This window comes from Pantoea sp. EABMAA-21, assembly GCF_030053335.1.
Lineage (GTDB): Bacteria > Pseudomonadota > Gammaproteobacteria > Enterobacterales > Enterobacteriaceae > Pantoea > Pantoea communis.
Map to the genome: position 1 here is coordinate 172,047 of NZ_JASGBX010000008.1, position 57,671 is coordinate 229,717.

The 57,671-nt window shown below is 54.1% G+C and carries 55 protein-coding genes (2 of these 55 cut by a window edge); 17 read left to right on the plus strand and 38 right to left on the minus strand.

Features of this window, described 5'->3' with window-relative positions:
• The 10 genes from QMZ65_RS13935 to dnaA all read right to left on the minus strand — a co-directional run.
• A protein-coding gene (locus QMZ65_RS13935; protein WP_283216199.1) for a FadR/GntR family transcriptional regulator crosses the window boundary here: on the minus strand, positions 1-45 show its 5' end (the start). The gene continues 654 nt to the left of window position 1, outside the view; only the first 45 of its 699 coding nucleotides appear in the window; the start codon lies at positions 43-45; its stop codon lies off the left edge, out of view.
• A 453-nt stretch (positions 46-498) separates the two neighbouring features.
• Complete coding sequence (gene yidA, locus QMZ65_RS13940) at positions 499-1,308, minus strand: sugar-phosphatase (protein WP_283216200.1); 810 nt, start codon at positions 1,306-1,308, stop codon at positions 499-501.
• Positions 1,309-1,396: 88 nt separating this feature from the next.
• Positions 1,397-2,686 (minus strand): MFS transporter, encoded by a 1,290-nt coding sequence (locus QMZ65_RS13945; protein ID WP_058961707.1) that lies wholly within the window; start codon positions 2,684-2,686, stop codon positions 1,397-1,399.
• Positions 2,683-3,177 carry a NanQ anomerase/TabA/YiaL family protein gene (locus tag QMZ65_RS13950; protein WP_058961706.1) on the minus strand — a complete coding sequence of 165 codons (495 nt, stop codon included), beginning with the start codon at positions 3,175-3,177 and terminating at the stop codon, positions 2,683-2,685. The genes QMZ65_RS13945 and QMZ65_RS13950 overlap by 4 nt, the downstream gene beginning before the upstream one ends.
• A 72-nt stretch (positions 3,178-3,249) precedes the next feature.
• On the minus strand, positions 3,250-4,173 hold the full coding sequence (locus QMZ65_RS13955) for a dihydrodipicolinate synthase family protein (protein ID WP_283216201.1): 924 nt from the start codon (positions 4,171-4,173) through the stop codon (positions 3,250-3,252).
• A gap of 44 nt (positions 4,174-4,217) precedes the next feature.
• A complete protein-coding gene (locus tag QMZ65_RS13960) occupies positions 4,218-5,414 on the minus strand; it encodes a PfkB family carbohydrate kinase (protein WP_182056766.1) in 1,197 nt (398 codons plus the stop codon).
• Positions 5,415-5,613: 199 nt separating this feature from the next.
• Positions 5,614-8,022, minus strand: a complete 2,409-nt coding sequence (gene gyrB, locus QMZ65_RS13965) for a DNA topoisomerase (ATP-hydrolyzing) subunit B (RefSeq protein WP_034830003.1) — start codon at positions 8,020-8,022, stop codon at positions 5,614-5,616.
• Positions 8,023-8,039: 17 nt separating this feature from the next.
• On the minus strand, positions 8,040-9,125 hold the full coding sequence (recF, locus tag QMZ65_RS13970; protein ID WP_034830004.1) for a DNA replication/repair protein RecF: 1,086 nt from the start codon (positions 9,123-9,125) through the stop codon (positions 8,040-8,042).
• 179 nt (positions 9,126-9,304) lie between these two features.
• Entirely contained in the window at positions 9,305-10,405 is a 1,101-nt protein-coding gene (gene dnaN, locus QMZ65_RS13975; RefSeq protein ID WP_283216202.1) for a DNA polymerase III subunit beta, read from the minus strand.
• 5 nt (positions 10,406-10,410) lie between these two features.
• On the minus strand, positions 10,411-11,811 hold the full coding sequence (dnaA, locus tag QMZ65_RS13980; RefSeq protein WP_097118427.1) for a chromosomal replication initiator protein DnaA: 1,401 nt from the start codon (positions 11,809-11,811) through the stop codon (positions 10,411-10,413).
• A gap of 232 nt (positions 11,812-12,043) precedes the next feature.
• On the opposite strand from dnaA, the gene QMZ65_RS13985 reads away from it, so the two are divergent.
• The 7 genes from QMZ65_RS13985 (at position 12,044) to QMZ65_RS14015 (ending at position 17,068) form a co-directional block, all read left to right on the plus strand.
• A complete protein-coding gene (locus QMZ65_RS13985; RefSeq protein ID WP_166933364.1) occupies positions 12,044-12,220 on the plus strand; it encodes a hypothetical protein in 177 nt (58 codons plus the stop codon).
• 191 nt (positions 12,221-12,411) lie between these two features.
• A complete protein-coding gene (rpmH, locus tag QMZ65_RS13990) occupies positions 12,412-12,552 on the plus strand; it encodes a 50S ribosomal protein L34 (RefSeq protein ID WP_000831330.1) in 141 nt (46 codons plus the stop codon).
• A gap of 14 nt (positions 12,553-12,566) precedes the next feature.
• On the plus strand, positions 12,567-12,926 hold the full coding sequence (rnpA, locus tag QMZ65_RS13995) for a ribonuclease P protein component (protein WP_034830013.1): 360 nt from the start codon (positions 12,567-12,569) through the stop codon (positions 12,924-12,926).
• Positions 12,890-13,147: a membrane protein insertion efficiency factor YidD gene (gene yidD, locus QMZ65_RS14000; RefSeq protein ID WP_007893564.1), complete on the plus strand. Its 258-nt coding sequence runs from the start codon at positions 12,890-12,892 to the stop codon at positions 13,145-13,147. Before rnpA ends, yidD begins: the two co-directional genes overlap by 37 nt.
• Positions 13,148-13,149: 2 nt before the next feature.
• Positions 13,150-14,796 (plus strand): membrane protein insertase YidC, encoded by a 1,647-nt coding sequence (gene yidC / locus QMZ65_RS14005; protein ID WP_283216203.1) that lies wholly within the window; start codon positions 13,150-13,152, stop codon positions 14,794-14,796.
• A gap of 141 nt (positions 14,797-14,937) precedes the next feature.
• Positions 14,938-16,302 carry a tRNA uridine-5-carboxymethylaminomethyl(34) synthesis GTPase MnmE gene (gene mnmE / locus QMZ65_RS14010; protein WP_283216204.1) on the plus strand — a complete coding sequence of 455 codons (1,365 nt, stop codon included), beginning with the start codon at positions 14,938-14,940 and terminating at the stop codon, positions 16,300-16,302.
• Between the two features lie 175 nt (positions 16,303-16,477).
• Positions 16,478-17,068: a malonic semialdehyde reductase gene (locus QMZ65_RS14015; protein WP_160833306.1), complete on the plus strand. Its 591-nt coding sequence runs from the start codon at positions 16,478-16,480 to the stop codon at positions 17,066-17,068.
• A gap of 43 nt (positions 17,069-17,111) precedes the next feature.
• Here QMZ65_RS14015 and QMZ65_RS14020 read toward each other — a convergent pair whose 3' ends face one another.
• On the minus strand, positions 17,112-17,621 hold the full coding sequence (locus QMZ65_RS14020; RefSeq protein ID WP_034830017.1) for a flavin reductase family protein: 510 nt from the start codon (positions 17,619-17,621) through the stop codon (positions 17,112-17,114).
• Positions 17,622-17,912: 291 nt separating this feature from the next.
• Here QMZ65_RS14020 and QMZ65_RS14025 point away from each other — a divergent pair, with 291 nt between their 5' ends.
• On the plus strand, positions 17,913-18,662 hold the full coding sequence (locus QMZ65_RS14025) for a 4'-phosphopantetheinyl transferase family protein (RefSeq protein ID WP_097118425.1): 750 nt from the start codon (positions 17,913-17,915) through the stop codon (positions 18,660-18,662).
• Between the two features lie 31 nt (positions 18,663-18,693).
• On the opposite strand, the gene QMZ65_RS14030 is transcribed toward QMZ65_RS14025, so the two are convergent.
• The gene (locus QMZ65_RS14030; protein WP_034830020.1) at positions 18,694-20,007 is read right to left on the minus strand and encodes an NCS2 family permease; all 1,314 of its coding nucleotides are present in this window, start codon (positions 20,005-20,007) and stop codon (positions 18,694-18,696) included.
• Between the two features lie 150 nt (positions 20,008-20,157).
• Here QMZ65_RS14030 and yieH point away from each other — a divergent pair, with 150 nt between their 5' ends.
• Positions 20,158-20,817 carry a 6-phosphogluconate phosphatase gene (yieH, locus tag QMZ65_RS14035; RefSeq protein ID WP_160833305.1) on the plus strand — a complete coding sequence of 220 codons (660 nt, stop codon included), beginning with the start codon at positions 20,158-20,160 and terminating at the stop codon, positions 20,815-20,817.
• A 229-nt stretch (positions 20,818-21,046) separates the two neighbouring features.
• Here yieH and QMZ65_RS14040 read toward each other — a convergent pair whose 3' ends face one another.
• The 24 genes from QMZ65_RS14040 to ravA form a co-directional block, all read right to left on the minus strand.
• Complete coding sequence (locus tag QMZ65_RS14040; protein ID WP_097118423.1) at positions 21,047-22,285, minus strand: MFS transporter; 1,239 nt, start codon at positions 22,283-22,285, stop codon at positions 21,047-21,049.
• 119 nt (positions 22,286-22,404) lie between these two features.
• Positions 22,405-23,139 carry a phosphate signaling complex protein PhoU gene (phoU, locus tag QMZ65_RS14045; RefSeq protein WP_038643963.1) on the minus strand — a complete coding sequence of 245 codons (735 nt, stop codon included), beginning with the start codon at positions 23,137-23,139 and terminating at the stop codon, positions 22,405-22,407.
• 14 nt (positions 23,140-23,153) lie between these two features.
• Positions 23,154-23,927 (minus strand): phosphate ABC transporter ATP-binding protein PstB, encoded by a 774-nt coding sequence (gene pstB / locus QMZ65_RS14050; protein ID WP_034830029.1) that lies wholly within the window; start codon positions 23,925-23,927, stop codon positions 23,154-23,156.
• 44 nt (positions 23,928-23,971) lie between these two features.
• Positions 23,972-24,859 carry a phosphate ABC transporter permease PstA gene (gene pstA, locus QMZ65_RS14055; protein ID WP_034830030.1) on the minus strand — a complete coding sequence of 296 codons (888 nt, stop codon included), beginning with the start codon at positions 24,857-24,859 and terminating at the stop codon, positions 23,972-23,974.
• The gene (gene pstC / locus QMZ65_RS14060; protein WP_038643966.1) at positions 24,856-25,818 is read right to left on the minus strand and encodes a phosphate ABC transporter permease PstC; all 963 of its coding nucleotides are present in this window, start codon (positions 25,816-25,818) and stop codon (positions 24,856-24,858) included. The genes pstA and pstC overlap by 4 nt, the downstream gene beginning before the upstream one ends.
• A gap of 90 nt (positions 25,819-25,908) precedes the next feature.
• Positions 25,909-26,952 (minus strand): phosphate ABC transporter substrate-binding protein PstS, encoded by a 1,044-nt coding sequence (pstS, locus tag QMZ65_RS14065; RefSeq protein ID WP_097118422.1) that lies wholly within the window; start codon positions 26,950-26,952, stop codon positions 25,909-25,911.
• Positions 26,953-27,128: 176 nt separating this feature from the next.
• Positions 27,129-28,958, minus strand: a complete 1,830-nt coding sequence (gene glmS / locus QMZ65_RS14070; protein ID WP_097118421.1) for a glutamine--fructose-6-phosphate transaminase (isomerizing) — start codon at positions 28,956-28,958, stop codon at positions 27,129-27,131.
• Positions 28,959-29,195: 237 nt separating this feature from the next.
• Complete coding sequence (glmU, locus tag QMZ65_RS14075) at positions 29,196-30,572, minus strand: bifunctional UDP-N-acetylglucosamine diphosphorylase/glucosamine-1-phosphate N-acetyltransferase GlmU (RefSeq protein ID WP_283216205.1); 1,377 nt, start codon at positions 30,570-30,572, stop codon at positions 29,196-29,198.
• A gap of 263 nt (positions 30,573-30,835) precedes the next feature.
• The gene (locus QMZ65_RS14080) at positions 30,836-31,255 is read right to left on the minus strand and encodes a F0F1 ATP synthase subunit epsilon (RefSeq protein ID WP_034830038.1); all 420 of its coding nucleotides are present in this window, start codon (positions 31,253-31,255) and stop codon (positions 30,836-30,838) included.
• Positions 31,256-31,279: 24 nt separating this feature from the next.
• A complete protein-coding gene (atpD, locus tag QMZ65_RS14085; RefSeq protein WP_034830039.1) occupies positions 31,280-32,677 on the minus strand; it encodes a F0F1 ATP synthase subunit beta in 1,398 nt (465 codons plus the stop codon).
• 63 nt (positions 32,678-32,740) lie between these two features.
• A complete protein-coding gene (atpG, locus tag QMZ65_RS14090) occupies positions 32,741-33,607 on the minus strand; it encodes a F0F1 ATP synthase subunit gamma (RefSeq protein WP_034830040.1) in 867 nt (288 codons plus the stop codon).
• Between the two features lie 52 nt (positions 33,608-33,659).
• Positions 33,660-35,201: a F0F1 ATP synthase subunit alpha gene (gene atpA, locus QMZ65_RS14095; protein WP_058961695.1), complete on the minus strand. Its 1,542-nt coding sequence runs from the start codon at positions 35,199-35,201 to the stop codon at positions 33,660-33,662.
• Between the two features lie 14 nt (positions 35,202-35,215).
• Positions 35,216-35,749, minus strand: coding sequence for a F0F1 ATP synthase subunit delta (atpH, locus tag QMZ65_RS14100; RefSeq protein ID WP_034830043.1), 534 nt, complete (start codon positions 35,747-35,749; stop codon positions 35,216-35,218).
• Positions 35,750-35,763: 14 nt separating this feature from the next.
• Positions 35,764-36,234 (minus strand): F0F1 ATP synthase subunit B, encoded by a 471-nt coding sequence (gene atpF, locus QMZ65_RS14105; protein WP_034830044.1) that lies wholly within the window; start codon positions 36,232-36,234, stop codon positions 35,764-35,766.
• Positions 36,235-36,341: 107 nt separating this feature from the next.
• Entirely contained in the window at positions 36,342-36,581 is a 240-nt protein-coding gene (gene atpE / locus QMZ65_RS14110; RefSeq protein WP_003849523.1) for a F0F1 ATP synthase subunit C, read from the minus strand.
• A 50-nt stretch (positions 36,582-36,631) separates the two neighbouring features.
• Entirely contained in the window at positions 36,632-37,450 is an 819-nt protein-coding gene (gene atpB, locus QMZ65_RS14115) for a F0F1 ATP synthase subunit A (protein WP_034830046.1), read from the minus strand.
• Positions 37,451-37,458: 8 nt separating this feature from the next.
• A complete protein-coding gene (atpI, locus tag QMZ65_RS14120) occupies positions 37,459-37,839 on the minus strand; it encodes a F0F1 ATP synthase subunit I (RefSeq protein WP_034830047.1) in 381 nt (126 codons plus the stop codon).
• A 713-nt stretch (positions 37,840-38,552) separates the two neighbouring features.
• Positions 38,553-39,170 (minus strand): 16S rRNA (guanine(527)-N(7))-methyltransferase RsmG, encoded by a 618-nt coding sequence (gene rsmG, locus QMZ65_RS14125; protein ID WP_038643976.1) that lies wholly within the window; start codon positions 39,168-39,170, stop codon positions 38,553-38,555.
• 47 nt (positions 39,171-39,217) lie between these two features.
• Entirely contained in the window at positions 39,218-41,107 is a 1,890-nt protein-coding gene (mnmG, locus tag QMZ65_RS14130; protein WP_097118419.1) for a tRNA uridine-5-carboxymethylaminomethyl(34) synthesis enzyme MnmG, read from the minus strand.
• A gap of 441 nt (positions 41,108-41,548) precedes the next feature.
• Positions 41,549-41,989, minus strand: a complete 441-nt coding sequence (gene mioC / locus QMZ65_RS14135) for an FMN-binding protein MioC (RefSeq protein ID WP_034830052.1) — start codon at positions 41,987-41,989, stop codon at positions 41,549-41,551.
• A 155-nt stretch (positions 41,990-42,144) separates the two neighbouring features.
• A complete protein-coding gene (gene asnC / locus QMZ65_RS14140; RefSeq protein WP_034830053.1) occupies positions 42,145-42,606 on the minus strand; it encodes a transcriptional regulator AsnC in 462 nt (153 codons plus the stop codon).
• A 108-nt stretch (positions 42,607-42,714) separates the two neighbouring features.
• A complete protein-coding gene (gene ovoA, locus QMZ65_RS14145; RefSeq protein ID WP_283216206.1) occupies positions 42,715-44,841 on the minus strand; it encodes a 5-histidylcysteine sulfoxide synthase in 2,127 nt (708 codons plus the stop codon).
• A gap of 66 nt (positions 44,842-44,907) precedes the next feature.
• Positions 44,908-46,368, minus strand: a complete 1,461-nt coding sequence (viaA, locus tag QMZ65_RS14150; RefSeq protein ID WP_034830057.1) for an ATPase RavA stimulator ViaA — start codon at positions 46,366-46,368, stop codon at positions 44,908-44,910.
• Positions 46,365-47,861 (minus strand): ATPase RavA, encoded by a 1,497-nt coding sequence (ravA, locus tag QMZ65_RS14155; RefSeq protein ID WP_034830059.1) that lies wholly within the window; start codon positions 47,859-47,861, stop codon positions 46,365-46,367. The genes viaA and ravA overlap by 4 nt, the downstream gene beginning before the upstream one ends.
• Positions 47,862-48,160: 299 nt before the next feature.
• Here ravA and kup point away from each other — a divergent pair, with 299 nt between their 5' ends.
• Positions 48,161-50,029: a low affinity potassium transporter Kup gene (kup, locus tag QMZ65_RS14160; RefSeq protein WP_034830061.1), complete on the plus strand. Its 1,869-nt coding sequence runs from the start codon at positions 48,161-48,163 to the stop codon at positions 50,027-50,029.
• Positions 50,030-50,041: 12 nt separating this feature from the next.
• Here the strand turns inward: kup and qseC are convergent, their stop codons facing one another.
• Positions 50,042-51,373, minus strand: a complete 1,332-nt coding sequence (gene qseC / locus QMZ65_RS14165) for a quorum sensing histidine kinase QseC (RefSeq protein ID WP_283216207.1) — start codon at positions 51,371-51,373, stop codon at positions 50,042-50,044.
• Positions 51,370-52,032: a quorum sensing response regulator transcription factor QseB gene (gene qseB / locus QMZ65_RS14170; protein WP_097118414.1), complete on the minus strand. Its 663-nt coding sequence runs from the start codon at positions 52,030-52,032 to the stop codon at positions 51,370-51,372. Before qseB ends, qseC begins: the two co-directional genes overlap by 4 nt.
• 171 nt (positions 52,033-52,203) lie before the next feature.
• On the opposite strand from qseB, the gene QMZ65_RS14175 reads away from it, so the two are divergent.
• From QMZ65_RS14175 to rbsR, 7 genes are all read left to right on the plus strand, one after another.
• Positions 52,204-52,599, plus strand: coding sequence for a YgiW/YdeI family stress tolerance OB fold protein (locus QMZ65_RS14175; RefSeq protein ID WP_160833298.1), 396 nt, complete (start codon positions 52,204-52,206; stop codon positions 52,597-52,599).
• A gap of 170 nt (positions 52,600-52,769) precedes the next feature.
• Positions 52,770-53,189 (plus strand): D-ribose pyranase, encoded by a 420-nt coding sequence (rbsD, locus tag QMZ65_RS14180; RefSeq protein ID WP_038643989.1) that lies wholly within the window; start codon positions 52,770-52,772, stop codon positions 53,187-53,189.
• A 7-nt stretch (positions 53,190-53,196) separates the two neighbouring features.
• On the plus strand, positions 53,197-54,705 hold the full coding sequence (rbsA, locus tag QMZ65_RS14185) for a ribose ABC transporter ATP-binding protein RbsA (RefSeq protein ID WP_283216208.1): 1,509 nt from the start codon (positions 53,197-53,199) through the stop codon (positions 54,703-54,705).
• Entirely contained in the window at positions 54,702-55,673 is a 972-nt protein-coding gene (gene rbsC, locus QMZ65_RS14190) for a ribose ABC transporter permease (protein WP_034830072.1), read from the plus strand. The genes rbsA and rbsC overlap by 4 nt, the downstream gene beginning before the upstream one ends.
• Positions 55,674-55,700: 27 nt before the next feature.
• Positions 55,701-56,576: a ribose ABC transporter substrate-binding protein RbsB gene (gene rbsB / locus QMZ65_RS14195; RefSeq protein ID WP_283216209.1), complete on the plus strand. Its 876-nt coding sequence runs from the start codon at positions 55,701-55,703 to the stop codon at positions 56,574-56,576.
• A 64-nt stretch (positions 56,577-56,640) separates the two neighbouring features.
• Positions 56,641-57,570, plus strand: a complete 930-nt coding sequence (gene rbsK / locus QMZ65_RS14200) for a ribokinase (RefSeq protein WP_160833297.1) — start codon at positions 56,641-56,643, stop codon at positions 57,568-57,570.
• Between the two features lie 13 nt (positions 57,571-57,583).
• Positions 57,584-57,671 carry the start of a ribose operon transcriptional repressor RbsR gene (gene rbsR / locus QMZ65_RS14205; protein ID WP_097118537.1) on the plus strand. The gene runs 896 nt beyond the window's last position, so the window shows 88 of its 984 coding nt (coding positions 1-88); its start codon is at positions 57,584-57,586; the stop codon falls past the right edge of the window.

Sequence of the window (57,671 nt, forward strand, 5' to 3'; positions counted from 1 at the left end):
CGTCAGGATGATGCGCTCAGTTTTGCTTAATTGTTCTTGCGTCATGATGTTCCATTCAGTGAAAGACGGTAGCCCATCAGATTACTGCTTTCGACGCGTGAAAACTAACAGACACCTCACGTCACGACGCAGATTGTAGTACTAACCAAACAAGTTGTACTACAATCTGGATCACATAATAGACAATTCATCGACGCATAAATGTGTACCCGATTAAATCAAGCTGAGTGTGAGTTGGGGCATCAATTATGACGGATCAGTGTGCCCCAGGCAGAAACTTAGAAGCTCGCTCGTTGGGTGATCATTCATGGTGAAGCAATGCGCACCGGGTGGAAACGAGACTGATCGTTCGCGGGTTCATTATTTATGAAGTATGAATAGCTGCTTCACGGAAACCGTAACGATCATTCGTCGTGTCGGCATTGATGGCGACCGATGGACATTTGCAGAATGAATTCAGAGAGGCGGACAGCAGCACGCTGCCCGCAAAAGAAAGGATTACAGCACCAGCTCTTCAATGGCATGCGCGACGCCATCTTCCAAATTGGTTTTGGTCACGAACTGCGCAATGTTTTTGACTGAATCAATGGCATTACCCATCGCCACGCCGGTTCCCGCGTACTCAATCATCGCCAGGTCGTTTTCCTGATCGCCAATCGCCATCACTTCCGACTGCTGCAGGCCGAGTTTGTCCGCCAGCATTTTCACGCCGTAGCCTTTGTTGACCAGTGGATTGAGAATTTCGAGGTAGTACGGCGCACTTTTCAGGATGGTGTAGCTGTCACGGGCACGCGCAGGCAGGCCAGCAATCGCTTTATCCAGCAAATGTGGCTTGTCGATCATCATCAGTTTCGGGAAGCGAGTGGCCGGGTCCATCTCTTCTACCGCGCGGTAGCGAACCGGAATGCCGGTCAGGCTGGCTTCATGGATGGTATATTCGCTGATGTCTTTATTTGGCGTGTAGAGGAAAGATTTGTCGAATGCCTGGAAATGCACGCCGAGGTCGCGCGCCAGCTGTTCCAGATAAAGATAGTCATCAAAGCTCAGCGTTTTTTCTGCCACCACATCGCCGCTATCCGCGCTGTGCACCAGCGCACCGTTGTTACTGATGCAATACTGGCCGGGCTGCTGCATATCGAGTTCCATCAGATAGCGCTCAATGCCCACCAACGGACGACCGGTCGCCAGCACAATGGAAACGCCTTTATCACGCGCACGACCAATCGCCGATTTCACCGCCGCCGTCACTTCGTGCTGCGGGTTGAGCAGCGTGCCGTCCATATCGATCGCAATCAATTTTATCGCCATAACATCCTCGGTTAAGTCAGAGTTTGTTTAATGCTAGCGCGATTCAGCTCACATTGACCAGTTAATCGGCAACGGACGGCACTTCAGGCTATTTTGCGGTCAGCGGCTTGCGGACAAACAAGCCATAGCTCAGCGCACCCAGCATTAGCAAGCCCGCTCCCAGCAAGAACACGTTGGTAAATTTGCCGGTAGTATCCAGGATGATGCCCGTGACAATGGGTGCCATTGCTGCGCCGAGGAAGCCACCAAAGTTCTGAATCGCACCAAGGGAAGCCACCTGAGATTTTGGTGCAATATCACTGGCAAGCGTCCAAAGTGCCCCTTGTGGCATCTGCGAACAGAAGTAGCCCATGGCCAGCAGGCCAATTGCCAGTGGCGTACTATCCACGAAGGGGATCGGTGCCACGAAGCAGGCGGCCAATGCTGCGCCAGTCACAATCGGAACTTTACGCGCGGTGATTGCCCGCACACCGCGACGCACTAATCGATCGGACAGCATACCGCCCACCAGCACGCCTAAAATGCCGGCGAAGAATGGAATCGAGGCGATCCAACCAGTGGCTTTGAGACTGAAACCCAGGGATTTTTCCAGATAGCCGGGCAGCCAGGTGAGATAGACCCAAATAGTGAACATGATGGAGAAGTTGCCGATCACCATAAACCAGGTGGTGCTATGGCGGAACAGTGCGCCCCAACTGGCTTGTGCCTTCTCTTCTGGTGCAGCGACACTGCGCTGCCCGGCATGCAGCAAAGCATCTTCACGCGCTTCTGGATCACGATAAAACTTCCACCACGCCAGCAGTAATGGGATCCCCATTAAGCCAATGGCGACAAACATGCCGCGCCAGCCGAATGTCAGCAACAGTACGGTCAGAATCGGAGGGGCAATCGCATTTGCGATTTGCGAACCGGTATTGATGATCGCCGTGGGTAAGCCTCGCTCGTTATCACCAAACCAGCGATGGGTGATCTTAATGCCCGAAGTGAAAAACGGCGATTCGGCGATCCCTAACATCATGCGTAAGCCATAGAAGAAGCTGTAGCTGTTCACAAACGCCGCCAGCACAGTAAACGTGGACCATAAGCCAAGCGCCCATGAAAACATTTTCTTCGGGCCAAACTTATCCACCAGCCAGCCAGCGGGTAAATTCGCCAGCGCATAAGGCCAGAGGAACGCGGAAAGTAACAAGCCCATTTCCGTTTGAGAGAAACCAAATTCAGCGGCAATGGTGGTGTTGGCAATGCTCAGGTTGGCGCGATCAAGATAGTTAACCACCGCTGCCAACAACAGAAGGAGGACGATGCCCCAGCGCAGTTTACCTATGGTTGTCGGCTGGGTAATGGTCGCATCAGATAAGGTATGCGCAGAAGGTTTCATGACGCCTCCTGCGGTGCAGTAAACAGGTCGAGATGGATTTTAATCACTGCTTTGCGAATGCGCTGTACTTCGGGCGCGGCACAGCATGGGCGATGCACATCGTGCGGGAAAAACAGCGCGAATTGGCCAGGCGTTAAGGTAATCATCGATTCATTGATGGTGTCCTGATAAAACACCACATCTCGTTCATTGCGCAAATCTTCAGTAATGACATGCTGCGGATGCGCACGCGCCACGCCGATATTTTCACGTCCTTCCAGTAAATATTGAATATCAACATAGTTAAAGTGCGACTCCGCACGGCGCGCACTCGCCGGCTCGGTCTCCATTTCCTGCACCAGACAGAACATCTGGTTGTTGGGCAGTAAATCGTATTTCCCTGCTTCCAGCTGGCTGAAATCGGTATCCGCAATCCAGCGAATAGCCTGGTCAACTATGGGATGAAAAGCGTGGCGCTCGCGCGTCCAGTCCAGTCGATCGCATACAATCATGATGTCTTCCCGTGTCGTTATCGTTAGAGGGTTCAGGTACAGCGGGAGGATAAGCATCCTCCCTGAGAGGTGTTATTTGGCTACACGTGGCTGCCACAACGCACTGCCATCACGGATTTGATCGAGCAGCACGCTCAATCCCCAGAATTTTTCCAGCACGTTGTCTTTGTTCACCCGGCAGTGCTCACTGGCAAACGTGCCCAGTCGCTGGTGATAAATCTTGGCGTTTTTTGGATAGCCGAGCGTTTCAGTCACAGCGCTCAGCGACAGGAACAGCGACAGTTCATGGGCTTTTTCCGGCTGCTGTGCGCCATGGTGATAAAGCCAGTGATATAAGCCCGGGTGGAAGTTGGTGAACACACCGCTGAAACCTTTGGATCCCGCTTGCATCGCCGGCCAGGCAATCGCGGCATTCGCATTGATAATGGCCAGTGGCGTGCCCTGAGCCAGTTTGACGCGGCGCTCAACAGTTGGCAGATCGCAGCTCACATCTTTCAGCACCACAAAACGGCCACTATTGGCGCAGAAACTGAACTCTTCATCACTCAACAGTCGACGATATGGCGCCGGGCACTCATAAAGCCCCAATGGCATGTCTGCGGGTAACGATTCCAACAGATGATTGAGATGGGTATAGAATGCTTCGCTGCCCTGATTTTGAGGATCGAGGTGGTTGGTCACCAGGACCAAAGCATCAATCCCGGTATTGGCCATAGCCTGCAGCTCTTTAGTTTGCTCTGCCAGATCATCACTGATATGGCCTGAGGCGATAACGGGCACACGGCCTTCTACTTTCTGTACCACAAAGCGAGCCAGTTCTACTCGCTCCTCAAGGCTGAGATACTGCATCTCACTCGACTGGCACACCGCGAATAGCGCATCCACGCCCTCTTTTAAGTACCAGCTAATTAGCTTTTCCAGGCCGGAATAATCAATCTGGTTATCTGGGGTAAACGGGGTCAGCATGACCGGTACAATGCCTTCAATCTTTTTCATCATCTCTCCTGCCAGCGAAAGGCCGCTGTGATTAGTTATCTGGTTTATCGTTGTTGAAGTCGGGTCAGCACCTGCTGACGATCGGGCATGTTGCTTGCCCCTTCTCGTTCAACAGCGAGCGAAGCAAAAGCAGAGGCCCAGGTCGCCGCTTGCAGCAAGCTTTGGCCCTGAGCGAGTGCCGCCGCCAACGCGCCGTTGAAGGCATCGCCCGCGCCCGTGGTATCCACGCTGAGCGCAGGAAATGCCGGAATATGGTGAAATTGTTGGTTATCAAACAGCAGTGCACCGCGCGATCCCATGGTGATGATCACCCTCCGCGCGCCCAGTGCGACAATGGCCTGAGCAGCCGCGCGTGCGCTGGGGACATCATGGATTTCAATGCCAGACAGACGCGAAGCTTCGGTTTCATTCGGCGTGAGTACATCAATCATCGGCAGGCAGCTCACCACGTCAGGGGAAAATGGCGCAGGGTTCATAATGACGCGCACGCCCATGGTGTGTGCGAGACGGATGGCGCTGCGGGTAGCTTCAAAGTTGTTTTCCAACTGCAGTAGCATCACATCCGCATCGGTTAATTCATGCGTGAGTTCAGCAATCTCTTCGTCGGTAATGGTTTTGTTGGCACCCGAATAGATGGCAATCATGTTCTCGCCATTTTCTTGCGAGACATAAATGATGGCGCTGCCCGTGGGTTCGGTATCGGTCTGATAGAGACGAAAGGAGTGAATGTCGGAAGCGGAGAGATGATCGAACGCAAACTGGCTGAATTGATCGGTACCGACTTTGGCCACAAAATGGACGCGCGTACCCGCACAGCTAGCGGCCATCGCCTGATTGGCGCCTTTACCGCCAGGCCCCAGCGTGCTGCCTAACGCCATCAGTGATTCGCCACTTTGCGGAAACTGCGCCACTTTCGCCACGATATCGACGTTAAAAGCACCAAGAATGCAGACTTTCCCCTGCTTACCGGATGACTTTATCTGGCCTTTACGTGACTGCAGGCGTTGTAGCAACACCTCAAAGTTGCCGCTTTCGCTGATGAGCTTTTCCTGCAAATTGCGGCGTAACGCAATCGCTCCACCATAGCAGCGCTGCACTAAGCCCTGCTGTGCCAGTGCACTGAGATCGGTACGAATGGTTTCTCGTGTCACGCCTAACTGGCTTGCCAATCCATTAACCGTGACCCGTTCGTGCTCATCCAGCCATTGCAAAATCTGGCTACGTCGTTCTTCCAAAAACATGCGTTTCCCTCCGTTTCGCTCGCAAGCGTAAGGGAGACAACTGTTTATGAAAGTGATGCGGATCTCAGCACTCGGGAAAAAACGGAAGCAAACAAAAGCGAATGCAGATGTTTTTCAAGGAAAAAGAAGATTGTCAGGCGGATAACAAAATAGGGGGAATAAAAAACCCTTCCCGATTGGGAAGGGTTGATGTGACAAATCAGATATCGATGTTAGCGGCTTTCAGCGCGTTCTCTTCGATGAAGGCGCGGCGCGGTTCAACCGCATCGCCCATCAGCGTGGTGAACAGCTGGTCAGCCGCGATGGCGTCTTTGATGGTGACGCGCAGCATGCGGCGGCTGTCTGGATCCATGGTAGTTTCCCACAGCTGCTCTGGGTTCATCTCGCCCAGACCTTTATAGCGCTGGACTGACAGACCACGGCGCGACTCTTTCACCAGCCACTCAATTGCCTGCTCGAAGCTGGTCACTGGCTGACGGCGATCGCCACGTTCGATAAACGCATCTTCTTCAATCAGGCCTCGCAGCTGCTCGCCCAGACCACAGATTTTACGGTATTCCGGTCCATCAATGAACTCGCTGTCCATCGGATAGTCGGTATCAACGCCGTGCGTACGCACACGCAATACCGGCTCGAACACGTTCAGTTCGCTGTTGGTGCGTACGTGCGCCATATAGCTGCTGCCGTGCGCTTCGCGCTCGCTCAGGTATGCGACTAAACCTTCAATCCAGCCTTTAACTGCGGCTTCATTGCTGAGATCGCTGAGGGTTGGATGGTAGATCAGGCCACGCAGCATTGCCGTTGGGAAGCGACGTTCCATACGCTTGATCATGCGCTGGGTGCTGTTGAAATCACCCACCAGATTTTCCAGCGGCTGGCCGCCGAGCGCCGGTGCGCTGGCGTTGGTGTGCAGTGTTGCGCCATCCAGTGCGATAGCGATCTGGTACTGATCCATCGCTTCGTCATCTTTAATGTATTGTTCCTGCTTGCCTTTCTTCACTTTGTAAAGTGGCGGCTGAGCAATATAAACATGACCACGCTCGACGATTTCCGGCATCTGACGATAGAAGAAGGTCAACAGCAGCGTACGGATGTGCGAGCCATCGACGTCGGCATCGGTCATGATGATGATGCTGTGATAACGCAGTTTATCCGGGTTGTATTCGTCGCGACCAATACCACAGCCGAGTGCGGTGATCAGCGTCGCCACTTCCTGAGAGGAGAGCATCTTGTCGAAACGCGCTTTCTCCACGTTGAGGATTTTACCTTTCAGCGGCAGGATCGCCTGGTTCTTACGGTTACGTCCCTGCTTGGCAGAGCCGCCCGCTGAGTCCCCTTCCACAAGGTAAATTTCAGACAGCGCAGGGTCACGTTCCTGGCAATCAGCCAGCTTGCCCGGCAGACCAGCCAAGTCCAGCGCGCCTTTACGACGGGTCATTTCACGGGCGCGGCGCGCCGCTTCACGTGCACGCGCGGCATCGATAATTTTGCCAACCACGATTTTCGCGTCTGACGGGTTTTCCAGCAGGTATTCGCTCAGCAGTTCGTTCATCTGCTGCTCAACCGCGGATTTCACCTCAGAAGAGACCAGTTTGTCTTTGGTCTGTGAGGAGAACTTTGGATCCGGCACTTTCACCGAGACCACAGCAATCAGGCCTTCACGCGCATCATCACCGGTGGCGCTGACTTTGGCTTTTTTGCTGTAGCCTTCTTTGTCCATATAAGCGTTCAGCGTACGCGTCATTGCCGCACGGAAGCCCGCAAGGTGCGTACCGCCATCGCGCTGTGGAATGTTGTTGGTGAAGCAGTAGATGTTTTCCTGGAAACCATCGTTCCACTGCAGCGCGACTTCCACACCAATGCCGTCTTTCTCGTTAGAGAAATAGAACACGGTTGGGTGAATCGGGGTTTTATTCTTGTTGAGGTACTCAACAAACGCCTTGATGCCGCCTTCGTAGTGGAAGTGGTCGCTCTTGCCGTCACGCTTGTCTTCCAGACGGATAGAAACACCCGAGTTCAGGAAGGAGAGTTCACGCAGGCGTTTCGCCAAAATGTCATACTCGAACTCCACCACATTGGTGAAGGTTTCGTAGCTCGGCCAGAAACGGACGCGTGTACCGGTGGTTTCAGTATCACCGGATACCGCCAGCGGTGCCTGCGGCACACCGTGCTGGTAAATCTGCTGATGCACTTTACCTTCGCGGCGAATGGTCAGTTCCAGCTTCTGCGAAAGGGCGTTAACCACTGACACGCCCACGCCGTGCAGACCACCGGACACTTTATACGAGTTATCGTCGAATTTACCGCCGGCGTGCAGCACGGTCATGATCACTTCTGCCGCAGACACACCCTCTTCCGGGTGAATGCCGGTCGGAATACCACGGCCATCATCCTGAACAGACACAGAATTGTCCGCATGGATGGTGACGACGATGTCACTACAGTGACCCGCGAGCGCTTCGTCGATTGCGTTATCCACGACCTCGAATACCATGTGATGCAGACCGGTGCCGTCATCGGTATCACCGATATACATACCCGGGCGTTTGCGTACCGCATCAAGCCCTTTAAGGACTTTGATACTTGAGGAGTCATAAGAATTCGACATCAACGTTTCTCGCTCATTTAATCTTCAGGTTGAACCGCTATTTTACCCTGTTCCACGCGGAACATCTTGCCCTTTTCGTCACTCATGTCGATTACATGTTCGACACCAATGGCGCTGACAAATACCTGAGCCTGCGTGGCTTTCAGGCGCTCGGCCAGCAACCGACGACGCGAATCGTCCAGCTCCGAGGCAAAGTCATCAATCAGGTACAAACAGCGACGTCCGCTGCTGCGAGTCAGATACTCGCCCTGCGCTAAACGCAGAGCACACATCAGCAGCTTTAATTGACCGCGTGAGAGTAAATCTTCCACCGGCGTGCCTTCCGCACGGATGCGAAAATCCGCTTTGTGCGGGCCGCTGGCGGTATAGGTGAGCGCGCGATCGCGCTCGAAATTACGTTCCAGCAGTTCGGCAAAGTCGCTCTCTTTATCCCAGCCGCGCTGAAACGAAAACGACAACTCAAACTCTGGTAAAAATTGACTGCAGGTAGCGATGATCTCTTTCGAGATCGCCGCACTGTACTCGGCTCGCCACTGGCTAATCTGTTCGGCCAGCGGCACCAGTTCCTGATCCCACGGGCGAATTTGGCTGTAACGCGAAACTTGTCTCAGCGCGGCGTTACGCTGTTTCATCAGACGCCGTAGATTATTCCAGGCATTGAAGAAACCGGGTGCGGAGTGAAAGCATCCCCAATCAATATAGGCTCTACGGTATTTGGGGCCGCCGTTGAGCAAAGTAAACCCTTCCGGCGTGATCAACTGCATCGGCAGCAATTGCGCCAGCTCCGCCACTTTATGACCGTCACTGCCGTCGATGCGCACTTTGCTATCACCGGCGCGATTTTTGGTCAGCCCCACGGCCAATTCGCGCTCACTGCCTTCAATTCGTCCGTGCAGGACAAACGCATCCTGATCGTGACGAATGACGCGTCCAGCCTGCAAACTGCGAAATGCGCGGCCATGTCCGAGGGTGTAGATAGCCTCCAGCACGCTGGTTTTACCGCTGCCGTTAGCACCCACGAGGAAATTAAAGCCTGGTGCCAGCGTGAGATCGGCCTGCTCGATGTTGCGGAAATCTTTAATCAGGAGGCGGGTTAAAGCCATGAACGAATCCAGCTGCGCATTAAGAAGTGGTTTTCACCTAACCCTGCCATCGAGGGCGTTAACGGCGAAGCTCGTTTGCTCACGGCCAGCGCGCAGTCCCTGGGAGCATACTGAAGTATGTGACCAGGGACGAGCACTGCCCGGGGGCAAAATAGCGAGTAAGTTAGCCCGCTATAAAATCACAAGCGCATTGGCATGACGACGTATGCCGCCGCTGGGCTGGCAACGTCTTCAATTTGCACACTCGAAACCGAATCGGTCAGCAGCAAACGCACGTTTTCGCATTTCAGCGCATTCAGCACATCTAACACGTAACTCACGTTAAAGCCGATCTCCAGTTCAGTGCCGCTATACGACACATCCAGCATCTCTTCCGCTTCTTCCTGTTCAGGGTTATTGGCGGTGATCTTGAGCTGACTTTCGGTGATATAGATACGAACACCGCGGAACTTCTCATTCGAGAGAATCGCTGCACGGGCAAACGCCTGCTTCAGCAGATCGCAACCGGCCTCCAGCGCTTTATCCGGGTTCTTCGGCAATACGCGGCGATAATCAGGGAAACGTCCATCAACAAGCTTAGAGGTGAAGATGAAGTCACCAACGTGCGCGCGAATGTTGCTGCTGCCGATCTGCACCTGCAGCGGAGTCTCGCCGCCATCCAGCAGACGGACTAATTCAATCACGCCTTTACGTGGCACGATCACCGAATGGTTAGGCAACGCCTGGCCAATCGGCATGGAGCAGACTGCCAGACGGTGACCATCAGTAGCGACGGTGCGTAACTCTTCACCTTCAGTCTCAAACAGCATGCCGTTGAGGTAGTAACGCACATCCTGATGCGCCATTGAGAACTGGGTCGCTTCGATCAGACGTTTCAGCGTGGCCTGCGGCAAGGTGAATTCCACCTCGCTCTGCCAGTCATCCAGATTAGGGAAGTCAGTGGCGGGCAGCGTCGATAAGGAAAAACGGCTACGGCCAGAACGCACCAGCATTCTGTCACCTTCCAGCGTCAGGCTAATTTCCGCCCCCTCTGGCAAACCGCGACAGATATCGAGGAATTTACGCGCGGGCACGGTGGTCGCACCGGGCTCGTGGGGCTGCGTTAATGCAACGCGGGCCACCATCTCCATTTCCAAATCGGTGCCGGTCAGACGCAGTACGCCTTCACTCACCTGCAACAGTAAATTTCCGAGGATCGGTAAGGTCGGGCGTCCACCAAGCGGGCCGCTAACCTGTTGCAGTGGTTTCAGCAACTGCTCACGTTCTACAATAAATTTCATATGCGTCAGGAAGATAATGTTCGAATGAGGTTAGAGAAATCTTCTTTGATGTCGTGGCTCTCTTCACGCAACTGCTCAATTTTACGGCAGGCATGGAGCACGGTGGTATGATCGCGGCCACCAAACGCATCGCCAATTTCCGGCAGGCTATGGTTGGTCAACTCTTTCGCCATTGCCATTGCCATCTGACGCGGACGTGCCACCGAGCGCGAACGGCGCTTCGACAGTAAATCCGCGACTTTGATCTTGTAGTATTCGGCCACCGTTTTCTGGATGTTATCGATGGTGACCAGCTTTTCCTGCAGCGCCAGCAAATCCCGCAGCGCTTCGCGCACGAAATCGATGGTGATCGCGCGGCCGGTAAAGTTGGCATTGGCGATGACGCGGTTCAGCGCACCTTCCAACTCACGCACATTGGAGCGCAGACGCTTGGCAATAAAGAAGGCGACTTCTCCCGGCAGGCGGATATCGTTTTCATCCGCTTTCTTCATCAGGATCGCCACACGCGTTTCCAGCTCAGGCGGCTCGATCGCGACGGTTAATCCCCAGCCAAAGCGCGACTTCAGGCGATCTTCAACACCATTGATCTCTTTAGGATAGCGATCCGAGGTCAAAATGATCTGCTGATTGCCTTCCAGCAGGGCGTTAAAGGTATGGAAAAACTCTTCCTGCGAGCGCTCTTTATTGGCAAAGAACTGAATGTCATCGATCAACAGTGCATCGACGGAGCGGTAATAACGCTTAAATTCTTCAATGGCGTTGTTCTGCAGCGCTTTTACCATGTCCTGCACAAAACGTTCTGAGTGCATGTAAACCACTTTGGCATTCGGCTTGCGCGCAATAATGCCATTTCCCACTGCATGTAACAGGTGAGTTTTACCTAAACCGGTTCCGCCATAAAGGAAGAGCGGGTTGTAAGCGCCACCAGGGTTATCCGCCACCTGACGTGCCGCCGCGCGCGCCAGTTGGTTAGATTTACCTTCAACGAAGTTATCGAAGTTATGGCGGTTATTCACATTTGAGCGGTAGGTGACATCCGCCGGGGCGGGCACTGAGTCCCAGCTTGGACGCAAGATTTGCGCCGGAGCAGGACGGTTTTCAACAGGAGCAGGGGTGCTGTAAGCCGCCATGGCTGGCTGGCTGGTTGCAACCTGCGCAGCCGGGCGCGTGCCCACTTCAAAACGCAGCAAAGGCACATTCGGACCGCAGAATTCATTCAGCAGCCCATTAATACTATTGAGATATTTATCCCGAACCCAGTCGAGTACAAACCGATTTGGTGCATACAAGGTCAGCGTATTGTCGTTTAATTCAGCTTGCAGCGGACGAATCCACATGCTGAATTCGGTGGCAGGAAGCTCATCCTGCAAACGGGCAAGACACTGTTGCCAAAGCGTAAGTGACACGGCGGACTCCACTCGTACAAAATCGATAAGAATTTCAGGCGCTAATAATAGAAACTGTCTTTTTTGACACAGGCGATCAGAAAGCGCCTGCGACCGCTATCCGCGGTAGTCATCCCTGGCGATCGCAGTGAGGATCGTCAGCGGAAGGGCGGATCATAGCGCAAAGCGGCACAGAGATCTTCCCTTTCTACACAGTTTTGATCCAATTTATCCACAGGCTAGTGAAGCGCTAATGAGTTTACGCTTTCTGTGGAAAAAGCGAGCGGTGATCTTGCTGAAAGAGGCAATTTTTCTGGTCGCCTCTCGTTTCCGCGCAATAAATCTGCAAATTGATCGCAAGAAGATCCTGCGCGATCCTTGCGCTTTACCCTATAGCCCGTATAATTCCCCACCCGGCATTATTGCGTGAAGCCTTGATGCCCGGAATCAGCGGGCTGTATCTGGTTTCCAGGTGCCGCGAACTGCGAAGTAAATTGACTCTGGACTGTACAATTATTACAATCCCGCCTCTTTATTAAAGACACATTGAGGCGTAGGTCGATTTACTGGCCCGAAAACGCGTCACCCAGTGAAAATTTTCAAGTTTAGGTAGAAATCGCCATGAAACGCACTTTTCAACCGTCCGTACTGAAGCGCAACCGTTCACACGGTTTCCGTGCTCGTATGGCAACAAAAAATGGTCGTCAGGTTCTGGCACGTCGTCGTGCTAAAGGCCGTGCTCGTTTGACCGTTTCTAAGTAATAAAGCTAACCCTCGTGGTTAAGCTCGCATTTCCCAGGGAGTTACGTTTGTTAACTCCCACTCATTTCACTTTCGTCTTCCAGCAGCCACAAAGAGCCGGTACGCCGCAAATCACCATCCTCGGCCGCCTTAACTCGCTGGGGCATCCCCGCATCGGTCTTACCGTCGCCAAAAAGCATGTGAAACGCGCCCATGAACGCAACCGGATCAAGCGATTGACCCGCGAAAGCTTTCGTCTGCGCCAACATGAGCTGCCTGCGATGGATTTTGTCATCGTGGCGAAAAAGGGGATTGCTGACCTCGATAACCGTGCGTTAACGGAAGCGTTGGAGAAATTATGGCGTCGTCACTGTCGCCTGGCTCGCGGCTCCTGATCGCCCTGATACGCGTTTATCAACGCGCCATCAGCCCACTACTTGGACCTCATTGTCGGTTCCATCCCACCTGCTCGCAGTATGGGATTGAGGCATTACGCCGTTTCGGCGTCGTAAAAGGTAGTTGGTTGACGATAAAACGCGTATTAAAATGCCACCCTTTGAACCCGGGTGGTGACGATCCTGTGCCGCCAAAAACCTTTGATACCAGAGAACATTAACGATGGATTCGCAACGCAATCTCTTTCTCATCGCTTTTCTGTTCGTGTCTTTTATGATCTGGCAAGCCTGGCAGACGGACCACGCTCCGCAGCCACAGCAGACTCAGACCACGCAGAACACAAGCAGCGCAGCGGGTGATGCCGCCTCTTCCGGCGTGCCGGCTAGCGGTCAGGGCCAAACGATCACCGTTAAGACTGATGTCCTGTCACTCAGCATCAATACTCGCGGTGGCGATATTGAGCAGGCACAGCTGCTGACTTACCCGGACAAACTGGGTTCAGACGCACCGTTCCAGTTGCTGGAAACCACCCCCGCCTTCGTTTATCAGGCGCAAAGTGGCTTAACCGGTCGTAATGGCCCGGATAACCCGAACAATGGCGCTCGTCCGCTGTTCACCACCACTCAGGATCACTTCGAGATGGCCGATGGCCAGACCGAGCTGCGTGTACCACTGACCTGGACCGATGAAAAAGGTGTGGTTTATACCAAAACCTTCGTGTTCAAGCGTGGCGACTTCGCGGTTAACGTTGACTACAACATCAATAACGCCTCGCAGCAGCCGCTGGAATTGTCGATGTTCGGTCAGTTGAAGCAGACCATTGATCTGCCGAAGCATCGTGATACCGGCAGCAACAACTTTGCCCTGCACACCTTCCGTGGCGCAGCGTACTCGACCAGCGAAGCGAAATACGAAAAATACAAATTCGATACCATCGCGGATAACGAGAACCTGAACGCGACCACCAGCAATGGTTGGGTGGCGATGCTGCAGCAGTACTTCGCTACCGCCTGGGTGCCACGTACTCAGGGTAACAACACCCTTTACACCAGCAACCTCGGTAACGGTGTTGCGGCAATCGGTTATAAATCTTCACCGGTGACCGTGGCAGCAGGCGCACAGCAAGACCTGGGCGCGACCCTGTGGTTGGGGCCAGAAATCCAGGACAAGATGGCCGCTATCGCGCCTCACCTGGATCTGACTGTAGATTACGGTTGGTTGTGGTTCATCTCTCAGCCACTGTTTAAGCTGCTGAAGTTCCTGCACAGCTTTATCGGTAACTGGGGCTTCTCGATTATCGTTATCACCTTCATCGTTCGTGGCATCATGTACCCGCTGACCAAAGCGCAGTACACCTCCATGGCGAAGATGCGCATGCTGCAGCCGAAGATTCAGGCAATGCGTGAGCGTCTGGGCGATGACAAGCAGAAGCAGAGCCAGGAAATGATGGCGCTGTACAAAGCAGAGAAAGTGAACCCGCTGGGTGGCTGCTTGCCGCTGGTTATCCAGATGCCTATCTTCCTGGCCTTGTACTACATGCTGTCAGGTTCGATTGAACTGCGTCATGCACCGTTCATTCTGTGGATTCATGACCTTTCCGCGCAGGATCCGTACTACATTCTGCCGGTTATCATGGGTATCACCATGTTCTTCATCCAGAAGATGTCACCGACCACCGTGACCGATCCGATGCAGCAGAAGATCATGACCTACATGCCGGTTATCTTTACCGTGTTCTTCCTGTGGTTCCCTGCGGGTCTGGTGCTGTACTACATCGTCAGTAACCTGGTGACCATCCTCCAGCAGCAGCTGATTTATCGCGGGCTGGAAAAACGTGGTCTGCACAGCCGCGACAAGAAGAAAGCGTAACGTCTGACTGCAACAGCAGCAGCGTATACTCAAGGGGCGGCATTTATGTCGCCCTGTTTTTTTTCAAAATTTGTACCCTGAATAATTCGAGCGCAGCCAACGCCGCTGCAGCTTGAAGTATGACGGGTAAGAGAGAGAATCATGAGCCACAGCGATACTATCGTTGCCCAGGCGACACCTCCCGGCCGTGGCGGCGTCGGCATTCTGCGTATTTCCGGCGCCAAAGCCGCTGACGTCGCGCAAGCCGTGCTCGGCAAATTGCCGAAACCGCGTTATGCCGACTACTTGCCATTCAGCGATGCGGATGGCAGCGTGCTGGATCAAGGGATTGCGCTGTGGTTTCCAGGCCCCCACTCTTTCACCGGCGAAGATGTGCTGGAGCTTCAGGGTCACGGCGGCCCGGTGATTCTGGATCTGCTGCTGAAACGCATCGTGGCGCTGTCGGGTGTACGCATCGCTCAGCCGGGTGAATTCTCCGAACGTGCGTTCCTCAACGACAAACTCGATCTGGCGCAGGCGGAAGCGATCGCCGACCTGATCGACGCCAGTTCAGAGCAGGCCGCGCGTTCCGCCGTGAATTCACTGCAAGGCGCATTTTCCCTGCGCATCAATACACTCGTGGAAGCACTCACTCACCTGCGCATCTACGTGGAGGCCGCTATCGACTTCCCGGATGAGGAGATCGATTTTCTGTCTGACGGCAAAATCGAAGGTCAGCTTAATGCGGTGATCGGCGATCTTGATAACGTGCGCGCCGAAGCGCGTCAGGGCAGCCTGCTGCGCGAAGGAATGAAAGTGGTGATTGCTGGTCGTCCTAATGCCGGTAAATCCAGCTTGCTGAATGCCCTCGCCGGTCGTGAAGCCGCGATTGTCACCGATATCGCTGGCACCACGCGTGACGTGCTGCGTGAGCATATTCATATCGACGGCATGCCGCTGCACATCATCGATACTGCGGGGCTGCGTGAAGCCAGTGATGAAGTTGAGCGAATTGGAATTGAACGCGCCTGGCAGGAAATCGAGCAAGCCGATCGCGTGCTGTTTATGGTGGATGGCACCACCACCGACGCCACCGAAGCCGCTGCTATCTGGCCCGATTTCGTGGCACGTTTACCGCCACAACTGCCGATTACTGTGGTGCGTAACAAAGCCGATATGACCGGGGAAGTGCTGGGTCTGACAGAAGTGAATGATCACTCACTGATTCGTCTCTCTGCGCGGACGGGGGAAGGCGTGGATGCACTGCGCGACCATCTGAAACAGAGCATGGGCTTCTCTGGCAATATGGAAGGTGGCTTCCTGGCACGCCGACGCCATCTGCAGGCGCTGGAGTTAGCTGCCACTCACTTACAGCAGGGCAAAGACCAGCTGCTGGGTGCATGGGCCGGTGAACTGCTGGCGGAAGAGCTGCGTCTGGCGCAGCAAGCACTGAGCGAGATCACCGGTGAGTTCACCTCCGACGACCTGCTCGGCAGGATTTTCTCCAGCTTCTGTATTGGTAAGTAGTCTTTACCCTGTTTCCCCCATCATTGTTTGGTTGGGGGAAACATGCGTCTTTGTTATTTGGCACCCCCTCTCCTTTGCAGTATAACGATCGCTGGCCCGTGCTAAAGCGTATCGGCCTCACCCACGATTCATGCTAAACATTAGGCGCAAGTTGCTGCCTGAACAGGAGAGAAACATGAGTACACCGCTCGACAGCGTGGCGCTGAACGCGCTGTTCAATGACGCTCGCACCCACAGCTACTGGCAGGACAAACCGATTTCTCACGAAGTGCTGCAGCAACTCTATAGCCTGACCGCGCTCGGCCCGACTTCAGCCAACTGTTCACCAGGACGGTTCGTGTTTGTCACTTCGCAGGAAGGCAAAGAGAAGCTGAAACCTGCGCTCTCCTCCGGCAACGTGGACAAAACCATGGCAGCACCGGCAACGGTGATCGTGGCGTGGGATCCTGAGTTCTATGAAGCGCTGCCCAAACTCTTCCCGCACGGTGATGCGCGTAGCTGGTTCACCAGCAGCCCGGATTTGGCTAAAGAGACGGCTTTCCGCAATAGCAGCCTGCAGGCAGGATATTTAATTCTGGCGGCGCGTTCGCTGGGGCTGGATGCCGGCCCGATGTCCGGTTTTGACCCGTCAAAAGTCAATGAAGCCTTCTTTAGCGAAAGCAAATGGCAGGTGAATTTACTGATTAATCTGGGCTATGGCGAAGCCAGCAAACTGCATGCGCGTTTACCGCGTCTCGGCTTTGATGAAGCCTGCAAATTTGCCTGATTGATTCCAGGCGTCGGGCATTGCGCGACGCCTGTCACTCACATTAACCCAGCGAGTGAAAACCGCTGTTGAAATAGACCATCGGCTCCGCCGCTTCACCTGGCAGTGAAATGCCAACGATGCGCGCCAGCAGCACGCTGTGCGTATTCCACTCCACCACTTTCTCCAGCTGGCAGTCAAAACTCACCAATGCATCAGCCAGCACCGGTGCACCGGTGTTCAGCGTTTGCCACTCACCGCTCTGGAAGCGTTCTGCGCGACGTGCAGACTGACTGAACTGCGCGCATAAATCGTCATGCTGTTCTCGCAAGACGTTCACAGCGAAATGGCCAGCATTCACAAATGCGTCGTGGCTGGATGCACTACGGTTAACACACACCAGCAAGCTTGGCGGCTCAGCAGCCAGTGAGCTAACGGAGGTCGCAATCAGACCCAGCTTTTCGCCCTGAAACTCAGTGGTCACTAAAGAAACGCCTGCGGTCAGGCGGCGCATACCATGACGAAATTCATCAAGTGAGATTGATTCCTGGCGAGTAAGTGAAGTTACTGACATAAAAAAACTCCGACGTGCATGCTGCTGCGATGGGCACGATTATCTTGAGGTGGATTGTTCACGCACTTAGATGTGCTTTTGGTTGCCCAAATCCTACACTACCTCAGACTTTACGGCACCCTATCCGCGCAAAATCAGCAAAAGCGTTATATGCAAATTCAACTGATGGGATTAGCCGCCGCTTCGGTCTTATCTGATTTTTGGTCATTCCATGTTATGCCGGATGCAAACCTCTGAGAAAATTCCTACAATAGCGCTGATGATTATCTGACCATTTTCACGGAGCGACAGATGGCTAGTCATTTTGTACGTTGGATGGGTAACTCGCCGCTCTCTTCAGAGCTGTTTCGGGTTCCACAGGATGTGATTAACAGCGCCGAGCGCTTCCCTGACAAGCGCCGTAGCCGTTTTCTCGCCGCACGCGAATTGCTGGCTCAGCTGATGCTGCGCGTCTATGGCATTCGTGAACTGCCGCCGCTCATCACCACCAGCAGCGGACGCCCTTGCTTTGCCGATCCCAACCTCCCTGACTTCAGCATTGCGTACGCCGGTAATATGGTCGGTGTGCTGCTGGCGGAAGAAGGCGGACGTGCGGGGTTGGATATGGAGATTGTCCGCGCCCACAGCCGTCAGACGCAGGACACGCTCACGCAGGATCTCTCATCGGGTGAGAAAGCGTGGATCAACGCGCAGCAGGATTTTATGGAAGCGGTGACGCAAATCTGGACGCTGCGCCAGAGCATCCTCAAATTAACCGGTGAAAGTGAGAACGGTGCCGGTTCGCTGCAGTTGCACCCTGCTGCCGGCCGTCTGCGCTCCAGCGTATTTCCGGATATTCAGGCGGTCTGTGATGCCGAGCCGATGCTGGTGTGGTCGTGCGCGCTCTCTCCGGGCACTGAGCGCTTATGCCTGTGGGAGATTGATGCACAACAGCAATGGCAGCCATTGCGCGACGTTGAAATGAGCAAACCGAATATTGGCCCGCGCTCGCTGCGTCTGACCAGCCTCACTCCCACCCCCCAGGAAATCGGACATCTCTAACAAAACAGGCCGCAATCGCGGCCTGTTGTTTTTAGTGCGCGTCGATAAACGCGATTTTTAGCACAAACAGCAGGGCAACAATCACCACGCACGGGCTGATTTCACGCCAGCGTCCTGTGCCAAGCTTCATCACACAGTACGAGATGAAGCCCAGCGCGATACCTTCGGTGATCGAGAAGCTGAATGGCATCATCGCCGCCGTGACAAACGCCGGGACCGCTTCGGTGAGATCGTCCCAGCGCACGCGTGACAGTGACGCCGTCATCAAGACTCCCACATAGATCAGCGCACCTGCTGCCGCATAAGAAGGCACCATCGCGGCCAGGGGTGACAGGAACATCACCAGCAGGAACAGAATCCCGGTGATGACCGCCATCAAGCCGGTACGGCCACCAATCGCCACGCCGGAAGAGCTTTCGATATACGCCGTCACTGAAGAGGTGCCGATGAGCGAACCGGTCACCGAGCTGATGCTATCAACATACAGCGCCTGCTTCATACGCGGGAAAGTGCCCTTTTCATCGGTCAATCCGGCCTTATCGGTGACACCGATCAGCGTGCCGGAAGAGTCGAACAGGTTGACCAGCATAAAGGAGAAGATCACTCCCGCCATGCCGATGTTGAACGCCCCTTTAATATCGACCTGACCCACCACCGATGTCACTGCCGGCGGCGCGGCAAACACACCGCTGAATTTCACATCGCCAATGGCTAAGCCAATCGCCGTGGTGACCACAATCGATACCAGCACCGCCGCGTGGATATTGCGTGAGGCCAGAATCGCGATAATGAAGAAGCCCAGCGCCCCCAGCAGTACGCTATGCGAGGTCAGGTTCCCGACCGTCACAATGGTGTCGGCATTCGGCACGATGATACCGGCGTTTTTCAGGCCCATCATGGCGATAAACAGGCCGATACCGGCGGTGATGCCGACGCGCAGACTCATCGGGATATTAGCAATCATCCAGTAGCGCACACGCAACAGCGTGAGGATCAGCAGACCCAGTGCGCCCCAGAAGATCGCGCCCATACCAACCTGCCATGAATAACCCATCGCGCCGACCACCACAAACGCGAAGAAGGCGTTCAGCCCCATCGCCGGTGCCAGCGCGACCGGCAAGTTCGCCACCAGCCCCATCAGGATGCTACCAAAGGCCGCTATCAAACAGGTGGTGACAAACACCGCCTGAGTATCCATGCCTGCGGCGCCCAGAATTTGCGGGTTTACAAAGACGATATACACCATCGTCAGGAAAGTCGTGAAACCGGCGATCACTTCGGTGCGCGCGGTTGTGCCGTGTTCCTGCAGCTTAAAGATGCGCTGCAACAAGCCCTGATTGTTCATTCAACTGTCCCGGAAAAAAATTTATCGCCGCGTATCCTATAGATTTTAGCGCAGCAAAACACTGATTATTCGCAAACGGTTGCTGGGGTCGCTTTCTACGCTCAGTGCGCTAGAGTGTCAGCTGGCTGTTTAATAAAAGGATGATGTGCGATGTCAGTTGAATGTGTGTTTTTCGATTGCGACGGTACGCTGGTCGACAGTGAAGTGATCTGTACGCAATCCTACGTCAACACCTTTGCCCAATACGGTATTGAGCTCTCTTTGCAGCAGATGTTTGAGCAGTACAAAGGGGTAAAGCTCTATGACATCGTGCGGGATGTACTGGCGCAGCATCAGAAAGAGGTGCCGTTAGACGAGTTCGAAACGGCGTATCGTGCTGATGTCGCCCGCCTGTTTGACCTCGACCTAAAGCCGATTGCCGGTGCCAAAGCGCTGGTGGAAAGCGTGAAAGTGCCGATGTGCGTGGTCTCGAACGGGACAGTGAAGAAGATGCAGCACTCGCTGGGTTTAACCGGCATGCTGCCATACCTCGAAGGTCGGCTGTACAGCGGTTATGACATTAACCACTGGAAGCCCGATCCCGAGTTGATGTATCACGCGGCGGAGCAAATGCAGGTGCCGATTGAGAAGTGCATTCTGGTGGATGATTCAGAAGCCGGTGCGCGTGCGGGGATCGCGGCGGGCATTCCGGTATTTTACTACTGCGCTGATGCGCACAATCCGGAGTTGGATCATCCGCTGGTGACGCGCTTTGATGATATGACGCAACTGCCCGCACTGTGGCGCGCACGGGGTTGGGATTTGGTGTAAACCCAGGGCGTCATGAATGTCGCCCCTGCAGAAACCGGCGCACGATGTCCGGGCAATGCAGGATGCAAATCGACTGACCCCAAAAGTGTTACCTCTGTGGTCGGTCTGATCTGTTACCTCTGTGCCCGGTGGAACCTGGTGCTGCCTCTACAGAGGCCGATGTGCGATTTTGATCTGTTCGCAGATCTAATAGGGTGCGCATTTATGCGCACCAGGTAACCTAAACGCCTTAGCCAATCGCGCCCAGTGAATCCTCGTTGCTCTGCTTCTTCGGCAGCAGGAACAGGGTGGCAACAATATCCAGCAGGTAAATCAGCGCCAGCAGCGTGATCGCCGCGGTAAACGAGATTTGCGCCGCCAGCAGGCCAATCACCAGCGGACCAAAACCGCCGACACCGCGTCCAAGGTTGAACAACACGTTCTGCGCAGTGGCGCGCGCCTGCGGTGGGAAGGTGTCCGAGATCAGCGCACCGTAGCCGCCAATCATGCCATTCACAAACATCCCCATGATCGCACCAGTGAACAACATCACAGTAGGATCGCGCAGCTGCGCATACACCACCACCATCACCACCGCGCCAAACTGGTACAGCAGGAAAATCTTCCAGCGCGCGAAGCGATCGGCCAATACGCCAAACAGCCAGATACCAAAGGTCATACCGACCACGGTCACCGCCGTCCACAAGCCGGATTTGGTCAGGCTAAAACCAAAGCTGGATGAGAGGTAACTTGGCATCCAGATCATCAGACCGTAATAACCGAAGTTCTGCACTGAGCAGAGGATGAAAATCCCGAGGCTGGCTTTACTGGTGGCGCGGTCGGCGAACAGCAATTTGATGCGCGCGGCGAATGACAGCTGCGGCGTCTTCTCAACGTGACGCGTGAAGCCTTCCGGCTCGCCCATGCTACGGCGAATCACAAACGACACCAGTGCAGGCAACAGGCCCACCAGGAACATGCCGCGCCAGCCGATCACACTCAGTAGCGGCGGAGTAATAAACGCCGCCAGCAGCACACCGAGCTGCCAGCCGATGCCGACCCATGCCGAGGCGCGATTACGCTTCTCCTTCGGCCAGGCTTCCGCAATCAGCGCCATGCCAATACCAAACTCACCGCCTAAGCCCACGCCCGCCAGCGTGCGATAGGCCAACAGATCCCAGTAGCCCTGCGCCACCGCGCACAGCCCGGTGAAGATGGAGAACATCAGGATCGTCACGGTAAGAATACGGATACGACCATAGCGATCGCTGAGATGACCAAACACAATGCCACCGATCACCGCGCCGATCAGCGTCCAGGTGACCAGCGAACCGGCCTGAGAGGGATCGAGCGCCAGCGAGACGCTGATCGCCGGTAACATAAAGCCCAGAATTAACAGATCGAAGCCGTCCATCGCATAGCCACTAATGGCAGCAACCATCGCTTTTGCCGGCGTCACGGCGTTTTTTTTCGTTATTGGGGAAGACATTTAACAGCACCTGGCAGAAAAAAGTGCGCCAAGTATAAAGAGAGGGAATCGCGGAGACCAATCAGAAATGAAGATGGCTGCCTGTTTGCCACAGTGGCAACAGGCAGCCGAAACGGCAATTAAGAGGGTTTATTGCTGCCGTCGTCACCTGACAGCAGTTCATCCAGCTTGTCGCCGCCAACGTGACGGAAATCCTGACCTTTAACGAAATAGAAGATAATTTCGCAGATGTTCTGGCAACGGTCACCGATACGCTCGATGGCGCGGGCACAGAACAGCGCCGTCAGTACACTTGGGATGGTGCGGGGATCTTCCATCATGTAGGTCATCAGCTGACGCACAATGCCTTCGTACTCTTTGTCGACCTTCTTATCTTCACGATAGATCTTAATGGCTTCATTCAGATCCATACGCGCGAAGGCATCCAGCACGTCATGCAGCATCTGCACGGTGTGGCGACCCAGAGACTCCAGACTCACCAGCAGAGGCAGGTGCTGCTGGCTGAACTTCTCCAGCGCCGTGCGGCTGATTTTCTCAGCGACGTCACCGATACGTTCCAGCTCAGAGATGGTCTTGATGATTGCCATCACCAGACGCAAGTCGCTGGCGGTAGGTTGACGTTTGGCGATGATGCGCACGCAGGCTTCATCAATCTCCACTTCCATCATGTTGACCTTCTGATCACCGTCGATCACGCGACGTGCCAGCTCGCCATCCTGGTTGTGCATCGCGGTAATGGCATCGGTAAGCTGCTGCTCAACCATGCCACCCATGATCATCACCTGGGTGCGAATGTGTTCCAGCTCCGCGTTGAACTGACCGGAGATGTGTTTGTTCAGATTCAAATTGTCCATGTGCGTCTCCTGAATCAGCCGTAACGACCGGTGATGTAATCTTCGGTCTGCTTCTGCGCGGGCTTGGTAAACAGTGTATCGGTGTCGCTGAATTCGATCAGCTCGCCCAGATACATGAAAGCGGTATGGTCAGAACAACGCGCGGCCTGCTGCATGTTGTGCGTCACGATCACCACGGTGTAATCCTGCTTCAGCTCGGTGATCAGCTCTTCAATACGACCGGTAGAGATCGGGTCGAGGGCTGAGCATGGCTCATCCAGCAACAGCACTTCCGGGCGAATCGCGATACCGCGTGCGATGCACAGACGCTGCTGCTGACCGCCGGAGAGACTGTAACCGCTCTGATGCAGCTTGTCTTTGGTTTCATTCCACAGCGCGGCTTTGGTCAGCGCCCACTGCACACGCTCGTCCATATCGGCACGTGACAGCTTTTCAAACAGACGCACGCCAAACGCGATGTTGTCATAAATCGACATCGGGAACGGCGTTGGCTTCTGGAACACCATGCCAACGCGTGCGCGCAGCAGGGCGATATCCTGATGGGAAGCCAGAATATTGTCGCCATCCAGCAGAATGTCACCTTCAGCACGCTGCTCAGGGTAGAGCGAGTACATTTTGTTGAAGGTGCGCAGCAGGGTGGATTTACCACAACCTGATGGTCCGATGAAGGCGGTGACCTGGTTCTTCGCGATATCCAGGTTAATGTTCTTCAGAGCGTGAAACTTTCCGTAATAGAAGTTCAGATTGCGAACCTGAATTTTACCGGCAGAAGTTGTTGCCATACTCATTGCTCATCTCTCATGTGCAGCGCCGCCGAAGCCGCGCCGGGAAATTAATGTTTGCCCTTGGCGAAAACCACTCGCGCGACAATGTTCAGCAGCAGCACGCACAGGGTAATGATCAACACACCCGCCCATGCCAGGCTTTGCCACTCGGCAAATGGGCTCATGGCGAATTTGAAAATCGTCACCGGCAGGTTCGCGATCGGCTGCATCATGTCGGTACTCCAGAACTGGTTCGACAGCGCAGTAAACAGCAGCGGTGCGGTTTCGCCCGCGATACGTGCCACGGCCAGCAGGACACCGGTAATAATGCCGGAGACTGAAGCTTTCAGCGTAATGGCCGAAATCATCTTCCACTTCGGCGTACCCAGTGCATAAGCCGCTTCACGCATGCTGTCTGGTACCAGACGCAGCATGTTTTCTGAGGTACGAATCACGATAGGAATCTGCAACAGCGCCAGCGCCACCACACCCGCCCAGCCAGAGAAGTGCTGCATCTGTGCCACCACGATGGTATAGACGAACAGGCCCACCACAATCGACGGTGCTGACAACAGGATGTCGTTGATGAAGCGAATCACTTCCGCCAGCCAGTGCTTACGGCCATATTCGGCAAGATAAATACCGGCCATGATGCCCAGCGGTGTACCGAACACCGTTGACCACAGAATGAGTAACCCACTGCCCGCCAGGGCGTTGGCTAAACCACCGCCTGCGGTGTTCGGTGGCGGGGTTGATTCAGTGAACAGTGACCAGCTCAGACCATCAATGCCTTTGGTGACGGTAGTGAACAGAATCCACACCAGCCAGAACAGGCCAAAGGCCATGGTCAGCATCGACAGCGTCAGTGCCACTTTATTTTTAGCGCTGCGTCGTGCCTGCATTTTACGGCGCGAGGCTTCCAGCTCAGCACGAGCATGCATTTCGATAGCGGTCATGAACGGGCTCCTTCACTCTTCGCCAGGCGCAGGATCATCAGTTTGGAGATGGCCAGTACGATAAAGGTAATCACGAACAGAATCAGACCCAGTTCCATCAATGCCGCCACATGCACACCGGATTCAGCTTCAGCGAATTCGTTCGCCAGCGCGGAGGTGATACTGTTGCCCGGCATAAACAGCGAGGCGCTGTCGAGCTGGTAGGTGTTACCGATGATGAAGGTCACCGCCATGGTTTCACCCAGTGCACGACCCAGGCCTAGCATCACACCACCGATTACACCGTTTTTGGTGAACGGCAGCACGATGCGCCAGATCACTTCCCACGTGGTGCAACCAATACCGTAGGCGGACTCTTTCATCATCACTGGCGTCTGCTCAAACACATCACGCATGACCGATGCAATGTACGGAATGATCATGATGGCGAGGATCACGCCAGCGGCCAGAATACCGATACCAAAAGCCGGGCCTGAGAACAGGGTGCCGACAATCGGAATGTTCGACATAACGTTGCCGACCGGTGTCTGGAAGTACTCAGCGAACAGCGGGGCGAAGATAAACAGGCCCCACATGCCGTAAACGATACTCGGGATCGCGGCCAGCAACTCAATTGCGGTACCCAGCGGGCGACGCAACCAGTTAGGTGCCAGTTCCGTCAGGAATAGCGCAATGCCAAAGCTCACCGGCACAGCGATGATTAAGGCAATGATGGAGGTGACGAGGGTGCCGTAGATCGGTACCAGCGCACCAAATTGTTCGTTTGGCGCATCCCAGGTTTTGGTCCATAAGAAGGAAAAACCAAATTTTTGGATGCTTGGCCAGGAGGAGAAAATCAGGGAGACGATAATGCCACCCATCAACAACAACACGATAAGCGCGGAAAGTTTCACCAGCGCGCCGAAAATCATGTCACCTTGTTTACCTGGGGCTTTGAACGTCGGCTTAGTGGCAGCCATAAGTTTCTCGGTTCTCAGAGGAAGTTCAGGGCGGCATACCATGCCGCCCATCGGGTTGGTCAGTCAGGGGAGACTGACCGGGTCATTCGCTTACTTGTAAATCGCTTTGCCTGAGCTGTCTTTGATGTTCGCTTTCCAGGCAGTACGAATCTGGTTAGCAACGCTTTCTGGCAGCGCAGCGTAATCCAGTGCGGTTGCAGTTTTGCTGCCGCCTTTGTAAGCCCAGTCGAAGAACTTCATCACTTCAGCACCTTTAGCCGCATCAGCCTGCTCTTTGTAGATCAGGATGAAGGTGGTAGAAGAGATTGGCCATGCATCTGCACCTTTCTGGAAGGTCAGGTCCTGAGCGAAAGATTTGCTCCAGTCTGCGCCTTTAGCAGAGTTTGAGAAGCTGGTTTCGCTTGGCGCAACTGGCTTGCCATCTGCATCCATTAGTTTGGTGTAGGTCAGGTTGTTCTGCTTAGCGTAAGCATACTCAACGTAGCCGATTGAACCAGGCAGACGCTGTACGAAGGCTGCAACGCCGTCGTTACCTTTACCGCCCAGACCGGTTGGCCAGTTAACGGTGTTGCCTTTACCAATTTTGCTGTTCCAGTCTGCGTTGACTTTAGACAGGTAGCTGGTGAACACGAAAGAGGTACCTGAACCATCTGCGCGGCGAACCACGTTGATGTTGGTGTCTGGCAGTTTCACGCCTGGGTTCAGTTTAGTGATCGCCGGGTCGTTCCACTTTTTGATGTTACCCAGGTAGATATCGCCAACGGTTTTGCCGTCCAGCGTCAGTTCACCTGATTTCACGCCTGGGATGTTAACGGCCAGTACCACGCCACCGATAACGGTAGGGAACTGGAACAGACCATTTTTTTCCAAATCGGCATCACTTAACGGCGCATCAGACGCACCGAAATCGACGGTTTTAGCGATGATTTGCTTAACGCCGCCTGAAGAACCAATACCCTGATAGTTGATTTTGCTACCGGTGGCTTGCTGATACTCTGCTGCCCACTTGGCATAAACCGGTGCCGGGAATGTACCGCCAGCGCCAGTCAGGTCGGTGGCTGCAAAAGCAGATACCGCGCTTACTGCGAAGGTGGCGGCGAGGATTCGGGCTACGGATGTACGCATCAGTGTCATGTTCCCTCCAGGGGATTTAAAAAAATCAGGCTCAATGCCATTTTAGTTGGAGTCAGTGATTGCTGCTGGAGGGAAAATAGGACAGTTTGATGACAGTGAAATGTACGAAATATGACAGTTATATGACACCGTTTAAAAAGCAAGCGGACCCGTTGCAGGCCCGCCCTTTTTATAGATTATTCAACAGTAACCGATTTTGCCAGGTTACGGGGCTGGTCAACGTCGGTGCCTTTAATCAGCGCAACATGATACGAAAGCAGCTGCAACGGCACGGTATAGAAGATCGGTGCTATCACCTCTTCGACGTGTGGCAGTGAGATGATTTTCATGCCCTCGCTGTCGGTGAAACCCGCATCCTGATCGGCAAATACATACAGCAAACCGCCGCGCGCGCGCACCTCTTCAATGTTCGATTTCAGCTTCTCCAGCAGCTCGTTATTCGGCGCAACGACGATCACCGGCATATCGGCATCAATCAGCGCCAGCGGGCCGTGTTTCAGCTCTCCGGCGGCGTAGGCTTCTGCGTGAATATAGGAGATCTCTTTCAGCTTCAGCGCGCCTTCCATCGCAATCGGATACTGATCGCCACGGCCCAGGAACAACGCATGATGCTTGTCAGAGAAACCTTCAGCCAGGCTTTCAATCACTTTATCCTGCGCCAACATCTGCTCAATGCGGCTTGGCAATGCCTGCAGCGCATGCACAATTTCGTGCTCGGTTTCTGGCTTCATGCCACGCAGACGACCCAGTTTTGCCACCAGCATCAGCAACACTACCAACTGCGTGGTGAAGGCTTTCGTTGAGGCCACACCAATTTCGGTGCCGGCTTTGGTCATCAGCGCCAGATCGGATTCACGCACCAGCGAAGAGCCGGCAACGTTACAGATGGCCAGCGAACCGAGATAACCCAGCTCTTTCGACAAGCGCAGCGCGGCCAGCGTATCGGCGGTTTCACCCGATTGCGACAAGGTGATCAGCAGACTGTTTTTACGCACAGCGGATTTGCGATAGCGGAATTCGGAGGCGATTTCCACATCGCAAGGAATGTTGGCCAGCGACTCAAACCAGTAGCGCGACACCATCCCGGAGTTATACGAGGTACCGCAGGCGATAATCTGGATGTGCTCAACCTTGCTCAGCAAGGTTTCGGCATTGGCACCCAGTTCGCTGAGATCGATCTGCCCATGATTAAAACGACCAGTGATGGTGTTTTTAATCGCGTTCGGCTGCTCATAGATCTCTTTCTGCATGTAGTGACGATAGGCACCTTTATCACCAGCATCGTACTGCGCCGTGGATTCGATTTCCGCGCGTTTGGCTGGCTTGCCATCACGATCGATGATGGTGACTTCACGGCGCGTAATCTCGGCGATATCGCCCTCTTCCAGGTACATAAAGCGGCGGGTCACCGGCAGCAGCGCCAGTTGGTCAGAAGCAATGAAGTTTTCACCCACGCCACGGCCAATCACCAGCGGGCTACCTGAACGCGCAGCCACCAGCACGGATGGATCGCGGCTGTCCATGATCACCATGCCATAAGCACCGCGCAGTTGCGGGATCACGCGCAGTACCACTTCACGCAATGTGCCGCCCTGCTTCTGCTCCCAGTGCACCAGATGCGCCACCACTTCGGTGTCCGTTTCTGAGGCAAACTGGTAACCGCGTTCGATCATCTGCGCACGCAATGGCTCATGGTTCTCAATGATGCCGTTATGCACAATGATGATGTGCTCAGAGACATGCGGATGCGCATTGGCTTCTGATGGCTCACCGTGGGTTGCCCAACGCGTATGAGCAATACCAGTGCCACCAATTAGTGGCTGCTGCTCTGCGGCCTCGGCCAGATTAGCCACTTTGCCAAGACGACGCAGACGCGTCATATGTCCCTGGCGATCGACAACGGCCAGACCCGCTGAGTCATAACCGCGATACTCAAGACGACGCAGACCTTCCAGCAGAATTTCTGCGATGTCACGCTGCGCTACTGCACCAACAATTCCACACATAATAGTTTCCTGACTTCATGGCTTTCGGCCATTGCGTTGTCTTCTGACCTGATTATTCCCCGAGCCTTGTAGAGAGTGGGGGATCTACCCTTCATACATCAAATTTCAGGTGCGTTGGCTACGCGCATTCACCTCAGTCACTGACTTCAGTCAGCTCCTGAGGACTCGCGCTTGCCGCCTTTCAGAAACTCGAATGATTTCGGGTAGTTTTTTTCATGGGCCGATCTTTGCCGACCCTTAAAATTTATTTTTCTTAACCGGCCGCTGCCAGCCAGACTTCTGATTCTGTTCTTTGCGGTTGTAGACCAAATCGGCGGCGGTGACATCTTTCATTACCGTGGTACCTGCCGCGATGGTCGCGCCAGCCGCGACGGTGACCGGGGCCACCAACTGGGTATCGGAGCCGACAAACACGTTGTCGCCGATAATGGTTTTCGATTTATTCGCGCCATCGTAGTTACAGGTAATGGTGCCAGCCCCGATGTTTACGCCCGCGCCAATTTCTGCGTCGCCAAGATACGAAAGATGACCCGCTTTGGAACCTTTGCCCAAGATGGCCTTTTTCATCTCAACGAAATTGCCGACATGTGCCTCTTCCGCCAACTCGCTGCCAGGACGCAGACGCGCGAATGGCCCAACGGTGCAGGCAGCGGCTAAGGTGGCATCTTCGAGGACTGAATAAGGGCTGATTTCACAATCATCACCAATAACGCTGTTTTTGATGATGCACCCAGCGCCAATTTTGACGCGGTCGCCCAATGTCACGGTGCCTTCAATGATAACGTTGGTATCGATCTCGACATCACGCCCATGTTGCAGCGAACCGCGCAGGTCGAAACGCGCGGGATCGCGCAGCATGACGCCCGCCAGCAGCAGTTGTTCTGCCTGCTCGCTCTGATAGGCACGCTCCAGCGTGGCCAGTTGCAGGCGGTTATTCACACCATCGGTCTCACTGATACGCGCAGGATGTACCGCGTTGATCACGCGACCTTCCTGGTGAGCCATGGCAATGATATCGGTGATATAGAATTCACCCTGCGCATTATTGTTATTCAGCTGTGCCAGCCAACGTTTTAAGTCTTCGCCATTAGCAACCAAAATACCGGTGTTGATCTCAGGGATTTTCAGCTGTTCGGCTGAGGCATCTTTCTGCTCAACAATGCCGGTCACCGTGCCATTCTCACGCACAATGCGGCCATAACCGGTTGGATTATCGAGTACGACCGTCAGCAAACCGATACCGCCCTCAGGCTTGGCATCACGCAGACGTTGCAATGTCGCTTGGGAGATTAGCGGTACGTCGCCGTACAGCATCAGGATGTCTTCGTCATCGGCAAAGAAAGGTGCTGCCTGCTGCATTGCATGGCCGGTACCGAGCTGTTCAGCCTGCAGTACCCAGTTCAGGGTGTTGTGGGCCAGTTTATCTTGCAGCAGATCGCCGCCGTGACCGTACACCAAATGCACCTGCTGGGCACCCAGACCGGTCGCGGCATCGATCACATGCTGAACCATCGGTTTGCCTGCCAGGGTGTGCAGTACTTTGGGCAGATCGGAATACATTCGGGTGCCTTTGCCAGCGGCCAGGATCACCACACTCATCGCGCTTGTAGACATAACTATCCAGACTCAATTTAACTTTCGAAAGTGTAAGGTTTACCTCTGAGATTACTACATTTTTCTCGGACCGAAATTAGCGGATAAAGATGAAAGGCTGATTGGAGATAAAACCAGTGCCGGCCTGGGCATCACGCGATGCATTTTGCCGATGAAATCTGGCAGAGCAAGACAACATCGTCCTCCCCCAAAGCAGGATGATTTATCGCGCGCAAAAAAATGCCAACCCAATGGGCTGGCATTTCGTGACGCATAAAGCCTGATTACATCGCTTTCTTGGTCAGCTCGATTACACGCAGTTTCGCGATAGCTTTCGCCAGTTCCGCAGAGGCCTGAGCATAGTCCACATCACCGTGGCTGCTGTTCATGTGCTCTTCTGCTTTACGTTTCGCTTCCAGCGCGCGCGCTTCGTCGAGGTCTTCACCGCGAATCGCGGTGTCGGCCAGAACGGTCGTGCTGCCCGGCTGTACTTCCAGCACGCCGCCAGAGAGGTAGATATACTCCTCTTCGCCGTGCTGTTTCACGATGCGAATCATACCAGGCTTGATGGCTGTCAGCAGCGGGGCGTGGCCTGGGTAAATACCCAGCTCACCTTCGCTACCTGACACCTGGATGCGCTCAACCAGACCGGAGAACATTTGTTGCTCCGCGCTGACAACGTCCAGATGATAAGTCATAGCCATACTATTCCTCCTGGGAAACCGTTATTACAGTTTCTTCGCTTTTTCTACAGCTTCTTCGATAGCGCCGACCATGTAGAACGCCTGCTCTGGCAGGTGGTCGAATTCGCCTTCCATGATGCCTTTGAAGCCACGAATCGTGTCTTTCAGGGTCACGTACTTACCTGGAGAACCGGTGAAGACTTCAGCAACGAAGAACGGCTGAGACAGGAAGCGCTGAATCTTACGCGCACGTGCCACCAACAGTTTGTCTTCTTCAGACAGCTCGTCCATACCCAGGATGGCGATGATGTCTTTCAGTTCCTGGTAACGCTGCAGCAGAGACTGCACGCCACGCGCAACGTCGTAGTGCTCCTGACCCACGATCAGTGGATCCAGCTGACGGCTGGTTGAATCCAGCGGGTCAACGGCTGGGTAGATACCCAGAGAGGCGATCTGACGGCTCAGCGTAACGGTTGAGTCTAAGTGAGCAAAGGTGGTTGCTGGTGACGGGTCAGTCAAGTCATCCGCAGGAACGTAAACGGCCTGAACAGAGGTGATTGAACCGGTCTTGGTGGAGGTAATACGCTCCTGCAACACACCCATCTCTTCTGCCAGCGTTGGCTGGTAGCCTACCGCAGATGGCATACGACCCAGCAGTGCTGATACTTCAGTACCGGCCAGGGTGTAACGGTAGATGTTGTCGATGAACAGCAGAACGTCACGGCCTTCATCACGGAATTTCTCCGCCATGGTCAGACCGGTCAGTGCTACGCGCAGACGGTTACCCGGCGGCTCGTTCATCTGGCCATACACCAGCGCTACTTTATCGATAACGTTGGAGTCAGTCATTTCGTGGTAGAAGTCGTTACCCTCACGAGTACGTTCACCCACACCAGCAAATACCGAGTAACCTGAGTGCTCAGCCGCGATGTTACGGATCAGCTCCATCATGTTTACGGTTTTACCTACACCCGCACCACCGAACAGACCGACTTTACCGCCCTTAGCGAACGGACACATCAGGTCGATAACCTTGATGCCGGTTTCCAGCAGCTCTTGCGAGTTAGACTGATCTTCATAAGAAGGCGCAGCACGGTGAATAGAGGAAACCTCTACAGTGGTGCCGTCGTCATTCTGCAGGTCGCCTTTCATGTCGATTGGTTCGCCCAATACGTTCATGATACGTCCGAGGGTTGCTTTACCAACCGGTACCTGGATCGGTTTTTTCAGGTCGGTAACTTGCAGACCGCGCTTCAGGCCGTCAGAAGTACCCATGGCGATGGTACGCACCACGCCACCACCCAGCTGCTGCTGAACTTCCAGCACCAGACGAGCGTCACCATTTTGAACCTCAAGCGCGCTATATACCTGCGGTACCGCGTCCTGAGGGAATTCGACGTCAACTACGGCGCCGATAATCTGGACAATCTTTCCAGCTGCCATCTTGAATCCTCTACCTAATACGAGAATATCCGGCCGCGCTCGCGCGACAGGATATATGCCTGGTTAAACCGCGGAGGCTCCCGAGACGATCTCGGTAAGTTCCTGGGTGATGCTGGCCTGACGAGCTTTGTTGTAAACCAACTGCAGCTCTTTGATCAGGTTTCCGCCGTTATCGGTTGCAGCTTTCATTGCCACCATACGTGCAGCCTGCTCACTGGCCAGGTTTTCCACCACACCCTGATAAACCTGCGATTCGACATAACGGCGCAGCAGGGTATCCAGCAGCGCTTTCGGATCGGGTTCGTACAGGTAATCCCAGGTCTTCGCCTTCATCTCTTCTTCACCTTCCGCTGGCGGTAACGGCAGCAGTTGGGTAATGGTCGGAGTCTGAGACATGGTGTTATTAAACTTGTTGCTGACGATATACAGCTTGTCGATGCGGCCTTCATCATAGGCCTGCAACATCACTTTTACTGGGCCGATAAGATCAGACAGTGCAGGCTTGTCGCCCATACCAGTGACCTGTGCCACGATGTTGCCACCGACAGAGCCGAAGAATGAATTGCCTTTAGAACCGATAACGGCCAGATCGCTCTGTACACCTTTATCAGCCCAGCCCTTCATATCTGCCAGCAATTTTTTGAACAGGTTAATGTTCAAACCACCACAAAGCCCGCGGTCAGTCGAAACGACCAGGTAGCCGACGCGCTTAACGTCACGCTCATCCAGGTAAGGGTGCTTGTATTCCAGATTACCGAGAGCAAGGTGACCAATCACTTTGCGCATGGTATCTGCATACGGACGGCTGGCCGCCATGCGTTCCTGCGTTTTACGCATTTTGGAGGCGGCGACCATTTCCATCGCTTTGGTGATCTTCTGCGTATTTTTTACGCTTCCAATCTTGGTACGTATTTCTTTTGCACCGGCCATTAGCTTCTCCTCAAAGCCTTGCGGCCTGCCTTTTCAGACAAGCCGCCAGACATTACCAGGACTGGGTTGCTTTAAACGTTTCGAGGAGGCCTTTCAGCTTCTCTTCGATTTCGTTATTAAAGTTGCCCGCTTGGTTGATTTCAGCCATCAGCTCAGCGTGATCGCGGTCTGCGAACGCCAGCAGAGCGGCTTCGAAGCTGCCGATTTTCGCCAGTTCAACGTCGTTCAGGAAGCCGCGCTCAGCAGCAAACAGCACCAGACCCTGTTGCGCGACAGACATCGGCGCATACTGTTTCTGTTTCAGCAGCTCGGTCACTTTCTGACCGTGGCTCAGCTGTTTACGCGTTGCATCGTCCAGATCGGATGCGAACTGAGAGAACGCAGCCAGTTCACGATACTGTGCCAGAGCGGTACGGATACCACCGGACAGTTTCTTGATGATCTTGGTCTGTGCAGCACCACCAACACGGGATACAGAGATACCCGGGTTAACGGCTGGACGAATACCGGAGTTGAACAGGTTCGATTCCAGGAAGATCTGACCATCAGTAATCGAGATTACGTTGGTCGGAACGAACGCAGAAACGTCACCCGCCTGAGTTTCGATGATTGGCAGCGCGGTCAGAGAACCGGTCTGGCCTTTCACAGCACCGTTAGTGAAACGCTCAACGTAGTCAGCGCTTACGCGTGATGCACGCTCCAGCAGACGAGAGTGGAGATAGAACACGTCGCCTGGGAATGCTTCACGACCTGGTGGACGGCGCAGCAGCAGAGAAATCTGACGGTAAGCAACAGCCTGCTTAGACAGGTCATCGTATACGATCAGGGCATCTTCACCGCGGTCACGGAAGTACTCACCCATCGCGCAACCGGCGTATGGCGCCAGGTATTGCAGTGCAGCGGATTCAGAAGCAGAAGCCACAACGACGATGGTGTTAGCCAACGCGCCGTGTTCTTCCAGCTTACGTACCACGTTAGAAATGGTTGACGCTTTCTGGCCAATCGCAACGTAGACACACTTGATGCCTGAATCGCGCTGGTTGATGATGGCGTCGATTGCCATTGCGGTTTTACCGGTCTGACGGTCACCGATGATCAGCTCACGCTGGCCACGGCCGATTGGAATCATCGCATCGACAGATTTGTAACCGGTCTGAACAGGCTGGTCTACTGACTGACGGTCGATAACGCCCGGTGCAATCACTTCAACCGGCGAGAAGCCGTCGTTGTCGATTGCGCCTTTACCGTCGATCGGTGCACCCAGGGTGTTCACCACACGGCCCAGCAGGCCACGGCCAACTGGAACTTCAAGAATACGGCCAGTACATTTAACCTTCATGCCTTCGGCGAGGTCAGCGTACGGGCCCATCACTACTGCACCAACCGAGTCACGCTCGAGGTTCAGTGCGATAGCGTAACGGTTGCCCGGCAGGGCAATCATCTCACCCTGCATCACATCGGCCAGGCCGTGTACGCGGATGATACCGTCACTTACAGAAACAATAGTACCTTCGTTGTGAGCTTCGCTCACCACATTGAACTGAGCAATGCGCTGCTTGATCAGTTCGCTGATTTCGGTGGAATTCAGTTGCATATGCTCCAGTCCCCTTAAGACTGCAAGACGTCTGCCAGACGATCAAGACGGCCGCGTACGCTACCATCAATGACCAGGTCACCCGCACGGATAACCACACCTGCCATTACAGACTTGTCAATTTTGCAATTCAGCTTAACTTTGCGTGACAGACGTTTTTCCATCGCGGCGCTGATTTTACTCAGCTGGCTGTCACTCAGGGTACTGGCAGAAATCACATCCACTTCGGCGGTCGCTTCATAAGCGTCACGCAGTTGGATGTACTGTTCCAGTACCGCTGGAAGTGCTGTCAAACGTCCGTTTTCCGCCATTACCTTAATCAGGTTCTGAGCGGGTTCATCAAGTTGATCGCCACATACCGCGTTGAAAGAAGCAGACAAAGCTTCCGGCGCGAGCGCACCGGAAAGAAGATCTGCCATCTGTTCGTTGCGAGCCACTTCAGCGGCAAACGCCAGCATGGTCTGCCAACGATCGATACTTTGATGCTCAACAGCAAAGTCAAAAGCTGCTTTGGCGTAGGGGCGAGCTACAGTAATCAGATCAGACATCAGCCCCTCCCTCCTTACAGTTCAGCGACCAGTTTATCAACGATGTCGCTGTTAGCAGCTTCATCCACGGAACGTTCGATGATTTTCTCGGCGCCAGCTAATGCCAGCAACGCGACTTGCTTACGCAGCTCTTCACGGGCACGTGAACGCTCGGCTTCGATTTCTGCCTGCGCTTGTGCCACGATGCGGTTACGTTCAGTCTCAGCTTCGGTTTTCGCTTCGTCCAGAATCTGTGCACGGCGTTTGTTCGCCTGCTCGATAATGACCTGAGCGTCTTCTTTCGCTTTTTTCAGCTGGTCGGTCGCATTGGCCTGCGCGAGATCTAAATCTTTCTTCGCGCGCTCAGCAGAAGCAAGGCCATCAGCAATTTCTTTCTGACGCTTCTCGATGGCAGCCATGATCGGCGGCCATACGTACTTCATGCAGAACGCGACAAACAGAATGAACGCGATGGCCTGGCCGAGGATTGTTGCATTAATGTTCACAGCACAATGCCTCTTATTAAGTTAACTTGCTCTGCCGCTATCAGCGATAAACGGCAGAATCCGTTCCTCATCACACCGGGTGCCATGAGTGAACAAGGCTACCAGGTTTAGGCGACCGCAAACATCACGTAGAGACCCAGACCTACAGCGATCATTGGGATTGCATCCACCAGACCCATTACAACAAAGAACTGCGTACGCAGCAGAGGAATCAGATCCGGTTGACGCGCAGCGCCTTCCAGGAATTTGCCTCCGAGGATGCCGATACCGATCGCAGCACCGATTGCCGCCAGGCCCATCATCACAGCGGCAGCCATGTACAGCAGATCCATATTCAGGTTTTCCATGACAGTCTCCAGTTTGTTTCAGTTAAAAGCTTAGTGTTGAGATAAAAAAATCAATGTTCTTCAGATGCCATCGACAGATAGACGATCGTGAGGACCATGAAAATGAAAGCCTGCAGCGAAATGATCAGGATGTGGAAAATGGCCCATGGCACATTCAACACCCACTGCGACCACCACGGCAGCAAGCCGGCAATCAGGATAAAGATCAGTTCACCCGCATACATGTTGCCGAACAGTCGCAGACCGAGTGAAACGGGTTTAGACAGCAGGCTAACACCTTCAAGAATCAGGTTGATTGGGATGAAGATCGGGTGATTAAAAGGCTGCAGCGTCAGTTCTTTGGTGAAGCCGCCAATGCCTTTCATTTTGATGCTGTAGAACAGAATCAAAATAAAGACGCCCAACGCCATAGACAGCGTGATGTTCACATCTGCAGACGGCACAACGCGCAGCGCTGGCAGGCCAAGATAGTGCTCACCGATAAACGGCAGCAAATCGATAGGCAGCAGATCCATGAAGTTCATCAGGAAGACCCAAACAAAAATTGTCAGAGCCAGCGGGGCGATAAGTTTGCTTTTACCGTGGTACATGTCGCGAACGTTGTTATCAACGAAACCGACAACCAGTTCGATAGCCGCTTGAAGTTTCCCTGGCACACCGCTGGTGGCGCTTTTTGCCACTTTACGGAACAACACCAGGAAAAGCAGTCCCAGTACCACAGAGAAAAACATGGAATCGATATTTAATACCCAGAACGTCGCAGGAGCGTCGTGCGGATTCACCAACTCGAAAGTACGCAGGTCCAGCTGAAGGTTATTCAGGTGGTGACCTATGTATTCTTGCGGAGTAGAGATTTCTCCAGCAGCCATGATGCCTCTTACCCTTTGTTGTTAATTACAGCCGGCGCGACGATCTGCACCACCAGCACCGATAACCAAGTGATTGCGAGAGGCCAGAAGACCGCTCCAAACACACCTAACGCCACCATGAGAAGAATGACTGTCGTGAAGACCTTCAACACTTCACCGAGGGCGAAGCTCCAGGCCACACGACCTTTGGCAGGCGTTTGATCCTGCAGGCGCCAGGCTAAAAACATAAACAACACATTCGGCAGCCAGGCTGCCGCTCCACCCGCGATGGCGGAGGCGCCCCAGATAACATCTTTCAGAGTAAAGAGTGCACCGATGATGACAAACGTCACCAGCTGGATCACCAGCACGGTCCGGGCTAATTTCACACTGTAAAGAGACACTGACATGGCGTTGAACTCTCCTGCCCCGAACGGGGTATGTCGCGTGTCGTATAAGACTGCCTTTACTCATTTGAGTCAAGCAGCAAAAGCCGTGCAAATTATACGGGCGCCACCTGCGATTTCAATCGGTAAGTAGCGAAAAGGTGAACAATTATTTAAATTTCTTTCTGGAGGGCTATTTTTCAAAACATCACCTTCCACTATGACTCAGCTAAATCGCTGAAATTGCCTTGTTGGCTTGCTTTTAAAGCGTGCTTCAGATCACATTATAGGCAATAGGCTGGCGAATGAATTTGTTTTAAGCATGAATTTTAAGATTTCAAAAGTGATGAAAGCTGTTTTTTATCATAACTATAGAATTATCCATCCGGTATCAGGTCATGATTTTCGATAAAAACACTCTATTGACATCGTACATCGCAATAAAAACGTAAAACTGATATTACGCACGCCGATTTATTGCAGAGTTATATTTTCTGACGTGACTATTTGCGCAGGTAAATACAGCCAATAAAGTGATCTAACTGATAATAAAATGTGAAATGTTCGTTAAATGTAACAGAGCTTTTCGGATAATTTCCGTGGCGCTTGTTAACCGTCTCACCCTGCCCTGCCGAATAAAAGCTTTTGACTAAAAGTGTTCAACTGCTGTTTTTTTATTCAGGACGTTTTCACTGACTAAAGGTGCGGTTGGTGTTAAATCCGCACCTTCTTTATGGCTATTGGCGAGACAGCACCACTAAATGACGTTCACCATCCAGTTCTGGCACATGCAGTGATTCAATCTTCTCCACCACAAAGCCCGCAGGCAAGGCTGAAATTTCATCATCCGGACGCACCCCCTTCAGTGCGTAGAAGCGGCCTGAGGTGCCCGGTAAATGATGGCACCAGTTCAGCATGTCTTCCAGCGAAGCAAAGGCACGGCTGATAACGCCATCAAACGGTGGTTCTGCGGGGAACTCTTCCACACGACTTTGTACCGGGGTGATGTTAGTGAGCCCTAACTCATGTTGTACCTGACGCAGGAAACGGATGCGTTTTCCCAGGCTATCCAGCAGCGTAAAATGCGCCTGCGGACGTACAATGGCTAACGGAATCCCTGGCAGACCCGGCCCGGTGCCCACATCAATAAAGCGCTCGCCTTGTAAATGCGGTTCGACGACCACGCTGTCGAGAATATGGCGCACCAGCATCTGCTGCGGATCGCGCACCGATGTCAGGTTGTACGCCTTGTTCCACTTATGCAGCAATTCTACATAGCCGACGAGCTGCTGTTTTTGTTGATCGGTAAGTGAAATATTTGCCGCATCGAGCAGCTGGGAGAGTTTGTTAATCACAAGGAACGTTCCATAAACGGGGGCGAGTGACCTCGCCCCAGGGTCGATCAGGCACTTTTACGCAGCAGGCCCTGTTTTTTCAGGTAAATCAGCAAAATGGAGATCGCTGCTGGTGTAATGCCTGAAATACGCGAGGCCTGCCCAATGGAGGTAGGTTTGTGATCGTTGAGTTTGGCGATCACTTCATTCGACAAGCCATTAACCTGACGATAGTCGAGATCGCCAGGCAGCAAGGTGTTTTCGTTGCGTTGCTGGCGGTCAATTTCTTCCTGCTGGCGTGCAATGTACCCTTCATACTTCACCTGAATCTCAACCTGCTCTGCAGATTGCTCGTCAGATAATGCCGGGCCATAACTCGGTAACGTCATCAGCAGTTCGTAGGTCATTTCCGGGCGACGCAACAGATCTTCACCGCTGGCTTCTTTCGTCAGTGGCGCACTGATGACGCTATTCACTTCGCCCACATTGTCTGATTTCGGATGTACCCACAGATCGCGCAGGCGCTGGCGCTCCTGCTCAATCGCTTCCAGCTTCTGGTTATAACGCGCCCAACGCGCATCATCGACCAGACCCAACTCGCGACCTTTTTCTGTCAAACGCAGATCGGCGTTGTCTTCGCGCAGCATCAAACGATATTCCGCGCGCGAGGTAAACATACGGTACGGTTCTTTGGTGCCGAGGGTGCAGAGATCGTCAACCAGCACACCGAGATAAGCCTGGTCGCGGCGCGGCGCCCAGCCCTCTTTGTCTGCTGAGGCACGTGCAGCGTTCAAACCGGCCAGCAAGCCCTGCGCCGCAGCTTCTTCATAACCGGTGGTGCCGTTAATCTGACCGGCAAAGAACAGCCCGTGGATGAATTTGCTTTCCAGCGTCGGCTTCAGATCGCGCGGATCGAAGAAATCGTACTCGATGGCATAACCTGGGCGCACAATCTTTGCGTTCTCCAGACCTTTCATCGAACGGACGATCTGCATCTGCACGTCAAACGGCAAGCTGGTGGAGATACCGTTAGGGTAGATCTCGTTGCTGGTCAGCCCTTCCGGTTCAAGGAAGATCTGATGCGCATTACGATCGGCAAAGCGCATCACTTTGTCTTCGATCGATGGGCAGTAACGTGGTCCGATCCCTTCGATGATCCCGGCATACATCGGGCTGCGATCGAGGTTATTGCGGATCACATCGTGTGTTTGTTCGTTGGTGTAAGTGATCCAGCACGGTACTTGTTGCGGGTGCTGAGAAACATTGCCCATAAACGAGAACACCGGCATTGGCGTATCGCCATGCTGCGGTGTCAGCACCGAAAAATCGATGGTGCGTGCATCAATACGCGGCGGCGTACCGGTTTTCAGACGATTTACACGCAGCGGCAAAGCACGCAGGCGTTTCGCCAGTGGAATGGATGGCGGATCACCAGCACGGCCACCGCTGTAGTTATCCAGACCAATATGAATTTTGCCGTCAAGGAATGTCCCGACTGTCAGCACCACACTTTTGGCACGGAATTTCAGGCCCATCTGCGTGACAGCACCGACGACGCGATCGTTCTCCACAATCAGATCGTCAACGGCCTGCTGGAAGATCATCAGGTTCGGCTGGTTTTCCAACGCAGTGCGTACCGCCTGGCGATACAGGACGCGGTCGGCTTGCGCACGCGTTGCCCGCACAGCAGGGCCTTTGCTTGCGTTTAGTATCCTAAACTGAATGCCGGCCTGGTCAATTGCCGTTGCCATCAAACCGCCTAAGGCATCCACTTCCTTCACCAGGTGTCCTTTCCCAATGCCACCAATCGCCGGGTTGCAGGACATTTGTCCAAGCGTATCAATGTTATGGGTGAGTAACAGCGTTTGCTGACCCATTCGGGCAGCTGCCATCGCGGCTTCTGTGCCCGCATGACCACCACCGATTACGATGACGTCAAAAGGATCTGGATAAAACATGAAGTGGGTCCTCGTTAATGTTCGGACAGGGATCGTTGCCCTGGGCGGTGGATTCTACTGAAATTCTGTCGACTGCGAAAGCCGCGGGATCCTGCGGTTTAAAAGAAAGGATCTTTATTCTTTTATATGATCTCTCTGTTAGATCTCTTATTAGGATCGTCAGGGTCTGTTGATAACCCCGAAAAGCAAAGCATTAACAGAGGATTAGAGAGGATCGCTTGCTGTGAATGATCGGTGATCCTGATCCGTATAAGCTGGGATCTAAATGGCGACTTATACACAGACGAAAAAAGCATCACGGGTTGTTATTGGGATAACTACCGGTTATACGCAAGATTAAGGCTGTGTTATCCACAGACAATGGCATAAAAAAAACAATAAAACAGCGAAATAAACTGGGGATCGTTCACTTTTCCCGATCCCCAACCGGCAAAGATCGTCTTAAATCTGCGTTTTCCAGGTCTCAACCCACACTTCAGCCGGATCCTCAGGAATCTCATGTTCGAGAACGTCGATCTCCAGGCGATCGCCAATGCGTTTGGCGCCTAACTGGTTGAGCTGATCTTCCAGCAGTTTAATGGCACCGCAGAAAAGGTCATATTCATGGTTGCCGATACCCACTGCGCCATAACGTACCGCGGAAAGGTCCGGCTGCGTCTCCTGCAAGGCTTCATATAAAGGAAGCAGATTGTCTGGCAGTTCGCCCGCACCGTGAGTGGAAGTCACAATCAGCCAGATCCCTTCCTGTGGCAGCTCGTCCAGCTCTGGCCCGTGCAGCACCTCGGTTGAAAAGCCCGCTTCCTGCAGTTTTGCTTCCAGATGTTCGGCGACGTATTCGGCGCTGCCAAGGGTACTGCCACTGATTAAGGTAATATCGGCCATGATCTTCTCCCGCACTAAAGGCGAGCATTGTACGCTGTGATCAAGCCGTGATCCACCTGTGGAAAACAGGGTTAATAACAGAAAGCATCAGCCGACAAGGCGCATCACACAAGTGATCCGCCTGGGAAAAGGTTGTGCACAGGAAAGAGAGGGAATTACGGCTTGATGGTACGCATGATCGGGTTTTGCAGCGAGATCAGGGTTTCGGTGGACTGGATTTCGTCTATGGTCTGGATCTTGTTGATCAACACCTGCTGAAGTGCATCGATGGATCGGCACATCACCTTAATAAAGATGCTGTAGTGGCCGGTGGTGTACCAGGCTTCTACCACTTCATCCAGTGCCTCCAGCTTGCTGAGTGCTGCGGGATAATCGCGGGCGCTTTTCAGAATGATGCCGATAAAGCAGCAGACATCAAAACCCAACTGACGAGGATCGATTTCAACACGAGTGCCCAGGATAATGCCTGCCTGGCGCATTTTTTCTACGCGTACGTGAATGGTGCCGGGGCTGACATTGAACTGTTTGGCCAGCTCGGCATATGCGGTGCGCGCGTTTTCCAACAGCGCATTGAGAATGCCGCGATCAAGGTTATCCAGTTGCAGTTGTTCTGCCATCATCCATCCTCTTTAAGTTCTTCTTCTATGAACAGTGGAGAATGTGCAGCAAATTAGCAGTGCAGGCAAGGTGCAGACCGCGTGGTAGCCGCAGTCTGCACGCTTTTTTTATCGCTTACGCCAGATTGTGAGCTGCGCTTCGGTATGTTGATACTTGCGCGCCGTCTCGCGGATCACAAACGGCACATCCTGCGGCGGCACCACTTCTTCAAAGGCATCACGCAGCAAACGCTGCAATGCCTGATAGGTCGTCAAAGCTTCACCGTTCTCACGCACGCCGCCCAGCCAGTTCTCCTTCGGCGTGAACTCCTCCAGCCAGGTATAAGGCGACGAAAGCACCAAAAGCCCGCCAGAGCGGATCATCGGGATGACGTCCTGCAGGAAACGTTTTGGCTGACGCAGACGATCGATCAGGTTTGAAGCCAATACCAGATCGTAACGATCCGGCTGCGGTTTAAGATTACAGGCGTCGCCCTGCACAAACTGAATGCGTGCCGCTTGCTCGTCACTAACATTGAAGTCCTTCAGGCGCACCTGGCGATATTCCACCAGCTCGCCCTCTTCCGGCACCACATAGCGGAAGTCCTCACCGGAGGTCAGCTGCAGCGCCACATCAATAAATCGCGCGGAATAATCCATGCCTGTGACCGTCGCGAAATGGCGTGCCAGTTCAAAACTGGCACGGCCGGTCGCGCAGCCGAGATCCAGTGCCGCACCACGTTGTTTGCAGTGTGGCAGCAGTTTTTCCACCAGCGCCACGGCGTAATTCGGCACGTTGTAGTAGCCCGGTCCGTACTGGAAATCGAGATACTGTGACACCATGCTGTCCGTTTCATACGGATTGAGTGCCATGGTCTCTTTATGTGAGGAGACCACATAGCGGAAACCGGCGTGCTGGAAGAAATGACGACGGAAGGCATAACGAGCCGATTTTAACGCCTCGTTGCCGGTGGAAATCCAACTGCCACCTTTGATCAGCGCGTGTTTGCCGTCGAAGGTCGGCGTCGAGAAATCGTCATACAGCGGATGAACTTTGAAACCTTCGAAACCGTTAGTTGGCGTTGTGGTCCACTGCCAGACGTTGCCAACAATGTCGAAAAACTCGCCCTGCGCAAAGCGATCCACAGGATTGGATGAAGCCCAATAGGCCAGATTGATATTGCCGGGCGCCTCGATCCAGTCGGGCTGATCGCCGCTCACCTGTTCGCGTAGCTGCATCCATTCGGCTTCACAAGGGAGTTGAATAGATTTACCCGTCTCTTCCGCCAGCCAGCGACAAAACGCGGCGGCTTCAAGCTGATTCACTTCCGCTGGCCAGTCCCACGGCAGAGCGACTTCTTCAGTCATTAAGCGCAGTTTCAGTTGATCGGGTTGCGTAATCTCGCCGACCCAGAAGGTGGGCATTTGCGCGCCAGAGAATTCACGCCAGCCCCAGCCTTCCTCATCCCACCAGCGCTGATCCTGATAGCCGTTAGCGGCGATAAAGCGATAAAACTCGGCGTTGCTGACCAGCATTTTACTGGCCTTAAATGGTTTGAGTTCAGTTACCTGATTGCCGTATTCGTTATCCCAGCCGTAAGTGTCATCCGTTTTGCCTTGTTGCACGCGACCGCCAGGCATCGCAATCAGCGAGTTATCCGGAACCGATGCGCGATCGTGGCGCGCCTGCGGACAAACCGGCCAATGCGCCTGCGGTTTTACCCATTCTATCGGTAGCTGGCGGATCAGCACGCTGGAGGTTTCCAGGTGGATACGCTCATGTTCAATGCCCATCAATACCACCCAAGCCGGGCTTTCCCAGGTGATCGGCAGTTCCAGCGGCATGGTGCGAATAAACTCGCTCACCAGGTTTTTGACTTTTCCACGGTAGTCACGCACCTCTTCGACCGTCGGCCAGGCGTAATGGCTGTCGTTGAGATCGTCCCAGCTCATCTCGTCCACGCCGATTGCCATCATGGCTTCGATGCGATCGTCTACGCGGTTGTCCAGATAGCGACCAGCCATCAGCTTATTCATATAGAACGTAGCGGTGTGGCCAAAGTAGAAGATCAACGGATGGCGTAATGAGATCGCTTTGTTGAAATACGCGCGTTCGTCGGCAAGGCAATCAAACAGGCTTTCGTACAGCTCCCAGGTTTGGGTGAAATACGCCAGCAGCTCGCTCCGTTTTTGTTCGGCGTTTTGGCCGGAGAGCTGCAAAGTGCGGGTCGGTGCAGGAAGTTGGGCGGTGTTCACAAGATGCTCCAGATGCTCAGTGTGCGAACTATTCACTATAGCAAATAAGCATTTCTGCCAGATAAATTAGCGTTTCCAGCGGCGCAGCAGGCGGCTTTTCAGTCCGGTATCGAAGCGCCAGATGTGATCGAAGATGCGCAGAATGCCCGGTTTACCGTGAAGCGACATCGCCACCGCGTGGAAACGCTGTTGATGCTGGCGCTGGCGTTGCTTGATGGCGTTGATGGTGTCATCCGGTAAACGCTGGGCGATAAAATCCGACACGATCACCGCATCGGCCTCATCCCAGACGCTGCCCTCCATACGTTTAACCACCGCAGCAAGGCAAGCCGCCAGATCGGTGCCACCACGAAAACGTTGGCTAAGAAAACGGATAGCCTGCTCAATGCCGCTATCGGCAGTAAGTTCGTAGCCAATCACTTCGTGAGCGAACAGCATGATGTAGCAGCGGCGCTTATCGGCTAATGCCACCTTTAACAGCGCAAGGCAGAAGGCTTTGGCGCAGCGCTCGTTAAATCCGCCCATCGAGCCTGATGTATCGACACAAACAATAAAAGGGCCGCGCGGCTGCGCTTCATGTTGTTGGTGGCTGACCGGGCGCAGTGTGACTTTCTCGTGCCAGGCATCACCTTGTAACTGGTAAGTCAGCAGGCGTTTTTCCACCAGGCGACGATAAAATTCCAGCTCCAGCTCGCTAATACTCAAGGCAGCCAGTTCGGGCGGCAGCAAGCGCAACACATCGTCGCTCTGATGAATGCCGCTGACCTCTTCCGGCACATGATCGGGCTCGCGCACCAGTTGGTGAAATTCTTCCAGCGGTGCATCCTGCGACGGCACCGATTTGGCTTCGCGGCTGCGGCCCAACTGCTGCGCCAGTTTCATTAATTCCGGCTGCTGTGCGAGGAAATCACCATATTGCACAATCAGCTCATAATCACCGTGCTGAAGTGACGCTTTGCTCATATCCCACAAACGTCCGGCTGCGGCTTCATCATCGTCGGTAAGGATTGGCGCCAGCTGGCCACTGATTGCCATCCGTTGCTGCAGCTCGGCCATCAGACGTTCGCGCTGCTCCTCAAGAAGGGTTTCGTTGAGCGTGAGCGTTTGCAGCGTCAGGCTGAGTCGCCAGCGTTGCAAAAACAGCGTGTGCTGAGCATTGCTCAGTTGTTCAGCTTCGTTGTGCAGCAGCAGTTTGCTGGCTTCTTCGAGAAATGGCGACGGCAGGTTTTTTAGCTGCGACATAATGTGGGGAAGCTGGTGGCTGAAATCCTGCGTGCTGATCAATTGCATTTGCTGAAACAGCTGAAACTCCTGCGCCAGCGCTTCCGGCACCGGCGTGGTTTTCATCTGTTCCGCGATTTCAGTGCGCCAGCGGGGTAAATCGCGCATTAAGGCTTGTTTCATGCGCGGAAATTTTTCAAAGAACAGCGCCAGCTGTGGCGACGCAAGCAGGGCCAGAATCAACTCTTCGATTAACTCCGTTTCGCCAATCGATAACAGCGTGCTCAGCGTCTCCAGTGAGATCATTTACGCGCCTGTTTCAGCTGTTCTGCCACATCCTGCAGGCTGGTTTCAATACGTGCCAGCCAGTCATCGCTGATAAACAAGCAGCGCTGGTGCTGGCTAAACAGCGTGCGCTGTGCGCGGAGCTGGGTATCCAGCGCTTCGTATTCATCCTGGATTTCCTGCGGCATGTCGCTACTGTTGCTGGCTCCGGGCAACGTTAAGCGTGTGGATTGCAGGCTGACATCGCGTAGCGTCAGGCAGTGATGCGCATCCACCAGCAGATCCAGCGTCTGGCCAAAACCAATGCCATTCAGTTTGCCGCGAATTTCACCGCCTTTAATCAGCCACTGGGTTAAGGCTTCACGGGCAATCAGCACATGCGTCACTTGCATGTCGTGCAGCGTTAACGGCTGCTGCAGCATGAGCGTCAGTTGTTCATCGCTGATGGCAGCAGGTAATTCGTAATGAGGTTTGCGGCTAAACATACCGCTGTGTTTCTCCAGCGTCAGCGCTTGTGCCACGCTTTGCTGCTGTTGCAAGGCGAGACGACGTGCTTTGATCTGCTGCAGTTTGTGCAGCAACGCCTGCTGTTGCCAGGCGTGCTGCGTCATCAAAGCATCAATTTCGCGATCCAATAGCTGCATCGATGCGACGTCATGCCACAGGCAATCCTTGAGCAGAATCAGATCGATCGGCGCAATGGTCACGCGGCCACTGTAAAACGCACTGGCCTGCAGCAGATGAATCGCTTTTTTCCAGCGGCGATCGGAAATGTAAGGTGCGCTGGGCAAATTCTCCAGTTGCTGACGCAGTTGGTAAATCAGCTCAAACACATGATCAGGTAAGGAGACCTGGCTGATGCCTTTCTGCCACTGGTGATACTCTTCATCACTGATGCGTAGCGCTTCCGTCACCGGATTATCATTTTCGTCCTGCTGGTGGGTGAGCATGCTGCGGAAGTTCTGCTTCTCATGCACGTTATCCAGCCATAGGCGAATCAACATGCGATCATACAAGGCTTCCAGCCCGCTATCGGCCTCCGGCAATTCGTTGGAAGCGGTCACCAGCAGGCGCATCGGAATCTTTTCTTCGCTGTCGCCATTGCGAAAGCGGCGTTCGTTGATGGCGGTGAGTAAGGTGTTCAATATCGCCGGACCGGCTTTCCAGATTTCATCAAGGAAGACGATTTCGGCATCCGGCAGATAGCCTTTGGTTAATCGCTGATAACGACCTTCATCTTTTAACGCCTGAATCGACAGCGGGCCAAACACTTCTTCAGGGGTGGAAAAACGGGTCATCAGGTATTCAAAGGCGCGGGCGTGTTGGAAGGCGTATTTCAGGCGGCGAGCAATCAAGCTCTTGGCAATGCCGGGCGGCCCCAGCAAAAATACGCTCTCGCCACTGAGTGCAGCTAATAAGCACAGGCGGATCGCATGATGCCGTTCATACAGCCCTTTCTCCAGGGCGTTACTCAGGCGAGAAATTCTTTCTGCCAAAAGATGGGGTTGAGCCATAATCACATCATTGTCCTTCTGATCCTGGAGCCGTCATATTCTGGCGAGCGCAATACTCTACTGGTTATCATGCTTGATTGCGTTGATAGCCGTCAGCTTTTTTGTTTCAGAAGGTTGAGGCGGGAGAACTCGCTGCTTCAGACGGTTTTTGGCGCCTAATTTCGGCGAAAAACCGCCTCGCTGACGTCATGATGACATGTTGTAAGAGTAGGTTTTTTTGGGAATATGTGCATACTGTGCGCTTTTTGATGGCCTGAGCGGTAGGCAAGTGCCTCATCGGCTCCAACAAAAGACAACTTATGAGCTCGGATAAGAAGCAGTCCCTTGGCGCAGTCACACTCGCCGCGATTGGCGTGGTGTATGGCGATATCGGTACCAGCCCGCTCTATACTTTGCGTGAATGTCTCTCCGGTCAGTTCGGCTTTGGTGTAGAACGCGAAGCGGTATTTGGCTTTCTCTCGCTGATCTTCTGGTTGCTGATTTTGGTGGTATCACTGAAATACATCAGCTACGTGATGCGTGCCGATAACGCCGGTGAAGGTGGGATCCTGACCTTGATGTCACTGGCCGGGCGCAATACCGGCGCACGTGCAACGGCGATTCTTGTCATCATGGGGCTGATTGGTGGCAGCTTCTTCTATGGTGAAGTGGTGATCACGCCCGCCGTCTCGGTGTTGTCGGCGATTGAAGGGCTGGAGATTGCGGCACCGAGCCTTGATGCATATATCGTTCCGCTTGCGATTGCAGTGCTGACGCTGCTGTTTGTGATTCAGAAGCACGGTACCGGCATCGTGGGTAAGCTGTTTGCGCCGGTGATGCTGGTGTGGTTTATCATTCTGGCCGTGCTGGGCGCGCGTAGCATCATCAGTAACCCTGATGTGCTGCATGCCATGAACCCGTATTGGGCGATGCACTTCTTTATCCAGTACAAAACGGTGTCGTTCTTTGCGCTCGGCGCGGTGGTATTGGCCATTACCGGTGTGGAAGCGCTGTATGCGGATATGGGTCACTTCGGCAAATTCCCGATTCGTCTTGCCTGGTTTATCGTGGTGCTGCCCTCGCTGGTGCTGAACTACTTTGGTCAGGGCGCGCTGCTACTTAAACATCCCGAAGCGATCAAAAACCCCTTCTTCCTGCTGGCGCCAGACTGGATGCTGATTCCCATGCTGATTCTGGCGACGCTGGCCACGGTTATCGCCTCGCAGGCGGTGATTTCTGGCGTGTTCTCGTTAACGCGTCAGGCGGTGCGTTTAGGCTATCTGCCGCCGATGCGTATTGTGCATACCTCGGAAGAAGAGTCGGGCCAGATTTATATTCCAGTGATCAACTGGCTGCTCTACTTCTCCGTGGTGATCGTGATTGTCGGCTTTGAACACTCCAGCAACCTGGCGGCGGCTTACGGCATCGCAGTCACCGGCACCATGGTGCTGACTGCGATTCTCTGCTCCACGGTGGCAATTCAGAACTGGCACTGGAACCGTTATCTGGTGGTGCTGATTCTGATTGGCATGCTGTGTATTGACGTGTCCTTGTTCTCGGCAAACCTGGTCAAAGTGTTCTCCGGCGGTTGGCTGCCGCTGACCCTGGCACTGATGATGTTTATCGTGATGACCACCTGGAAAAGCGAGCGCTTCCGCCTGTTGCGTCGTATGCATGAGCACGGCAATTCGCTTGAAGCGATGATCGCTTCGCTGGAGAAATCTCCGCCGGTACGCGTGCCGGGCACCGCAGTCTATATGTCGCGTGCCCTGAACGTGATCCCTTTTGCCATGCTGCATAATCTCAAGCACAACAAAGTGCTGCATGAGCGTGTGGTACTGCTGACGCTACGTACTGAGGATGCGCCTTACGTGCACAATGTGCGTCGCGTTACCATCGAACAGCTGTCGCCGACGTTCTGGCGCGTGGTGGCGAGCTACGGCTGGCGTGAGACCCCGAACGTGGAAGAAATTTTCCACCGCTGCGGGCTGGAAGGTCTCAACTGCCGCATGATGGAAACCTCATTCTTCATGTCCCATGAATCGCTGATTATTGGCGATCGCCCGTGGTATCTGCGTCTGCGCGGCAAACTGTTCCTTGCGCTGCAACGCAATGCGCTGCGTGCGCCGGATCAGTTTGAAATCCCGCCTAATCGCGTGATCGAGCTGGGCACGCAAGTCGAGATTTAAGGATTAAGCGCGTCACCAACTCAAGGTGACGCGCAAGCCTTGAGGCTGCACATGGCTAAATGCAATGCGAATACCGTGCAGTTGCGCAATGTTTTTCACAATCGATATTCCTAAACCGCTGCCCGTTTGCGTTTGCCCCGGCGGTCGCCAGAAACGCTCACCAAGGCGCGCAAGCTGCTCATCGCTAACACCTGACCCGTTATCTTCAATAGTTATCGTCCGCGCGTTTAACGTGAACTGAATCTGGCTGCCCGGCGGCGCATAGCGCAGCGCGTTATCCAGCAGGTTACGCATCAGCAAATTCAACAGCAGAGGATGACCGTTCATCACTGGTTCGGCCTGTGCATGCAATTGCAGATCCATCTGTTGCGCCTCGGCCTGTGGAAAATGTTCTATCAGAAGCTTTTGCAGCAGCGGTGCCAGTGGCACCGGCTGAAATTCGCTGCGCAGATCGTCCGCTTCCACTCTTGATAGCGTCAAGAGTTGATCCACCAGCCGTGTGGCGCGCTGGATGCCGCTATCAAGCTGCTGCAATGCCCGTTTGCGCATTGCTTCGTCATCATCCGCCAGCTGAATCACCTCACTCTGCACGCGCAGTGCAGCTAACGGACTGCGCAGTTCGTGCGCCGCATCGGAGGTAAAACGGCGCTCGCGCTGCACGAGTTGCGCCATACGGTGAAACAGCCCGTTTAATGCCGCCACCAACGGCTGCACCTCTTTGGGCAAGCGTGCTTCGTCGAGCGGTGTGGCGTCATCGGGTGCTCGCAACTGGAGTGATGCCGTCAGGCGCTTTAGCGGGCGCAATTCGAACCACACCAATGCCAGCAGCATCAGCAGCATAAAAGGCATGGCGTAAAGCCACGGCATCAAACTCGCCAGTGCCAGATCGCGCGTCATATCGTCGCGGTATTCCCACTCCTGGCCCACTACCACGCGATATTGTTTATCAGCAGAAGTCAGCCAAAGCAGCCGCCAACTCTCATCGTCGCCGCGCAGACGACCTTCGCGAAAACCGTCACGCTTATCATCAAACTGCATATCGCGCCCGTTCTCGCCATCGTTAAGCAACGGCTGGCCGTCCGCACGGAAAATGGCAAACGCCAGTGCATCATCATCCTGATCGCCGCGGTGATGGCGCAAAATGGATTTGGTTTTTGGCAGTGAGGCGGCGTGCAAGCTGGTGGGATCGAGTGACAGCAGGCGTTTGGCAAACAGCATTTGCTGGGTATCGAATAGCTCATTAACGGTGTCGCGGGTCTGATGCCAGGCGCTGTAACTGGCCACCCCACCGCACAGCGTAATCAGCAGCACAAAGCCGATGGCGAGTCGTAGAAATAGACTCATTCTGCCGCACCGAGTGTATAACCCACGCCGTGAACGGTACGAATAAACGCTGTGCCGAGCTTTTTGCGCAGATGATGAATATGCACTTCTACTGCGTTGCTGGAGACATCGTCATCCCAGCTATAGAGTTTTTCCTCCAGCTGGCTGCGGGTTAGCACGCGACCTGGATTGCGCATAAACAGCTCCAGCAGCGCCAGTTCACGGCTCTTCAGGCTGATGGTTTCGCCGTCAATCCAGACGCTGTGGCTGCTGGGCGACATCACCACCTTGCCGTGTTTCAACTCGGGCTGTAGTTGTCCATGACGGCGGCGAATCAGCGCCTGTAAACGCGCGGCGACTTCAGCGAGCGCGAAGGGCTTACACAAATAGTCGTCAGCGCCTGACTGTAATCCTTGTATGCGCTGATCGAGCGCATCACGTGCGGTGAGGATCAATACAGGCACATCTGCGCCTTGCTCACGCCATTGACGCAGGATCTCCAGTCCATCGCGCTCGGGTAGCGAAAGATCCAGTACCACGGCATCCCATGGCGCGGCTGGCAGGGCCTGGAATCCCGCTTCGCCTGAGACGAACCAGTCAACGCTGAAACCGAGTTTCGTTAGCCCCACTTTCAAGCCATCGCCAATAAGCTTGTCGTCCTCAATCAATAATATGCGCATGCGTTTCTCCTTTAGTGCAGGAGTCGTTATACGAAGCCAAAACCGGCTTGTACAGCGTCAATCGCTGCATTTTGGCTATTTTTCGTGTTTTTTTAACCCTTAAGATCCTGTTAAGAACCCTATGCTGTAATGGCTTCCGTATCCCACACATTCATGGAACAGAGGTGAAAAATGAAAAAGAGTGCAGCGTTAATTGCGATTGTGATGTTGGCATCGACGCCGGTTCTGGCCGCGCAGCAGGGTGGCTTTGTTGATCCCAGTGCGCCAAAGGCTCAGGTTCACGCCGGCGGCTTCCAGGCCGATAACACCAGCGTCGTAACAGTGAAGCAGGCTGAAGAGATGAAAGATGACAGCTGGATCACCGTGCGCGGTTATCTGGATAAGCAAATCGGCGATGAGGATTATCTGTTCCGTGACGGTAGCGGCAACATGAAAGTGGAAATCGACCATAAGCGTTGGCACGGACAGACCATCACTCCGAAGGATCAGGTTGAACTGACCGGCGAGCTGGATAAGGACTTTAATTCCATTGAACTGGACGTTAAGCAGGTCCGCAAGCTGCCATAACACCCTTCAGAGCCGCTCAGGCGGCTCGCATCCCCCACCAAACTCAAATTATTCCCGGCACAAGCGAAACGTTTCGATGGCGATCACATTTCCGTGATGACGTCATTGAGTTGCCGCGCACATTTAATACACTCCCGCTCAGCGAAACGTTTCGCTGTGGAGTGGAAGAAATGAAAAAAGGTCGCTTGTTAAACGCTGAACTCTCTCATGTGATTGCCCGCCTGGGGCACACCGATACGCTGACGATTGCGGATGCGGGCTTGCCGATTCCGGCCGGACCACAGCGAATCGACCTGGCGTTGACGCCGGGAACGCCCGAATTTTTACAGGTGGTTGATGTTGTCACTCAGGAGATGCAAGTCGAAAGCGCCCTGATGGCGGAGGAGATCAAGCAACACAATCCGCAACTCCACAGCGCACTGCTCGCCGTGCTCGATGCCTTGCAACGGCACCAGGGGAATGTCATCACCATCCGTTACACCAGCCATGAACAGTTCAAACAAGAAACGCAGCGTAGTCAGGCCGTCATTCGCAGCGGAGAGTGTTCTCCGTATGCGAATGTCATCCTGAGCGCTGGCGTAACCTTCTGAGGTCGTTATGCAACCGTTATTGCAACTCAAAGGGATTGAAAAGTCGTTTCCCGGCGTGAAAGCGCTGAATGGCGCTTCGCTGGCTGTTTATCCGGGGCGCGTGATGGCGCTGGTGGGTGAAAACGGCGCGGGGAAATCCACCATGATGAAAGTGCTGACCGGCATTTACAGCATGGATGCGGGCTCTCTGCAGTGGCTGGGCAAGGATGTGGCTTTTTCTGGACCGAAAGCGTCGCAGGAAGCGGGCATTGGCATTATTCATCAGGAACTCAACCTGATTCCGCAATTGACCGTTGCAGAGAATATTTTCCTCGGTCGCGAATTTGTTAACCGCTTTGGCCGCATCGAATGGAACCGGATGTACGCCGAGGCGGATGCCTTATTACATCGTCTGAACCTGCGCTTCAATAGCCATAAGCTGGTGGGCGATTTATCGATTGGCGATCAGCAGATGGTTGAGATCGCCAAAGTACTTAGCTTCGAGTCGAAGGTCATCATTATGGATGAACCGACCGATGCGCTGACCGATACCGAAACCCTGTCGCTGTTCCGCGTCATCAATGAACTGAAAGCGCAGGGCTGCGGCATTGTTTATATCTCGCACCGTATGAAAGAGATCTTCGAGATTTGCGATGATGTCACCGTGTTTCGTGACGGGCAATTTATTGCCGAGCGCGCGGTGAGCGATCTCAGCGAAGAGAGTCTGATCGAGATGATGGTGGGCCGTAAGCTGGAAGATCAATATCCGCATATTGATCAGGCACCGGGCGATATTCGTTTAACTGTTAAAAATCTCAGTGGGCCGGGCGTGGATAACGTCAGTTTTAACCTGCGCAAAAGGGAAATCCTTGGCATTTCCGGTTTAATGGGCGCGGGACGGACGGAACTGATGAAAGTGCTGTACGGCGCACTGCCTCGCAGCAACGGCACCGTTACGCTCAACGGTCGCGAAATTATTACCCGATCACCCCAGGACGGCCTGGCCAACGGCATCGTCTACATCTCAGAAGACCGCAAGCGCGATGGCCTGGTGCTCGGCATGTCGGTGAAAGAGAACATGTCATTGACCGCGCTGCGCTATTTCAGCCATGCCACCGGTAATCTGAAACACAGTGAAGAACAACTGGCAGTAGGCGACTTCATCCGTTTGTTCAACGTTAAAACCCCGTCAATGGAGCAGCCGATTGGCCTGCTGTCGGGGGGTAATCAGCAGAAAGTGGCGATTGCGCGCGGATTAATGACGCGCCCGAACGTACTGATTCTGGATGAGCCGACGCGTGGCGTGGACGTGGGTGCGAAAAAAGAGATTTATCAGTTAATTAACCAGTTTAAAGCCGAAGGGCTAAGCATCATTTTGGTGTCATCGGAAATGCCGGAAGTGCTGGGCATGAGCGATCGCATCCTGGTGATGCATGAAGGCCATCTGAGTGGCGAATTTTCCCGTGAGCAGGCTACCCAGGAATCCCTGATGGCGGCGGCAGTCGGTAAGCAACACAGCGAGGAGTTAGTTGTATGAGCACCCAAACCTTACCCGCCAGCCGTCGCTGGTTTAGCAAAGCCTGGCTGCTGGAGCAGAAATCGCTGATTGCGCTGATCGTGCTGATTGCCGTGGTGGCGAGCCAAAGCCCGAACTTCTTCACCGTTGCCAACATGTTCAACATCCTGCAGCAGACCTCGGTTAACGCCATTATGGCCGTCGGCATGACGCTGGTGATTCTGACTTCGGGTATTGATCTGTCGGTGGGATCGCTGCTGGCGCTCACCGGTGCAGTCGCCGCTTCAATTGTCGGTTTGGAAGTGAATGCGCTGGTGGCAGTAGCGGCTTCGCTGGCGCTGGGTGCGGCGATTGGCGGTATTACCGGCGTGATTGTGGCGCGCGGCAAGGTACAGGCGTTTATCGCCACGCTGGTGATGATGCTGCTGCTGCGCGGCGTGACCATGGTGTACACCAACGGTAGCCCGATCAACACCGGTTTCAGTGATAACGCCGATCTGTTCGGCTGGTTCGGTATTGGCCGTCCGCTGGGTATCCCAACGCCGGTGTGGCTGATGGCAGTGGTGTTCGCGCTGGCGTGGTACATGCTGCATCACACGCGCCTCGGTCGTTACATCTATGCGTTAGGCGGCAATGAAGCGGCGACACGTCTGTCAGGCATCAATGTTAACCGCGTCAAAATCATCGTCTATTCGCTGTGTGGTCTGTTGGCGGCGCTGGCGGGCACCATCGAAGTCGCGCGGCTTTCCTCTGCGCAACCGACGGCAGGTACCGGTTATGAACTGGATGCCATCGCGGCGGTGGTCTTAGGCGGAACCAGCCTGGCGGGCGGTAAAGGTCGCATTATGGGCACGCTGATTGGCGCGCTGATCCTGGGTTTCCTGAACAACGGCCTGAATCTGATGGGCGTATCTTCTTACTACCAAATGATTGTTAAAGCCGTTGTCATTCTGCTGGCGGTGCTGGTGGATAACAAAAGCAGCAAATAACTCTGACCTTCACACAGGACTCTATAAATGAAAAAGTTAACTGCATTGGCCGTCATCCTTGGCGCCACCCTCAGTGCTGGCGCGATGGCTAAGGACACCATTGCGCTGGTTGTATCAACGCTGAATAATCCGTTCTTTGTGTCTCTGAAAGATGGCGCACAGAAAGAAGCCGACAAACTGGGTTATAACCTGGTGGTGCTGGATTCGCAGAATAACCCGGCGAAAGAGCTGGCGAACGTACAGGATCTGACTGTGCGTGGCACCAAGCTGATGCTGATTAACCCAACGGATTCTGATGCCGTGGGTAACGCCGTGAAGATGGCCAACCAGGCCAACATTCCGGTGATCACCCTGGACCGCGTGGCGGCACAAGGCACCGTGGTGAGCCACGTGGCTTCTGACAACCGCTTCGGCGGCAAAATGGCCGGTGACTTCATCGCGAAGAAACTGGGCGATGGCGCAAAAATCATCGAGCTGGAGGGTATTGCCGGGACTTCCGCAGCGCGCGAGCGTGGCGAAGGCTTCAAGCAGGCTGCTGATGCGCACAAATTTAATATCCTGGCGAGCCAGCCAGCAGATTTCGACCGTACTAAAGGTCTGAACGTGATGCAGAACCTGCTGCAGGCGCATCCGGATGTACAGGCTGTATTTGCTCAGAACGACGAAATGGCGCTGGGTGCACTGCGTGCGCTGCAGACTGCCGGTAAAACCGATGTACTGGTGGTGGGCTTTGACGGTACCGCTGACGGTGTGAAAGCGGTAGAAGCCGGTAAACTGACCGCCACAGTGGCGCAGATGCCTGATAAAATTGGCGTGATTGGTGTGGACACTGCAGATAAAGTGCTGAAAGGCGAAAAAGTACAGTCGGTTAATCCAGTTGACCTGAAGCTGGTCACCAAATAAAAAACAAAGAAAAGCATGGCAACGCGCCACCGTCCTGGTGGCGCAACTTTCTGGATCACTCCCTATGAACACAAGTGCAAAACTGGCGGTACTTGGCAGCATCAATGCCGACCACATTCTGAACCTCACCCATTTTCCGCGTCCGGGCGAAACGGTGATCGGCAAACAGTATCAGATTGCCTTTGGTGGCAAAGGGGCTAACCAGGCCGTGGCGGCCGGTCGTGCTGGCGCGGATATCGCTTTTATTGCCTGTGTAGGTGCAGATGACATTGGCGAACGTATCCGCCAGCAGCTGCAGCAGGACCGTATTGATACTGCTCCGGTAGAAATCGTGGCAGACGAAGCCACCGGCGTGGCGATGATCTTCGTGAATGGCGAAGGTGAAAATAATATCGGCATCTATTCCGGTGCTAACGCGGCGCTGACGCCAGCCTGTGTCGATCGCCATCAGCAAGTGATTGCTGATGCTGAGGCCTTGCTGATGCAGTTGGAATCGCCGCTGGAAAGCGTGTTGGCGGCAGCGAAGATTGCGCGTGCCAATGCCACGCAAGTGATTCTGAATCCAGCGCCTGCCACACATTTGTCTGATGAGCTGCTGGCCTTAATCGATATCATCACACCGAACGAAACCGAAGCCGAAATTCTGACCGGCATCGCGGTGAAAAGTGATGAAGATGCAGCACATGCGGCGCAGGCGTTGCATGATAAAGGCATCTCTACCGTTTTGATTACCTTAGGTCGTCGTGGTGTGTGGTTGAGCGAGCAGGGCACAGGCGTGCGTATTCCGGGCTTCACCGTGCAGGCTATCGACACCATCGCAGCGGGCGATACTTTTAACGGTGCTTTTATTACCGCGCGTCTGGAAGGTGTTGCAATGCATGATGCCGTGCGTTTTGCCCATGCCGCCGCCGCAATTGCGGTGACGCGTCCGGGTGCGCAGCCCTCAGTGCCGTGGCGCACTGAGATCGATAACTTCCTGCAGCAACAGGGTTAAGCCTTTGGCGACCATGAAAGATGTCGCCCGCCTGGCGGGCGTCTCCACTTCCACTGTTTCCCACGTCATCAATAACAATCGTTTTGTGAGCGAACAGGTGC

What these genes read in the sequence shown, in the direction of transcription:
- yidA (WP_283216200.1), bottom strand. Translation starts at nt 1,308, where the DNA reads ATGGCGATAAAATTGATTGCGATCGATATGGACGGCACGCTGCTCAAC.
- QMZ65_RS13945 (WP_058961707.1), bottom strand. Translation starts at nt 2,686, where the DNA reads ATGAAACCTTCTGCGCATACCTTATCTGATGCGACCATTACCCAGCCG.
- QMZ65_RS13950 (WP_058961706.1), bottom strand. Translation starts at nt 3,177, where the DNA reads ATGATTGTATGCGATCGACTGGACTGGACGCGCGAGCGCCACGCTTTT.
- QMZ65_RS13955 (WP_283216201.1), bottom strand. Translation starts at nt 4,173, where the DNA reads ATGAAAAAGATTGAAGGCATTGTACCGGTCATGCTGACCCCGTTTACC.
- QMZ65_RS13960 (WP_182056766.1), bottom strand. Translation starts at nt 5,414, where the DNA reads ATGTTTTTGGAAGAACGACGTAGCCAGATTTTGCAATGGCTGGATGAG.
- gyrB (WP_034830003.1), bottom strand. Translation starts at nt 8,022, where the DNA reads ATGTCGAATTCTTATGACTCCTCAAGTATCAAAGTCCTTAAAGGGCTT.
- recF (WP_034830004.1), bottom strand. Translation starts at nt 9,125, where the DNA reads ATGGCTTTAACCCGCCTCCTGATTAAAGATTTCCGCAACATCGAGCAG.
- dnaN (WP_283216202.1), bottom strand. Translation starts at nt 10,405, where the DNA reads ATGAAATTTATTGTAGAACGTGAGCAGTTGCTGAAACCACTGCAACAG.
- QMZ65_RS13985 (WP_166933364.1), top strand. Translation starts at nt 12,044, where the DNA reads ATGAGTTTACGCTTTCTGTGGAAAAAGCGAGCGGTGATCTTGCTGAAA.
- rpmH (WP_000831330.1), top strand. Translation starts at nt 12,412, where the DNA reads ATGAAACGCACTTTTCAACCGTCCGTACTGAAGCGCAACCGTTCACAC.
- yidD (WP_007893564.1), top strand. Translation starts at nt 12,890, where the DNA reads ATGGCGTCGTCACTGTCGCCTGGCTCGCGGCTCCTGATCGCCCTGATA.
- yidC (WP_283216203.1), top strand. Translation starts at nt 13,150, where the DNA reads ATGGATTCGCAACGCAATCTCTTTCTCATCGCTTTTCTGTTCGTGTCT.
- mnmE (WP_283216204.1), top strand. Translation starts at nt 14,938, where the DNA reads ATGAGCCACAGCGATACTATCGTTGCCCAGGCGACACCTCCCGGCCGT.
- QMZ65_RS14015 (WP_160833306.1), top strand. Translation starts at nt 16,478, where the DNA reads ATGAGTACACCGCTCGACAGCGTGGCGCTGAACGCGCTGTTCAATGAC.
- QMZ65_RS14020 (WP_034830017.1), bottom strand. Translation starts at nt 17,621, where the DNA reads ATGTCAGTAACTTCACTTACTCGCCAGGAATCAATCTCACTTGATGAA.
- QMZ65_RS14025 (WP_097118425.1), top strand. Translation starts at nt 17,913, where the DNA reads ATGGCTAGTCATTTTGTACGTTGGATGGGTAACTCGCCGCTCTCTTCA.
- QMZ65_RS14030 (WP_034830020.1), bottom strand. Translation starts at nt 20,007, where the DNA reads ATGAACAATCAGGGCTTGTTGCAGCGCATCTTTAAGCTGCAGGAACAC.
- yieH (WP_160833305.1), top strand. Translation starts at nt 20,158, where the DNA reads ATGTCAGTTGAATGTGTGTTTTTCGATTGCGACGGTACGCTGGTCGAC.
- QMZ65_RS14040 (WP_097118423.1), bottom strand. Translation starts at nt 22,285, where the DNA reads ATGTCTTCCCCAATAACGAAAAAAAACGCCGTGACGCCGGCAAAAGCG.
- phoU (WP_038643963.1), bottom strand. Translation starts at nt 23,139, where the DNA reads ATGGACAATTTGAATCTGAACAAACACATCTCCGGTCAGTTCAACGCG.
- pstB (WP_034830029.1), bottom strand. Translation starts at nt 23,927, where the DNA reads ATGAGTATGGCAACAACTTCTGCCGGTAAAATTCAGGTTCGCAATCTG.
- pstA (WP_034830030.1), bottom strand. Translation starts at nt 24,859, where the DNA reads ATGACCGCTATCGAAATGCATGCTCGTGCTGAGCTGGAAGCCTCGCGC.
- pstC (WP_038643966.1), bottom strand. Translation starts at nt 25,818, where the DNA reads ATGGCTGCCACTAAGCCGACGTTCAAAGCCCCAGGTAAACAAGGTGAC.
- pstS (WP_097118422.1), bottom strand. Translation starts at nt 26,952, where the DNA reads ATGACACTGATGCGTACATCCGTAGCCCGAATCCTCGCCGCCACCTTC.
- glmS (WP_097118421.1), bottom strand. Translation starts at nt 28,958, where the DNA reads ATGTGTGGAATTGTTGGTGCAGTAGCGCAGCGTGACATCGCAGAAATT.
- glmU (WP_283216205.1), bottom strand. Translation starts at nt 30,572, where the DNA reads ATGTCTACAAGCGCGATGAGTGTGGTGATCCTGGCCGCTGGCAAAGGC.
- QMZ65_RS14080 (WP_034830038.1), bottom strand. Translation starts at nt 31,255, where the DNA reads ATGGCTATGACTTATCATCTGGACGTTGTCAGCGCGGAGCAACAAATG.
- atpD (WP_034830039.1), bottom strand. Translation starts at nt 32,677, where the DNA reads ATGGCAGCTGGAAAGATTGTCCAGATTATCGGCGCCGTAGTTGACGTC.
- atpG (WP_034830040.1), bottom strand. Translation starts at nt 33,607, where the DNA reads ATGGCCGGTGCAAAAGAAATACGTACCAAGATTGGAAGCGTAAAAAAT.
- atpA (WP_058961695.1), bottom strand. Translation starts at nt 35,201, where the DNA reads ATGCAACTGAATTCCACCGAAATCAGCGAACTGATCAAGCAGCGCATT.
- atpH (WP_034830043.1), bottom strand. Translation starts at nt 35,749, where the DNA reads ATGTCTGATCTGATTACTGTAGCTCGCCCCTACGCCAAAGCAGCTTTT.
- atpE (WP_003849523.1), bottom strand. Translation starts at nt 36,581, where the DNA reads ATGGAAAACCTGAATATGGATCTGCTGTACATGGCTGCCGCTGTGATG.
- atpB (WP_034830046.1), bottom strand. Translation starts at nt 37,450, where the DNA reads ATGGCTGCTGGAGAAATCTCTACTCCGCAAGAATACATAGGTCACCAC.
- atpI (WP_034830047.1), bottom strand. Translation starts at nt 37,839, where the DNA reads ATGTCAGTGTCTCTTTACAGTGTGAAATTAGCCCGGACCGTGCTGGTG.
- mnmG (WP_097118419.1), bottom strand. Translation starts at nt 41,107, where the DNA reads ATGTTTTATCCAGATCCTTTTGACGTCATCGTAATCGGTGGTGGTCAT.
- mioC (WP_034830052.1), bottom strand. Translation starts at nt 41,989, where the DNA reads ATGGCCGATATTACCTTAATCAGTGGCAGTACCCTTGGCAGCGCCGAA.
- asnC (WP_034830053.1), bottom strand. Translation starts at nt 42,606, where the DNA reads ATGGCAGAACAACTGCAACTGGATAACCTTGATCGCGGCATTCTCAAT.
- viaA (WP_034830057.1), bottom strand. Translation starts at nt 46,368, where the DNA reads ATGATCTCACTGGAGACGCTGAGCACGCTGTTATCGATTGGCGAAACG.
- ravA (WP_034830059.1), bottom strand. Translation starts at nt 47,861, where the DNA reads ATGGCTCAACCCCATCTTTTGGCAGAAAGAATTTCTCGCCTGAGTAAC.
- kup (WP_034830061.1), top strand. Translation starts at nt 48,161, where the DNA reads ATGAGCTCGGATAAGAAGCAGTCCCTTGGCGCAGTCACACTCGCCGCG.
- qseC (WP_283216207.1), bottom strand. Translation starts at nt 51,373, where the DNA reads ATGAGTCTATTTCTACGACTCGCCATCGGCTTTGTGCTGCTGATTACG.
- qseB (WP_097118414.1), bottom strand. Translation starts at nt 52,032, where the DNA reads ATGCGCATATTATTGATTGAGGACGACAAGCTTATTGGCGATGGCTTG.
- QMZ65_RS14175 (WP_160833298.1), top strand. Translation starts at nt 52,204, where the DNA reads ATGAAAAAGAGTGCAGCGTTAATTGCGATTGTGATGTTGGCATCGACG.
- rbsD (WP_038643989.1), top strand. Translation starts at nt 52,770, where the DNA reads ATGAAAAAAGGTCGCTTGTTAAACGCTGAACTCTCTCATGTGATTGCC.
- rbsA (WP_283216208.1), top strand. Translation starts at nt 53,197, where the DNA reads ATGCAACCGTTATTGCAACTCAAAGGGATTGAAAAGTCGTTTCCCGGC.
- rbsC (WP_034830072.1), top strand. Translation starts at nt 54,702, where the DNA reads ATGAGCACCCAAACCTTACCCGCCAGCCGTCGCTGGTTTAGCAAAGCC.
- rbsB (WP_283216209.1), top strand. Translation starts at nt 55,701, where the DNA reads ATGAAAAAGTTAACTGCATTGGCCGTCATCCTTGGCGCCACCCTCAGT.
- rbsK (WP_160833297.1), top strand. Translation starts at nt 56,641, where the DNA reads ATGAACACAAGTGCAAAACTGGCGGTACTTGGCAGCATCAATGCCGAC.